This is a genomic window from Pandoraea morbifera (assembly GCF_902459575.1).
GTDB classification, from domain to species: domain Bacteria; phylum Pseudomonadota; class Gammaproteobacteria; order Burkholderiales; family Burkholderiaceae; genus Pandoraea; species Pandoraea morbifera.
Map to the genome: position 1 here is coordinate 1 of NZ_CABPSD010000011.1, position 57,671 is coordinate 57,671.

55 protein-coding genes (1 of these 55 running past the window's edge) are annotated in these 57,671 nt (G+C 64.0%); 51 read left to right on the forward strand and 4 right to left on the reverse strand.

The annotated features are described in order from the left end of the window. Positions 1-656 precede the first annotated feature (656 nt). The 40 genes from mnmG (at position 657) to PMO31116_RS17515 (ending at position 43,817) form a co-directional block, all read left to right on the forward strand. Positions 657-2,636, forward strand: a complete 1,980-nt coding sequence (gene mnmG / locus PMO31116_RS17325) for a tRNA uridine-5-carboxymethylaminomethyl(34) synthesis enzyme MnmG (protein ID WP_150567830.1) — start codon at positions 657-659, stop codon at positions 2,634-2,636. Positions 2,637-2,648: 12 nt separating this feature from the next. Continuing rightward, entirely contained in the window at positions 2,649-3,329 is a 681-nt protein-coding gene (gene rsmG, locus PMO31116_RS17330) for a 16S rRNA (guanine(527)-N(7))-methyltransferase RsmG (RefSeq protein ID WP_150567831.1), read from the forward strand. Further along, the gene (locus PMO31116_RS17335; protein ID WP_023598326.1) at positions 3,326-3,910 is read left to right on the forward strand and encodes a lipocalin family protein; all 585 of its coding nucleotides are present in this window, start codon (positions 3,326-3,328) and stop codon (positions 3,908-3,910) included. The genes rsmG and PMO31116_RS17335 overlap by 4 nt, the downstream gene beginning before the upstream one ends. Before the next feature lie 200 nt (positions 3,911-4,110). Continuing rightward, a complete protein-coding gene (locus PMO31116_RS17340; protein ID WP_023598327.1) occupies positions 4,111-4,881 on the forward strand; it encodes a ParA family protein in 771 nt (256 codons plus the stop codon). Positions 4,882-4,908: 27 nt separating this feature from the next. Further along, positions 4,909-5,808, forward strand: a complete 900-nt coding sequence (locus PMO31116_RS17345) for a ParB/RepB/Spo0J family partition protein (RefSeq protein WP_150567832.1) — start codon at positions 4,909-4,911, stop codon at positions 5,806-5,808. A gap of 138 nt (positions 5,809-5,946) precedes the next feature. Continuing rightward, positions 5,947-7,065 (forward strand): SLC13 family permease, encoded by a 1,119-nt coding sequence (locus tag PMO31116_RS17350; protein WP_150567940.1) that lies wholly within the window; start codon positions 5,947-5,949, stop codon positions 7,063-7,065. A 244-nt stretch (positions 7,066-7,309) separates the two neighbouring features. Then, entirely contained in the window at positions 7,310-7,813 is a 504-nt protein-coding gene (locus PMO31116_RS17355) for an ATP synthase subunit I (protein ID WP_150567941.1), read from the forward strand. 67 nt (positions 7,814-7,880) lie between these two features. Then, positions 7,881-8,729, forward strand: coding sequence for a F0F1 ATP synthase subunit A (atpB, locus tag PMO31116_RS17360; protein WP_150567833.1), 849 nt, complete (start codon positions 7,881-7,883; stop codon positions 8,727-8,729). Positions 8,730-8,813: 84 nt separating this feature from the next. After that, a complete protein-coding gene (gene atpE / locus PMO31116_RS17365) occupies positions 8,814-9,080 on the forward strand; it encodes a F0F1 ATP synthase subunit C (protein WP_010807762.1) in 267 nt (88 codons plus the stop codon). Between the two features lie 125 nt (positions 9,081-9,205). Further along, positions 9,206-9,676 carry a F0F1 ATP synthase subunit B gene (locus tag PMO31116_RS17370; protein WP_150567834.1) on the forward strand — a complete coding sequence of 157 codons (471 nt, stop codon included), beginning with the start codon at positions 9,206-9,208 and terminating at the stop codon, positions 9,674-9,676. A gap of 2 nt (positions 9,677-9,678) precedes the next feature. Continuing rightward, a complete protein-coding gene (locus PMO31116_RS17375) occupies positions 9,679-10,209 on the forward strand; it encodes a F0F1 ATP synthase subunit delta (RefSeq protein ID WP_023598333.1) in 531 nt (176 codons plus the stop codon). Positions 10,210-10,259: 50 nt separating this feature from the next. Next, positions 10,260-11,801: a F0F1 ATP synthase subunit alpha gene (gene atpA / locus PMO31116_RS17380; protein ID WP_023598334.1), complete on the forward strand. Its 1,542-nt coding sequence runs from the start codon at positions 10,260-10,262 to the stop codon at positions 11,799-11,801. An 88-nt stretch (positions 11,802-11,889) separates the two neighbouring features. Continuing rightward, the gene (gene atpG, locus PMO31116_RS17385; RefSeq protein WP_150567835.1) at positions 11,890-12,777 is read left to right on the forward strand and encodes a F0F1 ATP synthase subunit gamma; all 888 of its coding nucleotides are present in this window, start codon (positions 11,890-11,892) and stop codon (positions 12,775-12,777) included. Between the two features lie 61 nt (positions 12,778-12,838). Further along, positions 12,839-14,230 (forward strand): F0F1 ATP synthase subunit beta, encoded by a 1,392-nt coding sequence (gene atpD / locus PMO31116_RS17390; protein ID WP_023598336.1) that lies wholly within the window; start codon positions 12,839-12,841, stop codon positions 14,228-14,230. A 147-nt stretch (positions 14,231-14,377) separates the two neighbouring features. Beyond that, positions 14,378-14,794, forward strand: coding sequence for a F0F1 ATP synthase subunit epsilon (locus PMO31116_RS17395; protein WP_023598337.1), 417 nt, complete (start codon positions 14,378-14,380; stop codon positions 14,792-14,794). A 360-nt stretch (positions 14,795-15,154) separates the two neighbouring features. After that, on the forward strand, positions 15,155-16,873 hold the full coding sequence (locus PMO31116_RS17400; protein ID WP_150567836.1) for an AMP-binding protein: 1,719 nt from the start codon (positions 15,155-15,157) through the stop codon (positions 16,871-16,873). 113 nt (positions 16,874-16,986) lie between these two features. Continuing rightward, positions 16,987-18,198, forward strand: coding sequence for a Bcr/CflA family multidrug efflux MFS transporter (locus tag PMO31116_RS17405; protein WP_150567837.1), 1,212 nt, complete (start codon positions 16,987-16,989; stop codon positions 18,196-18,198). Positions 18,199-18,808: 610 nt separating this feature from the next. Continuing rightward, positions 18,809-19,126, forward strand: a complete 318-nt coding sequence (gene flhD / locus PMO31116_RS17410; protein ID WP_023598340.1) for a flagellar transcriptional regulator FlhD — start codon at positions 18,809-18,811, stop codon at positions 19,124-19,126. A gap of 66 nt (positions 19,127-19,192) precedes the next feature. Further along, on the forward strand, positions 19,193-19,789 hold the full coding sequence (flhC, locus tag PMO31116_RS17415; protein WP_150567838.1) for a flagellar transcriptional regulator FlhC: 597 nt from the start codon (positions 19,193-19,195) through the stop codon (positions 19,787-19,789). A gap of 117 nt (positions 19,790-19,906) precedes the next feature. Then, positions 19,907-20,767: a flagellar motor stator protein MotA gene (gene motA / locus PMO31116_RS17420; RefSeq protein ID WP_023598342.1), complete on the forward strand. Its 861-nt coding sequence runs from the start codon at positions 19,907-19,909 to the stop codon at positions 20,765-20,767. Positions 20,768-20,779: 12 nt separating this feature from the next. Beyond that, entirely contained in the window at positions 20,780-21,781 is a 1,002-nt protein-coding gene (gene motB / locus PMO31116_RS17425) for a flagellar motor protein MotB (protein ID WP_150567839.1), read from the forward strand. Positions 21,782-21,798: 17 nt separating this feature from the next. Further along, positions 21,799-22,182 carry a response regulator gene (locus PMO31116_RS17430; RefSeq protein ID WP_150567840.1) on the forward strand — a complete coding sequence of 128 codons (384 nt, stop codon included), beginning with the start codon at positions 21,799-21,801 and terminating at the stop codon, positions 22,180-22,182. A gap of 60 nt (positions 22,183-22,242) precedes the next feature. Beyond that, the gene (gene cheA, locus PMO31116_RS17435) at positions 22,243-24,513 is read left to right on the forward strand and encodes a chemotaxis protein CheA (RefSeq protein ID WP_150567841.1); all 2,271 of its coding nucleotides are present in this window, start codon (positions 22,243-22,245) and stop codon (positions 24,511-24,513) included. A gap of 17 nt (positions 24,514-24,530) precedes the next feature. Then, complete coding sequence (locus PMO31116_RS17440) at positions 24,531-25,046, forward strand: chemotaxis protein CheW (protein ID WP_023598346.1); 516 nt, start codon at positions 24,531-24,533, stop codon at positions 25,044-25,046. 112 nt (positions 25,047-25,158) lie between these two features. Continuing rightward, positions 25,159-27,540, forward strand: coding sequence for a methyl-accepting chemotaxis protein (locus tag PMO31116_RS24295; protein ID WP_150567842.1), 2,382 nt, complete (start codon positions 25,159-25,161; stop codon positions 27,538-27,540). Positions 27,541-27,611: 71 nt separating this feature from the next. Next, positions 27,612-29,396: a methyl-accepting chemotaxis protein gene (locus PMO31116_RS24300; RefSeq protein ID WP_150567843.1), complete on the forward strand. Its 1,785-nt coding sequence runs from the start codon at positions 27,612-27,614 to the stop codon at positions 29,394-29,396. Between the two features lie 184 nt (positions 29,397-29,580). Further along, the gene (locus PMO31116_RS17455) at positions 29,581-31,206 is read left to right on the forward strand and encodes a methyl-accepting chemotaxis protein (RefSeq protein WP_150567844.1); all 1,626 of its coding nucleotides are present in this window, start codon (positions 29,581-29,583) and stop codon (positions 31,204-31,206) included. Between the two features lie 10 nt (positions 31,207-31,216). Then, positions 31,217-32,161: a CheR family methyltransferase gene (locus PMO31116_RS17460; RefSeq protein WP_150567845.1), complete on the forward strand. Its 945-nt coding sequence runs from the start codon at positions 31,217-31,219 to the stop codon at positions 32,159-32,161. Position 32,162: 1 nt separating this feature from the next. Beyond that, the gene (gene cheD / locus PMO31116_RS17465) at positions 32,163-32,837 is read left to right on the forward strand and encodes a chemoreceptor glutamine deamidase CheD (RefSeq protein ID WP_023872636.1); all 675 of its coding nucleotides are present in this window, start codon (positions 32,163-32,165) and stop codon (positions 32,835-32,837) included. Beyond that, positions 32,834-33,913: a protein-glutamate methylesterase/protein-glutamine glutaminase gene (locus tag PMO31116_RS17470; protein ID WP_150567846.1), complete on the forward strand. Its 1,080-nt coding sequence runs from the start codon at positions 32,834-32,836 to the stop codon at positions 33,911-33,913. Before cheD ends, PMO31116_RS17470 begins: the two co-directional genes overlap by 4 nt. Before the next feature lie 137 nt (positions 33,914-34,050). Further along, positions 34,051-34,449: a chemotaxis response regulator CheY gene (gene cheY, locus PMO31116_RS17475; protein WP_039413638.1), complete on the forward strand. Its 399-nt coding sequence runs from the start codon at positions 34,051-34,053 to the stop codon at positions 34,447-34,449. A 53-nt stretch (positions 34,450-34,502) separates the two neighbouring features. After that, a complete protein-coding gene (gene cheZ, locus PMO31116_RS17480) occupies positions 34,503-35,126 on the forward strand; it encodes a protein phosphatase CheZ (protein WP_281350162.1) in 624 nt (207 codons plus the stop codon). Positions 35,127-35,312: 186 nt separating this feature from the next. Further along, positions 35,313-36,464, forward strand: coding sequence for a flagellar biosynthesis protein FlhB (flhB, locus tag PMO31116_RS17485; protein ID WP_150567848.1), 1,152 nt, complete (start codon positions 35,313-35,315; stop codon positions 36,462-36,464). Between the two features lie 3 nt (positions 36,465-36,467). Beyond that, a complete protein-coding gene (gene flhA, locus PMO31116_RS17490) occupies positions 36,468-38,573 on the forward strand; it encodes a flagellar biosynthesis protein FlhA (RefSeq protein ID WP_145864844.1) in 2,106 nt (701 codons plus the stop codon). After that, a complete protein-coding gene (gene flhF, locus PMO31116_RS17495; RefSeq protein WP_150567849.1) occupies positions 38,570-39,838 on the forward strand; it encodes a flagellar biosynthesis GTPase FlhF in 1,269 nt (422 codons plus the stop codon). The genes flhA and flhF overlap by 4 nt, the downstream gene beginning before the upstream one ends. Then, positions 39,831-40,676: a MinD/ParA family ATP-binding protein gene (locus PMO31116_RS17500; protein WP_150567850.1), complete on the forward strand. Its 846-nt coding sequence runs from the start codon at positions 39,831-39,833 to the stop codon at positions 40,674-40,676. The genes flhF and PMO31116_RS17500 overlap by 8 nt, the downstream gene beginning before the upstream one ends. 37 nt (positions 40,677-40,713) lie before the next feature. Next, a complete protein-coding gene (locus PMO31116_RS17505) occupies positions 40,714-41,442 on the forward strand; it encodes an RNA polymerase sigma factor FliA (protein ID WP_023598359.1) in 729 nt (242 codons plus the stop codon). Between the two features lie 240 nt (positions 41,443-41,682). Next, the gene (gene dynA / locus PMO31116_RS17510) at positions 41,683-42,891 is read left to right on the forward strand and encodes a dynobactin maturation radical SAM/SPASM protein DynA (RefSeq protein ID WP_150567851.1); all 1,209 of its coding nucleotides are present in this window, start codon (positions 41,683-41,685) and stop codon (positions 42,889-42,891) included. Beyond that, positions 42,888-43,094 (forward strand): dynobactin A family peptide antibiotic, encoded by a 207-nt coding sequence (gene dynB / locus PMO31116_RS24455; RefSeq protein ID WP_397273686.1) that lies wholly within the window; start codon positions 42,888-42,890, stop codon positions 43,092-43,094. Before dynA ends, dynB begins: the two co-directional genes overlap by 4 nt. A gap of 45 nt (positions 43,095-43,139) precedes the next feature. Continuing rightward, complete coding sequence (locus PMO31116_RS17515) at positions 43,140-43,817, forward strand: hypothetical protein (protein WP_145864842.1); 678 nt, start codon at positions 43,140-43,142, stop codon at positions 43,815-43,817. Positions 43,818-43,930: 113 nt separating this feature from the next. Here the strand turns inward: PMO31116_RS17515 and PMO31116_RS17520 are convergent, their stop codons facing one another. From PMO31116_RS17520 to flgA, 3 genes are all read right to left on the reverse strand, one after another. Continuing rightward, positions 43,931-44,389 carry a flagella synthesis protein FlgN gene (locus PMO31116_RS17520; protein ID WP_150567852.1) on the reverse strand — a complete coding sequence of 153 codons (459 nt, stop codon included), beginning with the start codon at positions 44,387-44,389 and terminating at the stop codon, positions 43,931-43,933. Then, positions 44,386-44,724, reverse strand: coding sequence for a flagellar biosynthesis anti-sigma factor FlgM (flgM, locus tag PMO31116_RS17525; protein ID WP_150567853.1), 339 nt, complete (start codon positions 44,722-44,724; stop codon positions 44,386-44,388). Before flgM ends, PMO31116_RS17520 begins: the two co-directional genes overlap by 4 nt. Before the next feature lie 136 nt (positions 44,725-44,860). Then, positions 44,861-45,898 carry a flagellar basal body P-ring formation chaperone FlgA gene (gene flgA, locus PMO31116_RS17530; RefSeq protein WP_174971427.1) on the reverse strand — a complete coding sequence of 346 codons (1,038 nt, stop codon included), beginning with the start codon at positions 45,896-45,898 and terminating at the stop codon, positions 44,861-44,863. A gap of 451 nt (positions 45,899-46,349) precedes the next feature. Here flgA and flgB point away from each other — a divergent pair, with 451 nt between their 5' ends. The 11 genes from flgB (at position 46,350) to flgL (ending at position 57,191) form a co-directional block, all read left to right on the forward strand. Next, positions 46,350-46,790 (forward strand): flagellar basal body rod protein FlgB, encoded by a 441-nt coding sequence (gene flgB / locus PMO31116_RS17535; RefSeq protein ID WP_150567855.1) that lies wholly within the window; start codon positions 46,350-46,352, stop codon positions 46,788-46,790. 5 nt (positions 46,791-46,795) lie between these two features. After that, positions 46,796-47,200 (forward strand): flagellar basal body rod protein FlgC, encoded by a 405-nt coding sequence (flgC, locus tag PMO31116_RS17540; RefSeq protein ID WP_023598365.1) that lies wholly within the window; start codon positions 46,796-46,798, stop codon positions 47,198-47,200. A 23-nt stretch (positions 47,201-47,223) separates the two neighbouring features. After that, positions 47,224-47,952: a flagellar hook assembly protein FlgD gene (flgD, locus tag PMO31116_RS17545; protein ID WP_145864839.1), complete on the forward strand. Its 729-nt coding sequence runs from the start codon at positions 47,224-47,226 to the stop codon at positions 47,950-47,952. 72 nt (positions 47,953-48,024) lie between these two features. Beyond that, complete coding sequence (gene flgE, locus PMO31116_RS17550) at positions 48,025-49,281, forward strand: flagellar hook protein FlgE (protein ID WP_145864838.1); 1,257 nt, start codon at positions 48,025-48,027, stop codon at positions 49,279-49,281. 41 nt (positions 49,282-49,322) lie between these two features. Further along, positions 49,323-50,066 (forward strand): flagellar basal body rod protein FlgF, encoded by a 744-nt coding sequence (locus PMO31116_RS17555; protein ID WP_150567856.1) that lies wholly within the window; start codon positions 49,323-49,325, stop codon positions 50,064-50,066. A 34-nt stretch (positions 50,067-50,100) separates the two neighbouring features. Then, positions 50,101-50,883, forward strand: a complete 783-nt coding sequence (gene flgG / locus PMO31116_RS17560) for a flagellar basal-body rod protein FlgG (protein ID WP_023598369.1) — start codon at positions 50,101-50,103, stop codon at positions 50,881-50,883. Positions 50,884-50,894: 11 nt separating this feature from the next. Continuing rightward, positions 50,895-51,608, forward strand: a complete 714-nt coding sequence (locus PMO31116_RS17565) for a flagellar basal body L-ring protein FlgH (RefSeq protein WP_150567857.1) — start codon at positions 50,895-50,897, stop codon at positions 51,606-51,608. Further along, the gene (locus tag PMO31116_RS17570; RefSeq protein WP_150567858.1) at positions 51,608-52,807 is read left to right on the forward strand and encodes a flagellar basal body P-ring protein FlgI; all 1,200 of its coding nucleotides are present in this window, start codon (positions 51,608-51,610) and stop codon (positions 52,805-52,807) included. Before PMO31116_RS17565 ends, PMO31116_RS17570 begins: the two co-directional genes overlap by 1 nt. A gap of 1 nt (position 52,808) precedes the next feature. Then, positions 52,809-53,696, forward strand: coding sequence for a flagellar assembly peptidoglycan hydrolase FlgJ (gene flgJ / locus PMO31116_RS17575; RefSeq protein WP_023872625.1), 888 nt, complete (start codon positions 52,809-52,811; stop codon positions 53,694-53,696). Between the two features lie 254 nt (positions 53,697-53,950). Then, the gene (gene flgK / locus PMO31116_RS17580; RefSeq protein ID WP_150567859.1) at positions 53,951-55,939 is read left to right on the forward strand and encodes a flagellar hook-associated protein FlgK; all 1,989 of its coding nucleotides are present in this window, start codon (positions 53,951-53,953) and stop codon (positions 55,937-55,939) included. Positions 55,940-55,955: 16 nt separating this feature from the next. Continuing rightward, the gene (gene flgL, locus PMO31116_RS17585; RefSeq protein ID WP_150567860.1) at positions 55,956-57,191 is read left to right on the forward strand and encodes a flagellar hook-associated protein FlgL; all 1,236 of its coding nucleotides are present in this window, start codon (positions 55,956-55,958) and stop codon (positions 57,189-57,191) included. A 159-nt stretch (positions 57,192-57,350) separates the two neighbouring features. Here flgL and fliR read toward each other — a convergent pair whose 3' ends face one another. Beyond that, positions 57,351-57,671: the final stretch of a flagellar biosynthetic protein FliR gene (gene fliR / locus PMO31116_RS17590; protein ID WP_023598375.1), read on the reverse strand. 471 nt of this gene lie beyond the right edge of the window; 321 of the gene's 792 nt are visible here — the last part of the coding sequence; its start codon lies off the right edge, out of view — the gene reads right to left on this strand; the stop codon is at positions 57,351-57,353.

The window sequence follows — 57,671 nt, forward strand, 5'->3', positions numbered from 1 at the left end:
TGAGAGAGATCATCATGAGGACGCCGTTCCACGTGAAACAGTCTCTGGTTTCACGACGGGCTTTCGGGCGTTGGATTAGCGAAGCTTGCCGGTGCCCTGACGGAGCGACTTTAAGGTGGAGCGCAGTCGGGGTGCCGGTGAGCTTCGCGGCCCGGAGGTGGGAGAGGGGGAAGTGGCGGTGGGCGGGATGGGGTGTTGTGAACGGCGAGGGATTGAGAGAGATCATCGTGAGGGTGCTGTTCCACGTGAAACGGTCTCTGGTTTCACGACGGGCTTTCGGGCGTTGGATTGGCGAAGCTTGCCGGTGCCCTGACGGAGCGACTTTAAGGTGGAGCGCAGTCGGGGTGCCGGTGAGTTTCGCGGCCCGGAGGTGAGTGAGGTGACGCCATGGTTGAAGGAAATGGCACGAACGGAGTGCCCGAATCGCAGCAACCGAACACCAGAAGTCAGCCTCGCCAAGGACATGCCGTCTTCCGACAGCGCCATCAGGATAGCCCCGAATGTGAGCCACACTCCGGACATCCGTCTCCAAAATCGTCACTTTCCACGCACGTTTCACGTGAAACATCTTCACGGTTACAAATGACGCACCGCAATACCGCTATAATTCCGCAATTACCGAATACTGAGAGTTTGCCGTCCGCGGCAAAATTGCGATGCTTTATCCGACCGAGTTCGATGTGATCGTGGTGGGTGGCGGCCATGCCGGCACCGAGGCTGCGCTCGCCTCGGCCCGCATGGGCTGTAAAACACTTCTGCTCACCCACAACATCGAGACGCTCGGCCAGATGAGCTGCAATCCCTCCATTGGCGGGATCGGCAAAGGCCATCTCGTCAAAGAAGTCGATGCGCTCGGTGGCGCCATGGCCGCAGCGACCGATGAGGGGGGTATCCAATTCCGTATCCTCAACTCCTCCAAAGGCCCCGCCGTGCGTGCGACACGCGCCCAGGCCGACCGTATCCTCTACAAGCAGGCCATTCGCCACCGGCTTGAAAATCAGCCCAACCTTTGGCTCTTTCAACAAGCCGTCGAAGACCTCATCGTCGAGGGTGAGCGCGTCGTGGGTGCCATCACCCAAGTGGGGCTGCGCTTCCGCGCCCGCGCCGTGGTACTCACCGCAGGGACCTTCCTCGATGGGAAAATCCACGTCGGCCTAAACAACTATGTCGGCGGACGCGCCGGAGATCCCGCAGCCGTCAGCCTCTCCGCCCGGCTCAAAGAGTTGAAGTTGCCGCAAGGTCGGTTGAAAACCGGTACGCCGCCGCGTATCGATGGCCGGTCAATCGATTTCTCCGTGCTCGAAGCACAGCCCGGTGACCTCGATCCCGTGCCCGTATTTTCGTTTCTGGGTCGCCCCGAGCAGCATCCGCAGCAAGTCCCGTGCTGGGTAACCCACACCAACGAACGCACGCACGACATCATCCGTGCCGGTCTCGACCGTTCGCCCATGTACACCGGCGTCATCGAAGGGGTGGGGCCGCGCTACTGCCCGTCGATCGAAGACAAGATTCATCGCTTCGCCGACAAGACATCGCACCAGATCTATCTCGAGCCCGAAGGCCTCACCACCAACGAGTTCTACCCGAACGGCATCTCCACCAGCCTGCCTTTCGACGTCCAGCTCGAGCTCGTGCGCTCAATGAAGGGCATGGAGAACGCCTATATTCTCCGTCCGGGTTACGCCATCGAGTACGACTACTTCGATCCGCGCGGCCTGCGCAGCTCACTCGAAACCCGCGTCATCTCCGGGCTTTTCTTCGCTGGCCAGATCAACGGGACCACCGGTTACGAAGAAGCCGCCGCCCAGGGGCTGCTCGCCGGCATCAATGCCGCACTGCAAGTCCAGGGCCGCGAGGCATGGTGCCCGCGTCGCGATCAAGCCTATCTCGGCGTGCTCGTCGACGATCTGATCACCCGTGGCGTGTCAGAACCGTATCGCATGTTCACCAGCCGCGCCGAATACCGCCTGTCCTTGCGCGAAGACAACGCCGACATGCGACTCACCGAGATCGGCCGGGAACTGGGCGTCGTGGACAACGTCCGTTGGGAGGCGTTCTGCCGCAAGCGTGACGCTGTTTCACGTGAAACAGAACGACTCAAAACCACCTGGGTGAATCCGAAGACCTTCCCCGCAGAAGACGCCGAGCCGCTGCTGGGTAAAGCCATCGACCATGAATACTCGTTGGCCGACCTGCTGCGCCGTCCAGAAGTGGGGTACGACGCACTGATGGCCGTGCAGGGCGGCCGACTGGCGCCCGAAGGGCCACTGTCCGACGATCCGCTGCAGGCAAATCAGATTCGGGAGCAGATCGAGATCGCCGTCAAGTACCAGGGCTATATCGATCGCCAGGCCGACGAAATCGTGCGCAAGGAAGCCAACGAGAATACCGTGCTTCCCGCAAACATCGATTACAACGACGTCCGGGGATTGTCCATCGAGGTCCGCCAGAAACTCAATGCGCAGCGTCCCGAGACACTCGGACAAGCCTCGCGCATCTCCGGTGTCACCCCAGCGGCCATCTCGCTGCTGATGATCCACCTCAAGAAGGGACTCGGGCGCCGTCGTGCGCCGGAGATCTCCGCGACCGATGCCGATGCCGCTGCCGCCGATAGTGGCGGGCAGCATGCAGCCTGACGCGGAGCGCCCATGACGTCTTCGCGACAATCCGCCGGTCACGGCGGTCGTGACCTGGCTACGCTCCTCGCCAACGGCATCGCGCAGCTCGGCCTGTCGATCAGCGACGAGCAACAGGCGCGTCTGCTCGACTACCAGGCGTTGCTGGCAAAGTGGAACGCTTCGCTACAGATGACCTCCATTCGCGATCCGCAGCAAATGGTCGTCAAGCATCTGCTCGATTCGCTCTCCATCCTGCCGCGTCTTGATCGTGAACCAATTTCACGCATCCTTGACGTTGGCTCAGGCGGTGGATTGCCCGGCGTCGTACTCGCCATCGTGCGGCCCGACTGGCAGGTCACCGTCAACGACATCGTTCACAAAAAGACCGCCTTCCTCACCCAGGCGCGTGCAACGTTCAAGCTCACCAACCTGACCGTAGTGACCGGCCGCGTCGAATCTTTGGGCGTCGGCAAGGAAGTCCCCGCGCCCTTCGACGCGATCGTGTCGCGCGCTTTCGCGGAACTGCGCGACTTCGTCACGCTGGCACGCCATCTGCTCGCCCCAGGTGGCAGCTTCTGGGCCATGAAGGGCGTGGCGGCGGAAGACGAACTGACGCTGCCCGACGGCTGCGAACTGGTCGAGCGTCTGCCGCTGCACGTCCCGTTTCTCGACGCCGAGCGTCATTTGCTCCGCGTAAAGGTAACCGCATGAACAAGATGACCCGCTGGGCCGGGGCCGTCATGGTCGGGTTTTCGGTCGTGGCCGCCGTTGCCTGGGCGCAGTCCGGGCAGGAATCGCTCACGACTCGCGTACGTCCCGTACAGAAGATCGAAAAAGCGCGATATGTCGGCACTTGGTACGAAATAGCACGCTACCCGAATTTCTTCGAGCGAAAATGTGTGTCGGACGTGACCGCCGAATACGTGGCGCGGCCCGACGGCAAAATCGAAGTCACCAACAAGTGTCGCAAGGACGACGGTACGTGGGTCAGCGATACCGGACTTGCCCGAACCGACGGGCAGGGCACCGGTACCGCGCGCTTCAAGGTGACCTTCGCACCGGACTGGTTACGCTGGATTCCCTGGCTTTGGGCCAACTACTGGGTTATCGTGCTCGACGGTGACTATCAGTATGCCGCTGTCGGAGAGCCGGGCCGGGAGTATCTCTGGATCCTCTCGCGAACCCCGACAATCGACGACGACACCATGAATCAGATGCGAGCACAGCTGCGCAAGCAGGGCTACGACACCGACAAGCTGGTGATGACGCCCCAAAAGGCGAGCGCTCCCTGAACCCCACGCGCCGGTGCGTCCGACGCCGGCCAGTTCAGGCAAAATCTGAGCTTTGCTCAGGTAATCGAATTGTCGGGAAGTGTCGTGTTGCACACGGCATTCCCGCTCGCATCACCGGCTTGATCCCGGCATCATCAGCATCAATCGCACCAAGCGCAACAACCGCATCAACCAGGCAGCATTCGGAGGACTACATCGGCATGGCGAAAATTTTCTGCGTGGCCAATCAGAAGGGCGGCGTCGGCAAGACGACCACCACGGTGAACCTCGCTGCCGGACTGGCGTCGCACGGGCAGCGTGTCCTGTTGGTCGACCTCGATCCGCAGGGAAATGCGACGATGGGTAGCGGCATCGACAAGGCTGCGCTCGAGACGAGCGTGTATGAAGTGCTGGTCGACGGCGCCGATGTCGCTGCCGCATGCCAGCGCTCGGAGTCGGGCAACTACGACGTGTTGCCGGCGAACCGCGAACTGGCCGGCGCGGACGTGGAACTCGTCTCGCTCGAGAATCGCGATACTCGCCTCAAACAGGCGCTCGCCAAAGTCGACGACGCGTACGACTTCGTGCTCATCGACTGCCCGCCAACGCTGTCGCTGCTCACGCTCAACGGCTTGTGTGCCGCGCACGGCGTGATCATTCCGATGCAGTGCGAATATTTCGCGCTCGAAGGGCTCTCGGATCTCGTCAATACGATCAAGCAGGTGCACGCGAATCTGAACCGCGACCTGAAGGTGATCGGTCTGCTGCGTGTGATGTTCGATCCGCGCATCACCTTGCAGCAGCAAGTCTCAGAGCAGCTCAAGGAGCACTTCGGCGACAAGGTTTTCAACGCGATCATTCCGCGCAATGTGCGACTGGCGGAGGCCCCGAGCTATGGCATGCCGGGCGTGGTCTTCGACCCCGCGTCGCGCGGTGCGAAGGCGTATCTCCAATTCGGCGCGGAAATGATCGCGCGCATTCAAACTATGTAAGGCGCATTCGCGCAGGAACGCATTGTCATGGCGACCAAGACCAACGCACTGAAAAAAAAGGGCCTGGGCCGCGGCCTCGAAGCGCTGCTCGGCGCACACGCCGATAACCACAATGGGGCCACGCAGGCGAGCGAAGACGGCGTGCCGTCGGTGATGGCGCTCGAGCGCCTTCAGGCCGGCAAGTATCAACCGCGCACGCGCATGGACGAGGGCGCACTGCAGGAACTCGCCGCAAGCATCCGTGCGCAGGGGCTGATGCAGCCGATTCTGGTGCGTCGTGTCGATGGTGAGAAGTACGAAATAATTGCGGGCGAGCGACGCTTTCGCGCCGCGCGTATCGCCGGACTCACGGAAGTGCCGGTGTTGGTGCGCGACGTCGCCGATGAAGCGGCCGCCGCCATGGCGCTCATCGAGAATATTCAGCGCGAAGATCTGAATCCGCTCGAAGAGGCACAGGGCATTCAACGACTGCTCGGCGAATTCAATTACACGCACGAACAGGCCGCCGAGTCGCTTGGACGTTCGCGCAGCGCAGTGTCTAATCTGTTGCGCCTGCTCAATCTCGCCCAACCCGTGCAGACGATGCTGCTCGCGGGCGATCTCGACATGGGACACGCACGTGCATTGCTCGCCGTCGATGCCGCCACGCAGATCACGCTCGCGAACCAGGTCGTGAACAAGCGTTTGTCCGTGCGCGATACCGAGCGCATCGTGAATGCGTCGCTCAAGCCGCAGGGCGACGGCATTCGCAGGCGTTCGGCCGAGGAGGGCGGGCGCGACGTCACCCGTCTCGAAGAAGAACTGTCGGACCTGCTCGCCTCGAGCGTGAAGATCAAGCTCGGGCGCAAGGGCGCGGGACAACTCACCATCGAATTCGGCAGCCTCGACGCCCTCGATGGCATTCTTGCGCGCATTCGCGCCGAGTAAGTTCGATCTACTGAATCTTCCGCCGTGAGCCAACCTACCGGTGATCCGGTGCGCAAGGACGAGGCGACGCCAGTGTCGCAGGCGCCGTCTCGCCTGCCGTCAGCCGCAACGGCCGCGCATGGGACCTTTCGCGCACGCGTGGCACGCGCGCTTCGCGTGACGTTCGAGCGCGTGCGCAGCGATCCCGTTCTGCTCATTTTGCTCGTTGCGTTCGTCGTCCTGCAATTGATGCGGCCGGCGAGTGCCGCGACGTTGTTCGCTCGGATCGACCGGCACACGATCCTCACGCTCGCAGGGTTGTTGATGCTCACCCGCGCCATCGATCAGAGCGGCTTTCTCGACTGGCTCGCGCAGCGCCTGCTGCGCGCGTTTCGCACGGAGCGGCGCCTGGCGTTGCTGATGGTGACGTTCGCGGCCGCACTCTCGACGCTGCTGACCAACGACGTCGCACTCTTCGCCGTGGTTCCCCTGGCACAGTCGCTCGCGCGGATCGCGCCCGTGCGGATCGAGCGGCTGATCATTTTTCTCGCGCTCGCGGTGAATGCGGGATCGAGCCTCACACCGCTTGGCAATCCTCAGAATCTCTTCCTTTGGCAGCAAAGTGGCATGGGCTTCGGGGCGTACGTGGTCATGATGGCGCCGATCACGCTCGCGTTGATGGCAATGCTGCTCGCGGTCTGCGTGTTCGCGTTCGACTCCCGCGCCCTGCATTTCCAGCGTCGAGGTCCGGCGCATGATGTGCGCTGGCCACTGCTCTGGATTGCCCTCGTGTTGTTCGCGGGTTTCGTGGCGCTAGCCGATCACGGTTACGCCGGCTGGGCGTGCGCCGCAGTCGTCGTGGTGCTCCTGGCGACGCGCCGCAACGCGGTGCTGGGCATCGACTGGTTGCTGCTCGCGATCTTCGTGCTGATGTTCGTAGTGCTGCGGGGACTGGCCGGCCTGCCCGAGATCCGTCAGGCGCTCGGGCACGTCGATTTCAGCGGAAGTGCGGCGGCCTATGTCGGCGCGGCCGTCTTGTCGCAGTTCATCAGTAACGTGCCCGCCGCCATCCTGCTCGCGGAGTACAGCCACAATTGGCCCGCGCTTGCCCACGGCGTCGCCGTCGGCGGGTTCGGACTCGCGGTCGGTTCGCTCGCCAATCTGATCGCATTGCGCATGGCGAAATCGAAGGCGATCTGGTGGCACTTTCATGTGCTTGCCGTCCCGTTTTACGTGGTGGCACTCGGCGTCGGGTGGCTTGCCCTGAAATGGGTCTGATCGCGCACGGAATGTCCCCCAGTTGGCCCGATCATGCGGCGTTTGCGCGCATTGCCGCGCTGCACCATGAGGAAAAACGCGGTCCTTGAGAGTTGGCGCCAAATCGAAGCATGCACTGCACAATTTCGGCGAATTTGTTGCGCGTTTCGATTGACTGGGGTTCGTAATGTCCCGTAAAATCTCGCGGATTTATCTGCTTGAAGAGCCCATTCGTTTTGCACGAGTCGGGCGGGGAGGCTACGAGATGACCGACGTACAACGGTCGAACTTGGAACCGAAACCGCAAGCGCCGGCACGTGCAGCATCAGAAGGTTGGGACGACGAGCAGGAACAAGAAACAATCGTTCCGCTCACGCGTGCGCAGGCCGAGCGCCTGTTCGGTCCCGATGTGGGGCGCGCGTCACGTGTGACTCCATTCAGGGTGGTGGGAGCCCAGGTACTGCTGTCGCTGGTTGCGACACTCGCCTGGTGGATGCTCTCGGCATCGCCACGAGACGCGGCGATGTCCGCATGGCTGGGCGGAATGATCGGTTGGATGCCGGGCGCATTGTTTGCGCTGCGGTTAAGGATGTCAGGTGATCGCCTCTCCGTCGGTTCGCTGGTGATGGGAGAAGCGATCAAGGTAGCAACGACGATCGCGTTGTTGGTGGCTGTAGCGTTCGGTTATCCCGGAATTCACTGGGTAGCGTTCCTCGTCACCTTTGTGCTGACGCTGAAGGCTTATTGGCTGGCGATGGCACTGAAGTAGCGGTGAGAACCGCTCACGCGTCGACACGCTACGTGTGCGGATTTTCATAATTGGGTGTTTGATCGCTATGTCAGTAGAAGCCGGCCACGCTCCGAACCCGTCGGAGTACATTTCGCACCACCTGCAGAACCTCGCGAGCTCGCATCAGACTAGCATCGTCGATTTTTCGATCATCAACTGGGACACGATGTTCTGGTCGATCGCGATGGGGGTCCTGGGCTGCTTCCTGCTTTGGGTGGCTGCCCGCAAGGCAACGTCTGGCGTGCCGGGCCGTTTCCAGGGCGCGGTCGAAATGCTCGTCGAAATGGTGGAAGACCAGTCGAAGAGCATCGTGCACGGCAATCGCGCCTTCATCGCACCGCTCGCGCTGACCGTGTTCGTCTGGGTCGCGCTCATGAACTCGCTCGATTTGCTGCCGGTCGACCTGCCGTCGAAGGTCATCAGCTGGGTGGGTCTCGACTCCATCATCACGCATCACCGCATCGTGCCGACGGCCGACCTCAACGGCACGCTCGGTATCTCTGTCGGCGTGCTGATCCTGATGCTGTTCTACAGCTTCAAGATCAAGGGCGCGGGCGGCTTCATGCACGAGCTGTTCACCGCACCGTTCGGCAACCACTTCCTGTTGTGGATCCCGAACCTGCTGCTCAACATCATCGAATTCTGTGCCAAGACCGTGTCGCTCGGTATGCGACTGTTCGGCAATATGTACGCCGGCGAACTGGTGTTCCTGCTGATCGCCCTGCTGGGCGGCATCTGGAGCTTTGGCGCAGATGCGTCGGTGCTGGGTTTTGTCGGCCACGTCATTGCCGGCACCGCATGGGCGATTTTCCACATCCTGATCGTGTTACTCCAGGCGTTCATCATGATGATGCTCACGCTGGTGTATATCGGCCAGGCGCACGACCATCACTGATTGGTTGTTGCGGTAGTCACGTGTTTCCCGGTTTTTCGGTTTTTCATATTTAAAGTTTCAAGTCTCTAACCAAAAGGAGTAATCATGCAAGCTTTCATCGCCAACATCCAGGGTCTGACCGCCATCGGTATCGGCATCATCATCGGTCTGGGTGCTATTGGCGCCTGTCTGGGTATCGCGCTGATGGGCGGCAAGTACATCGAAGCGTGCGCCCGTCAGCCCGAGCTGATGAACCCGCTGCAAACGAAGATGTTCCTGCTGGCCGGCCTGATCGACGCGGCATTCCTGATCGGCGTGGGCGTTGCCATGCTGTTCGCGTTCGCGAACCCGCTGCTGTCGAAGCTCGCTTAAGTTTCTTTCGGCCGGTCGCGCAATGATCTGCGCGGCCCACTGGACATGAACGGCGCGCCCAAGCCAGCTGGCACATTGGGGCGCGCTGTTTTGCCAATCGACTCGCATCACCGAAAGGAAACACCGTGAACATAAACGCAACTCTGTTCGCGCAAACCGTCGTGTTTCTGATCCTGGCATGGTTCACGATGAAGTTCGTGTGGCCGCCGCTGATCAAGGCTATCGACGAACGCGCGAAGAAAATCGCTGACGGTCTGGCTGCCGCCGACAAGGGCAAGGCCGAACTCGAAGCCGCCAACAAGCGCTCCACGCAAGCCCTCGCGGAAGCCCGCGACGAAGGCGCGAAGCGTATTGCCGACGCCGAGAAGCGCGCACTGGCCGTGGCCGACGAGATCAAGGCCCAGGCGCAAGCCGAAGCCGCGCGCATCATCGCCAACGCCAAGGCCGAAGCCGAGAACCAGGCCGTCAAGGTCCGTGAATCGCTGCGCGAGGAAGTTGCCGGTCTGGCCGTCAAGGGCGCCGAGCAGATCCTGAAGCGTGAAGTCGACGCCAAGGCCCACGCCGACCTGCTGAACCAACTCAAGGCAGAGCTCTGATCATGGCCGAACTCGCAACCATCGCTCGTCCGTACGCCGAGGCGTTGTTCCGCGTGGCCAAGTCCGGCGACCTGAATCGCTGGTCGGCGCTGGTGCGTGAACTGGCGCAAGTGGCAGCGCTGCCTGAAGTGGCCAACCTGGCCGACGATCCGAAAGTTACGCCGGCGCAAGTCGTCGACGTGCTGACCGCCGCCGTGAAATCGACCGACGCCGAAGTGCGCAACTTCGTCGCCGCCGTGGTCGACAACGGTCGTCTCGCGGCCATGCCGGAAATCGCCGAACAGTTCGAGGCGTTGAAGAACGCCGCCGCCGGTTCGGCGGATGCCACGATCGAAAGCGCCTTCCCGCTCGAAGGCGAGCAACTGACCTCGCTGGTCAAGGGCCTCGAGCACAAGTTCGGCTGCAAGCTCAACCCGACGGTGACGGTGGATCCGTCGCTCATCGGCGGCGTGCGTGTGGTGGTTGGCGACGAGGTGCTGGACACTTCGGTGCGCGCCCGCCTGGCGGCTATGCGGACGTCGCTGACGGCCTGAGGCCGGCGCGAAACGCCTGCGACGGCAAGAATTGAATATCAGGAGCACATATGCAACTCAATCCCTCTGAAATCAGCGAACTGATCAAGAGCCGGATTCAAGGTCTCGAGAGCGGCGCCGAAGTCCGTAACGAAGGCACCGTGATCTCGGTGACCGACGGTATTTGCCGCATTCACGGCCTGTCGGACGTGATGCAAGGCGAAATGCTGGAATTCCCGGGCAACACGTTCGGTCTGGCACTGAACCTCGAACGCGACTCCGTCGGCGCCGTGATTCTGGGCGAATACGAGCACATCTCGGAAGGCGACACCGTCAAGTGCACGGGCCGCATTCTCGAAGTGCCGGTCGGCCCGGAACTGAAGGGCCGCGTCGTCGACGCACTGGGCCAGCCGATCGACGGCAAGGGTCCGATCAACGCCAAGCAAACCGATGCCATCGAAAAGATCGCTCCGGGCGTGATCTGGCGTAAGTCGGTGTCGCAACCGCTGCAAACCGGTACCAAGGCTATCGACGCCATGGTGCCGATCGGCCGTGGCCAGCGCGAACTGATCATTGGCGACCGTCAGACGGGTAAGACCGCCGTGGCGATCGACACGATCATCTCGCAGAAGGGCAAGGGCGTGACCTGCGTGTACGTTGCGATCGGTCAGAAGGCCTCGTCGATCATGAACGTGGTGCGCAAGCTCGAAGAGCACGGCGCGATGGAATACACGATCATCGTGACCGCCACGGCGTCGGACTCGGCAGCCATGCAGTTCATCGCACCGTACGCCGGTTGCACGATGGGCGAGTACTTCCGCGACCGCGGCGAAGACGCGCTGATCATTTACGACGACTTGACCAAGCAAGCCTGGGCCTATCGTCAGATCTCGCTGCTGCTGCGTCGTCCGCCGGGCCGTGAAGCCTACCCCGGCGACGTGTTCTACCTGCACTCGCGCCTGCTCGAGCGCGCGGCTCGCGTCTCGGAAGAGTACGTCGAGAAGTTCACCAACGGCGAAATCAAGGGCCAAAGCGGCTCGCTGACGGCACTGCCGATCATCGAAACGCAAGCCGGCGACGTGACCGCGTTCGTTCCGACGAACGTGATCTCGATTACCGACGGCCAGATCTTCCTGGAAACCGACCTGTTCAACGCGGGCATCCGTCCGGCAATCAACGCCGGTATCTCGGTGTCGCGTGTGGGTGGTGCCGCGCAGACGAAGGTCATCAAGAAGCTCTCGGGCGGTATTCGTACCGACCTCGCACAGTACCGTGAGCTGGCTGCGTTCGCGCAGTTCGCCTCGGATCTGGACGAAGCGACCCGCAAGCAGCTCGAGCGCGGCCGCCGCGTGACGGAACTGCTCAAGCAGCCGCAATTCGCGCCGCTGCAAGTGTGGGAACTCGCTGTGTCGCTGTTCGCCGCCAACAACGGCTATCTGGATGATCTCGACATCGCTCAGGTGCTGCCGTTCGAAAAGGGTCTGCGCGAAGTTCTGAAGACCAGCCACGGTGCGCTCATCGGCCGTATCGAAGAGACGAAGGATCTCTCGAAGGACGACGAAGCCGCCCTGCACGCTGCGATCAAGGACTTCAAGAAGACCGGCGCTTACTAATCCGGTTGAATCGGCAACTATTCAACGGACCCGGGAAGGCGCGATGTTCAGGCAAGAGCGGACGTCGCGCCGAGACAAGGAGTAAGCAATGGCTGGAATGAAGGAAATTCGCGGCAAGATCAAGAGCGTGCAGAACACGCGCAAGATCACCAAGGCCATGGAAATGGTGGCCGCGTCGAAGATGCGCAAGGCGCAGGAACGCATGCGCCATGCCCGGCCGTACGCTGACAAGGTGCGCCAGATCGCCGCGCACATGGGGCAGGCGAATCCGGAATACCACCACCCGTTCATGGTGAAGCACGCCGACGCGAAAGCCGCCGGCGTCATCGTGGTCACGACGGACAAGGGTCTGTGCGGCGGCTTGAACACCAACGTGCTGCGTGCCGTGGTGGCCAAGATGAAGGACATCGAAGCGCAGGGCCTGAAGATCGAGGCCACCGCCATCGGCGGCAAGGGCTTCGGCTTCCTGAACCGCATCGGCGCCAAGGTGGTTTCGCATGTCGTGCAACTGGGCGACACCCCGCATCTGGACAAGCTGATCGGTGCGGTGAAGCTTCAGCTCGACGCGTACGCCGAAGGCAAGCTCGACGCCGTGTACCTGGCCTACAACCGCTTCGTCAACACGATGAAGCAGGAAGCCGTGGTGGAGCAACTGCTGCCGCTGCCCGAGAAGCTCGAGGGTGAGTCGGAAGAAGCGAGCGCGGTGCCGGCACAGCATTCGTGGGACTACATCTACGAACCGGATGCAAAGACGGTCGTCGATGCCCTGCTGGTGCGTTACGTCGAAGCCGTGGTGTATCAGGCAGTCGCGGAGAACATGGCGTCGGAACAGTCCGCCCGCATGGTGGCCATGAAGGCTGCGTCGGATAACGCGAAGACCGTGATCGGTGAATTGCAGATGGTCTACAACAAGGGCCGTCAAGCAGCGATCACGAAGGAACTGTCCGAAATCGTGGGTGGCGCCGCCGCAGTGTAAGCGGTGGCACGGGCCGATGCGCCGTCAGGCGAAATGAATTTGAGTATCTAAAGGAAAAGCGATGAGTACTGCTTTGATTGAAGGCAAGATCGTACAGTGCATCGGCGCCGTTATCGACGTGGAATTCCCGCGCGACAGCATGCCGAAGATCTACGACGCGCTCACCATGGAAGGTTCGGAGCTCACGCTCGAAGTCCAGCAGCAGCTGGGCGACGGCGTGGTCCGTACCATTTGTCTGGGTTCGTCCGAAGGCCTGCGCCGCGGCATGACCGTGCAGAACTCGGGTCTGCCGATCACCGTGCCGGTCGGCAAGCCGACGCTGGGTCGCATCATGGACGTGCTGGGTCGTCCGATCGACGAAGCCGGTCCGATCGCCAAGGATCACACCCGTTCGATCCACCAGAAGGCACCGGCATTCGACGAGCTGTCGCCGTCGACGGAACTGCTCGAGACCGGCATCAAGGTTATCGACCTGATCTGCCCGTTCGCCAAGGGCGGCAAGGTGGGTCTGTTCGGTGGCGCCGGCGTGGGCAAGACCGTGAACATGATGGAACTCATCAATAACATCGCCAAGGAACACGGCGGTTATTCGGTGTTTGCCGGCGTGGGCGAGCGTACCCGTGAAGGGAACGACTTCTACCACGAAATGAAGGACTCGAACGTTCTGGACAAGGTCGCGCTGGTGTACGGCCAGATGAACGAGCCGCCGGGCAACCGTCTGCGTGTGGCGCTGACCGGCCTGACGATGGCCGAGCACTTCCGTGACGAAGGTCGCGACGTGCTGTTCTTCGTGGACAACATCTACCGTTTCACGCTGGCTGGTACCGAAGTGTCGGCACTGCTCGGCCGTATGCCGTCGGCCGTGGGCTATCAGCCGACGCTGGCTGAAGAAATGGGTAAGCTGCAAGAGCGTATTACGTCGACCAAGACTGGCTCGATCACGTCGGTGCAGGCCGTGTACGTGCCTGCCGATGACTTGACCGACCCGTCGCCGGCAACCACCTTCGGTCACTTGGACGCCACCGTCGTGCTCTCGCGTGACATCGCCTCGCTGGGTATCTACCCGGCGGTCGATCCGCTCGACTCGACCTCGCGTCAGATCGATCCGAACGTGATTGGCGAAGAGCACTACACGGTGACCCGCCGCGTGCAATCGACGCTGCAGCGTTACAAGGAACTGCGCGACATCATCGCGATTCTGGGTATGGACGAACTGTCGCCGGACGACAAGCTCGCCGTGGCTCGCGCGCGTAAGATTCAGCGTTTCCTGTCGCAGCCGTTCCACGTGGCGGAAGTGTTCACGGGCTCGCCGGGCAAGTACGTCCCGCTCAAGGAAACGATCCGCGGCTTCAAGATGATCGTCGACGGTGAGTGCGACCACCTGCCGGAGCAGGCGTTCTACATGGTTGGCACGATCGACGAAGCGTTCGAAAAAGCCAAGAAGATGCAGTAAACGGTTGAGTGCCGGGCGACGGAGGGGTCTCGCGAGAGGTGCCTCCCTATCCCGGCAGGTGACTGTTGCGGGGCGGGGTAGCGAAGCGAGGACGGCAACGTCCGGACCGGCGCGCCTGCCGCTTCATCACACTCAACGGGAGCGATTATGGCAACCATTCACGTAGACGTCGTCAGCGCGGAAGAGGAAATCTTCTCGGGTAAGGCGCGCTTTGTGGCGCTGCCGGGCGAAGCCGGCGAGCTGGGCATTCTGCCGGGCCACACGCCGCTGATCACGCGTATCAAGCCGGGCGCGGTGCGTATCGAGGACGAAGCAGGCAACGAGGACTTTGTCTTCGTGGCCGGCGGCATTCTCGAAGTGCAACCGGGCACGGTGACCGTGCTCGCCGACACCGCTATCCGCGGCAAGGATCTGGACGAGGCGAAGGCTGCCGAGGCCAAGCGCCGCGCCGAGGAAGCCCTGTCGAACAAGGAATCGAACATCGAGTACGCGACTGCCCAGGCCGAACTGGCCGAAGCGATCGCTCAACTCGCTGCGATCCAGAAGCTGCGCAAGGTGAAGTAAATCCGAATCGCCGTTGCGGCGACCGCGAGGTCGACGCATCGCGCGACGCGCGTCGAAGCGCAGGACGGTATCCCTTCGATACTGTCGTACGCGTCGATCGAGCGAATCGAAAGCCCCATGCATGATCATGCGTGGGGCTTTTGTTTTGTTCATGCCCTCGGCCACGCGCCAGTCGTTGACGTCGCTCAACTCAGGGCCATCCCCACTCGTCCCGTCCTGGGAATTACGTTAACGTAAACGTCAATCCAATGTGACGCGCTATTGTTATGGAGACATGCCCCTCATCGTCGGTCCGACGATTGCCGGGCTGCGCCACGTGACAGCATTTCGCCACTTCAGCATTGCTTCAGGAGACAAAGCATGGAAAGCCGGGAAGGTGCGGGCGTTGTACCTCGTAATGGACTGTCGTATGTGAAGGGTGATACCACCGTACCGCTTTCGACGTTGACGGTATTCGGTCTGCTTGCCGAGACAGCAGCGAAGTTTCCGGAGCGGCAGGCCGTGGTATTTCGCGAGCAGGGCGTGGACTGGACGTGGCGCGAATTCATTGCGCATGTCGATACCTTCGCTGCCGGGTTGCTGGCGTTGGGGCTGAAGAAGGGGGATCGGGTCGGGATCTGGTCGCCGAACCGCGTCGAATGGCTGGTTACGCAGTTCGCCACCGCCCGTGTCGGGCTCGTGCTCGTGAACATCAACCCGGCATACCGGCTCGCCGAGCTGGAATACGCGATCAACAAGGTGGGCTGCAAGGCGCTCGTGGCGGCGGAGTCTTTCAAGACGTCGCGTTACCTCGACATGCTCAATGCGCTGGCACCGGAACTGGCCGTGTGCAAACCCGGCGAACTGAAGTCGGAGAAGCTGCCCACCCTGCGCACCGTGATTCGCATGGGGCAGGGCGTTACGCCCGGCATGATGAACTTCAGCGACGTGGTCACGCTCGGCGCCGATGCCGATCTGGATACCCTGCGTGCGATTTCCGACGGACTCGACTGCTTCGAGCCCATCAACATTCAGTTCACCAGCGGCACGACGGGCAGCCCAAAGGGCGCCACGCTCACGCATCACAACATCGTCAACAACGGCCGGTTCATCGCCATGGCGATGCGCTTTTCCGAGCGTGACAGCCTGTGCATTCCGGTACCGTTCTATCACTGCTTCGGCATGGTGCTTGCCGTGCTCGCCTGTGTATCGACGGGAGCGACGATGGTATTCCCGGGGGAGGCGTTCGATCCGAAGGCCACGATGGCGGCCGTCTCCGAGGAAAGTTGTACGGCCCTCCATGGCGTGCCGACCATGTTCATCGCGCAACTCGATCATCCGGACTTCGGCGACTATCACTTCGAGTCGCTGCGCACGGGCATCATGGCGGGTTCGCCGTGCCCGATCGAGACGATGAAGCGGGTGATCAGCCAGATGCACATGAGCGAAGTGACCATCGCGTACGGCATGACGGAGACAAGTCCGGTGTCGTTCCAGACGACCACCACCGACCCGCTCGAGAAGCGCGTGACGACGGTCGGGCGCGTACAGCCGCATCTCGAAGTGAAGCTCGTCGATGCCGCGGGCGAGATCGTTCCGGTCGGAGAGAAGGGCGAGCTTTGCACCAAGGGTTATTCGGTGATGCAGGGCTACTGGGACGACGAGCCGCGAACGCGTGAAGCAATTCGCGACGGATGGATGCATACCGGCGATCTCGCCACGCTCGACGAGGAGGGCTATTGCAACATCGTCGGCCGGGTGAAGGACATGCTCATTCGCGGCGGCGAGAACATCTACCCGCGTGAAATCGAGGAATTTCTGTTCCGGCATCCGAAGGTGCAGGCCGTTCAGGTCTTCGGCGTGCCCGACGCCAAGTACGGTGAGGAGGTCTGCGCCTGGATCATTCTCAAACCGGGACAGAGCGCCACCGAGGACGACATCCGCGACTTCTGCAAGGACCAGATTGCTCACTACAAGATTCCGCGCTACATCCGTTTCGTCGACGAGATGCCGATGACCGTCACGGGCAAAGTGCAGAAGTTCGTCATGCGCGAGCAGATGGTCGAATCGCTGGGGCTCTCCGAGGCGAAAACGGCCTGACGGCGCCCCTCGGCATGTCTCGTCCGCGGCTCGACGCGGGCGGGCGTCTGCTTATTTTTTGAGCGAAGCCTGGGGTAATGCCGTATCATTCGGGATTACCCTAGGTCTCGCCCATGCCATCCCATACTTTCCGCACGGTTTTCGTTCTCGGCATTCTGTCGGCCATCGGCTCGTTGTCGATCGACATGTATCTGCCTGCACTCCCGAGCATCGCTCAGGAACTGAATACTACCGACGCGGCGGCGCAGTTCTCGCTGGCGTCGTTCTTCATCGGGCTCGGTCTGGGACAGTTGCTGCACGGCCCGCTCGCCGACCGCTTCGGGCGCAAGCGCCCGTTGTATGCCGGACTGGCGCTTTACACGCTTGCCTCGGCGGGCTGCGCGCTGGCGCCGAATATCGAGACATTGATCGTTTGCCGCTTCATTCAGGCGGTGGGTGGCTGTGCGTGTTTCGTCATCGCCCGCGCCATGGCTCGCGATCTGTTCGACACGAGTACGGTGGCCCGCGTGCTCTCGCGCATGACGCTGATCATGGGCGCCGCGCCGATTCTCGCGCCGCTCATCGGTGGACAGGTGCTGATGTTCGTCGGCTGGCGCTGGATCTTCTGGGGGCTGACGGTGTTTGGCGCGGCATGCTTTGCGATGGCCGTCTACTGGCTGCCCGAGACGCGCCAGGCGCTCCGACAGGCGCGCAACTGGCTGACAACCGCGTGGCACAACTATGGCGCGTTGCTGGGCGATCGGGAATTCATGGGCAATGCGCTTGCGGGCGGCGTGTCGCAGGCGGGCATGTTCGCCTACATCACCGGTTCGCCCTTCGTATTCATCAACCTTTACGGCGTCGATCCGGCGCACTACGGCTGGCTGTTCGGCCTGAACGCCTGCGGGATCATCGGCGGTTCGCAGATCAACGCCTATTTGCTGCGCACTCGCCGGCCGGCTGACGTGTTACGTCGTACCAACAACCTCGTTGCCGTGCTGGGCCTGCTGATGCTCACGGTGGCGGCGCTTGGCGTGGGCGGGCTGGTCATGCTGATGGTGCCGCTCTTTGCCTACGTCACGAGCCTGGGTTTCTCGCAGCCGAATGCCATCGCCGAGGCGCTGAACCGGCAGCATCACCGCGCCGGGGCGGCGTCGGCGCTGCTGGGCGCGTTGCAATTCCTCGCGGCTGCCGGCGCCGGTGCCGCGGTGGGGCTGCTGCACGCGCGCTCGGCGGTGCCAATGGCGGCCGTCATGGCGGTGTGCGGCGTGCTGTCCTGGTGCTTTCACACCGTACTGATTCGCCGGGCGGGTGCGCATGCGCCGCCCGCGTCCGGGACGGTGTGACGTGCGGATCCGCGAGACGACCGCCATTCGCGAGTGATCCGGCAATCGCTTGCGGGAGTTTCACGACGGCCTGGCAATATTCCCTGTCAGTGATCGTCACCCGGGATGCGGACGTCGGAAAGAAGGACTCAGGTGGCCGATTGCAGTTTTCGCCACGCCGCCGAGGCGATTGGGGAACTGATTCGAGAGCTTTCCTTCCAAACAGGGAATTTGGCGTGCCGGCCGACACCTGTAACAGTTTGTAATTGCGCTGTTCCAGCGTGTTCGTAATCGGCAAAGTACGCTCCAGGCCTACCTTGCGCCGCCCCCTGAAATTTTTTGCAAGGTTGGCTAAAGTTCGGCTCGATGCAGCCGAAATACAGTCAGATAGTAAAGCGCAGCTTTGTGAAATTTTCATGAAGCGTCACGCTGTCGAAACCGACCGTTTTCCCCAAACGCGTCGCAGGGAGCGCTCGTCTCCCGGATGTAGGAAAAACTCCTACAATAAACTTCCGCTTTTCTTGCTTCCCCCTGTAGTTTTTCTCCGATTTCTTTATCTTTCTCCCTTGTCCACAATGCGAGGGAATAAACAGTAGTACCGCCAGATTCATCCATTGCGCCGGGGGGCCGCATGCGAAACAGCGAAACACTGAACGAGATTCGGGAATTGAATCTCTCCTACCTTGTCCTGGCTCAGCGCCTGATCCGGGAGGATCGCGCGGCGGCCATGTTCCGCCTGGGCATCAGCGACCAACTGGCCGACGTGCTCGGCAGTCTCACACTGGCACAACTCGTCAAGTTCGCGGGGTCGAACCAGCTTCTGTGCCGATTTCGATTCGACGACCACGTGATTCTCTCGAGCCTCACGCATGGCGCGAAAGACGTGGGTATGCAGCAGTCTCATGCTTCGATTCTCTTGGCGGGCCAGCCCGTCGAGCAGATCGGGTAAGTTCGCGACGCACACTGTGCCGCCCGGCGGGTGGCGCTTCGTGTGACTTGCCAGGAAAGCCTGACCATGCGTACCAAAAGCGTCGTACTCGAAGCCCGCGAGATCCAGCTGGCCATCGAACTGATCGAACTCGGCGCCCGCCTCCAGCTCCTGGAAGCGGAAACGAGCCTGAGCCGCGACCGGCTCATCAAGCTGTACAAGGAACTGAAGGGCGCCTCGCCGCCCAAGGGCATGCTGCCGTTCTCGACCGATTGGTTCGTGACTTGGCTGCCGAACATCCATTCGTCGCTGTTTCACAACATCTACCGCCATCTCGTGCAGTACGGCGGCTGCCAGGGCATCGAGGCCATCGTGAAGGCCTACCGCCTGTACCTGGAACATGTGGAGCTGCATGGATGGGAGCCGGTGCTCGGCTTCACCCGCGCGTGGACCCTCGTGCGGTTCTTCGACAGCAAGATGCTGCAAATGACGCCCTGCACGCGCTGCGGCGGCCATTTCGTCACGCACGCCCACGAGCCGCACGGCCAGTACGTCTGCGGACTGTGCGCACCGCCTTCTCGCGCGGGCAAGACCCGCAAGGCCAAGCACGCGCACGCCGCCGATCTGGCGCCGGCCGTGGCCACGTCGGCGCCCGATACCGATATTTCCCCGTTGGCCGCCTGAAAGGGCGGGTTTGTCACGAGGTCGCACCCCCTACAGTTTCCCTGCGTGTCTGCCGTTAAGCCCTCTGAACAGGAAGGAATTTTTCCGTAGACGTATTTTTGCGAGAGGTATCCGGCAGTGCTTGTCGTCATTGGTTACATCATCGTTCTGGCATCGGTCTTTGGCGGCTTCGTCATTGGCGGAGGCCACTTGGGCGCGCTGTTTCAGCCGACCGAGCTGCTGATCATCGGTGGCGCGGGCGTCGGCTCGTTCGTGGTGGGCAACAACAGCAAGGCGATCAAGGCGACGATGAAAGCGCTGCCGATGCTGTTCAAGGGCTCGAAATACACCAAAGAGCTGTACATGGAGCTGATGGCGCTCCTGTACGTGCTGCTCGCCAAGGCGCGCAAGGACGGCATGCTCGCCATCGAAGGCGATGTGGAAGATCCGGCATCCAGCCCGGTGTTCTCGCAGTATCCGCGCATTCTCGGCGAGCCGCGCATCATGGAGTTCCTGACCGATTACCTGCGTCTGATGGTCAGCGGCAACATGAACGCGTTCGAGATCGAGAACCTGATGGATCATGAGATCGAGACCTACCGTCATGAGGGCGAAGTGCCCGCGCACTGTCTGCAGAAGACAGGCGATGCGATGCCGGCGTTCGGCATCGTGGCCGCGGTGATGGGCGTGGTGCACACCATGGCGTCGGCCGACCAGCCTCCGGCGGTGCTGGGTGCGCTGATCGCGCAGGCGCTCGTGGGGACCTTCCTCGGCATTCTGCTGGCCTACGGTTTCATCTCGCCGCTGGCGCAACTCATCGAGCACCGCATCAATGAATCCGTCAAGCTCTACGAATGCATCAAGGTCACGCTGCTGGCGAGCCTGAACGGCTATGCGCCGGCACTTTCGGTCGAATTCGGCCGCAAGGTGCTGTATTCCACGGTACGTCCGTCGTTCGCCGAGCTCGAAGAGCACGTGCGGCAGGTCAAGGCACGTTGACGGGCGGCAGCAATGAGCGAGAAAGAAGAGCGGCCCATCATCGTCAAGCGCCGCAAGGCTGGCGGGCATGGGCATCACGGCGGCGCCTGGAAGATCGCATACGCCGACTTCATGACGGCCATGATGGCGTTCTTCCTGCTCATGTGGCTGCTCAGCTCCGTGAGCAGCAAGGAACTCACGGGCATTGCCGAGTACTTTCGCACGCCGCTGGCCGTCGCCTTGATGGGCGGGCGTAACGCGGCGGACAACAGCGGCGTCATTCCCGGCGGCGGTACCGACACCACGCGTACCGACGGCCAGAAGTCGCGTGGCGACCAGGTCAAGTCGCGCCAGGCGATGTCGGCCGAGCTGGCCGAGCGCGCCGACGCGCAACGTTTGCGCGAACTCAAGGCGCGCATCGAAAAAGCCATCGAAAATAACCCCACGCTGCGGCAATTCCGCAAGCAGTTGCTGATCGACGTGACGACGGAAGGTTTGCGCATCCAGATCGTCGACGACCAGAACCGCCCGATGTTTGCCAACGCGAGCGCGCAGGTGCAGCCGTACATGCGCGACATCCTGCGCGAGATCGGCAAGTCGCTCAACGACGTGCCCAACCGCATCAGCCTGTCGGGTCACACCGACGCCACGGCCTACGCACAGGGCGACAAGAGCTACAGCAACTGGGAGCTGTCCGCCGATCGCGCGAACGCCTCGCGCCGCGAGCTGATCGCGGGCGGGCTCGACGGCGAGAAGGTGCTGCGCGTGGTGGGGCTCGCTTCCACTGTGCCGCTCGATCGCGACAACGCTTACAACCCGATCAACCGCCGCATCAGCATCATCGTGCTCAATCGTCGTGCCGAGCAGTCGGTCAAGCATGAAGGCGACCAGCCGACGATCGACGCCGCAAACGCGCGCGGTGCCGGCATGGACGCGGTCAACGCCGTCATGAACGGAACACTGCCTGCCGTGCCGAGCGTGCCTTCGCCGCCCGAGCCGCCGGCCGCGCCCGGCGCCACGCCGACAGCGCGATAACCGACAAGAGGAGACGCATGCAGGCCCTTCGCAACACGATTCTCGCCGTCGACGATTCCGCGTCGATGCGCCAGATCCTGGCAGCCACGCTCGACGAAGCGGGCTACGCCGTGACGACCGCTCGCGACGGACAGGAAGCGCTGGCCCTTGCGTCGCAAGCGACGTTCGATCTGGTGCTGACCGATCAGCACATGCCGGGCATGGACGGTCTGTCGCTCATTCGCGCGCTGCGCGGGCTCGACGCGTTTGCCGAGACCCCGATCCTGGTGCTTACCACCGAGGTCGACGGCGCATACAAGACGGCGGCCCGCGAAGCGGGCGCCAGCGGCTGGCTGATCAAGCCGGTCGACCCCGAAGCACTCGTCGACGTCGTCGGGTCACTCGTCGGCGCAGGCGCATGACGAAGGCGCGGACGGCGGAGATGGCGTCGATGGCACAACCAAGTTAGGACGAGGAAACCGGTGGATATCACCCAGTTCTACCAGACCTTTTTCGATGAAGCGGAAGAGTTGCTCGCCGAGATGGAGCACCTGCTGCTCGCACTCGACGTGAGCGCGCCGGATAACGAGCAGCTCAATGCGATTTTTCGCGCTGCCCACTCGATCAAGGGCGGCGCCGCGACGTTCGGCTTCACCGCGCTCACCGAGACCACTCACCTGCTGGAAAACCTGCTCGACCGCGCCCGTCGCGGCGAACTGCAGTTGCGCACCGAGATGGTCGACACCTTCCTGGAAACCAAAGACGTGTTGCATCAACAGCTGAATGCCTACCGCGCCTCCAGTGAACCCGATGCCGAGGCCATGACGCGCATCTGCGCGGTGCTCCAACAGCTCGCTGCCGAAGGCAACGGTGCGCCGGTCTCCGCCGCGCCTGTCACGCCGTCCGCGCCGACGCCTGCAGCACCCGCGGCACCTGCCGTCGCGACGCCGACCGTCGCGGGGGGCGATGCCCCGGCCGCAACGCCGACCGTCGCGGGGGGCGATGCCCCGGCCGCAACGGCGAGCGGTGCGCCGACCAGCGCCGTGCCGGCAGGCCAGACGCGCCTCAAAGTCACGCTGACCGGGGTGGGCGAGAAGGACCAGGCACTGCTCGCCGAGGAGCTCGGCAATCTGGGGCAGGTGGCCGGGCGTCAGTCGACCGAGAACGCGCTGCATCTGTGGCTCGACACCACGTGCGACGCCGACGACATCCTCGCGGTGTGCTGCTTTGTGATCGAGCCATCGCAGATCGATGTGCAGGACGCCGCAGCAGCCGAGGCTGCCGCACCCGCCGCTATCCCGGAAGCGCCAGCCGCTGGGCCGGTCCAGACGTCCGAGATCTTCGCGCAAATGCCCGCGTCCGCCGCGCCGATCGAAGTGCCGCCGGTCGTCGCCGCGCCCGAGGCTGCCGCCGTCGAAGCGCCGGTGCCGCCCCCGACTGCCGAACCGATCGTCGTACCGCCCGCCGCGCCCGTACCGCAGGCAGGCGCCGGCACGGGTAACGGCGGCGGTGCCCAGCACCCGCCCGAAAAGCGTGCCGCCGCACCCGCCGGCGGCGCCGCGGGCCATGAAAACAGCTCGATTCGCGTGGGCGTGGAAAAGGTCGACCAGCTCATCAACCTCGTGGGCGAACTGGTGATCACGCAGGCCATGCTTGCCCAGACGGCGAGCAGCCTCGACCCGATGCTCCACGATCGCCTGTTCAACGGCATGGGGCAGCTCGAGCGCAACGCGCGCGACCTGCAGGAAGCCGTGATGTCCATCCGCATGATGCCGATGGATTACGTCTTCTCGCGCTTCCCGCGCCTCGTTCGCGATCTCGCGACCAAGCTCGGCAAGCAGATCGAGCTCGTGACGTTCGGTCAGGCGACCGAACTCGACAAGAGCCTGATCGAGCGCATCATCGATCCGCTTACCCACCTCGTGCGCAACAGTCTCGATCACGGCATCGAAACCACGGAACTGCGCGTGGCGTCGGGCAAGGATCCGGTCGGTCAGCTGGTGCTGTCGGCGGCCCATCAGGGCGGCAACATCGTGATCGAAGTGAGCGACGACGGCGCAGGCCTGCGGCGCGAAAAGATTCTTGCCAAGGCGCAGCAGCAAGGGCTGCCGGTCTCGGACTCGATGTCCGACGAGGAAGTCTGGCAACTGATCTTCATGCCCGGCTTCTCCACGGCGGAAGCGGTGACCGACGTGTCGGGCCGTGGCGTGGGCATGGACGTCGTCAAGCGCAACATCCAGCAGATGGGCGGTCATGTCGAGATTCTGTCCACGCGCGGCAAGGGCACCACGATCCGCATCGTGCTGCCGCTCACGCTCGCCATTCTGGACGGCATGTCGGTCAAGGTCGGCCCGGAAATCTTCATCCTGCCGCTGAACTTCGTGATGGAGTCGCTGCAACCGCGCCGCGACGACATTCGCGCCGTGACGGGCGAAGGCCAGGTCGTGCTGGTGCGAGGCGAGTATCTGCCGCTCGTGGAGCTGCATCGTGCGTTCGACGTGCCCGATGCGCGCCTCGATCCGACGCAGGGGATCATCGTGATCCTTCAGGCGGAAGGCCGTCGTTTCGCGTTGCTCGTCGACGAGCTGGTCGGTCAGCAGCAGGTCGTGGTGAAGAACCTCGAAACCAATTACCGCCGTATTCACGGTATTTCCGCCGCCACCATCATGGGTGACGGCAGCGTGGCATTGATCGTCGACGTGGCGGCGCTCCAGCGCGGCCAGCGCTCGGCGGCGGCCACGATCTTCAACTGAAGTCGGAGACGCGTCAGATGGACAACCTTTCGCAAGAGCACGCCGTGTCGCGCCAGGGCGGCGCGATGCAGACCGATGGCGACGGTCAGGAATTTCTCGTCTTCACGCTCGGTGAGGAGGAGTACGGCATCGACATCCTGAAGGTGCAGGAAATCCGCGGCTACGACGCCGTCACGCGCATCGCCAATGCGCCGGATTTCATCAAGGGCGTGATCAATCTGCGCGGCATCATCGTGCCGATCGTGGACATGCGCATCAAATTCCGACTGGGGCGCGTGGAGTACGACACGCAAACGGTCGTGATCATCCTGAACGTGGCGGGGCGCGTGGTCGGCATGGTGGTCGACGGCGTGTCCGACGTGCTGACGCTCGCACGCGGCGAAATCAAGCCGGCGCCCGAGTTCGGCGCGCAACTGGCCACCGAGTACATCACGGGGCTGGGCACGGTCGAAGGCCGCATGCTGATCCTGATGGATATCGAAAAGCTGATGACCAGCTCGGACATGGCGCTGATCGAGCGTCTGGCGAGCTGAACGACCGGATGACGCCGACGACATGACGTCGAACGTCGGCGCGGGACGAGACACCCGCGGCGCCACCTCACAGACATAACCCATTCACCCAACGTCCACGGAGACCGAGCAAGTGCGCGATAACCAGCCCGTTACCCAGAACGAATTCGTCATCGGCGAGCATCAGTACCTGATCTCACGGACGGATCTGAAGGGGCGGATCACGTATGCGAATCCCGCCTTCGTGGAGGTGAGCGGCTATTCGCGTGAGGAATTGCTGGGGTCGCCGCACAACATCGTGCGCCATCCGGACATGCCGCCCGAAGCGTTCGGCGATCTCTGGGAAACGGTCAAGCGCGGCGATACCTGGACCGGGCTGGTCAAGAATCGCCGCAAGAACGGCGACTTCTACTGGGTGCTGGCGACGGTCACGCCCACGATGGATAACGGCGCGGTCGTGGGATATACGTCCGTGCGGGTGCGCCCGGCAGCCGGTGCGACGGCGCAGGCCGAAGCCGTCTATGCGCGCTTTCGCAGTGGCCAGGCGGGCAACCTGCGTATTCGCGGCGGACAGGTGGAGCGCGGCGGCATTCACGCACTGCTGCGCAAGATCCGGCTGGACACGCTGCGCGCGCGCCTGACCGGCATCATCGTGCTCGGCGCGATTTTGCTCGCGCTCGTCGGCGGTCTCGGCCTGTGGGGGGTGTCGAGCAGCAACGACAAACTGCTCAGGGTGTATCAGAACGGCATGGTGCCGGTGGCTACGCTGGGTGCGATCGGACAGAAGCTCGACCGCGACGTGTTGCTCGTGGCCGAAGCCGTGGGCAGCCCGAACCTCGATGCGATGAAGCGCGCGGGCGACGAAATTGCCAGCAGCCTCGACGAACTCAACCGCCAATGGGCGGAATACATGAAGACGGCCGATCCGGGCACACGGGCGCAGGCCGAGCGATTCGACGTGATCCGCCAGCGGTTCACCACCGACGGTCTTCTGCAGACGGTGGAGATGCTGCGCGCCGGCTCCGCCGAGGGTGCCCAGCAAACGTATCTGGAGAAAGTGAAGCCGGCGTACGGCCCGATGCGCGACGAGCTCAACGCGCTCACGCGCCTGGAGCTCACCCAGGCGACCGATCTGTACCAGCACGCGCAGAAGGAACACACGATCGTGCGTGTGGCGACGGCCGTCGCGGTCGTCGGCGGCATCGTCGTGCTGTTCCTGCTCGGCAGCGTCCTGCGGCGCGCGATCAATCACCCGCTGCGCGTCGCGCTCTCCATGTCCAAGCAGATCGCCGCCGGCGACCTGACCGGCAGGGCCGAGAGCATGGGGCGGGACGAGATCGGCCAATTGCTGTTCGGGCTGTCGGTCATGAAGAACAGCCTGCTCTCGATCGTCTCGGACGTGCGCGAGGGCATCGACTCGATCAACATCGCCTCGCGAGAGATTGCGGCGGGCAATACGGATCTTTCCGCCCGCACGGAGCAGCAGGCCGCGTCGCTCGAACAGACGGCGTCGTCGATGGAAGAGCTCACGGCCACGGTCAAGCAGAACGCCGACAACGCCAAACAGGCGAGCGCGCTGGCCGTCAATGCCTCGGAGATCGCCGCGCGCGGCGGCCAGGTGGTCGGCAACGTGGTCGACACCATGCAGGGCATCTCGTCGAGCTCGCACAAGATCGTCGACATTATCAGCGTGATCGAGGGCATTGCCTTCCAGACCAATATTCTCGCGCTCAATGCCGCAGTGGAAGCGGCGCGCGCGGGCGAGCAGGGGCGCGGCTTCGCGGTGGTGGCGGGCGAAGTGCGCACGCTGGCGCAACGCAGCGCGGCGGCGGCCAAGGAAATCAAGGTGCTGATCGAAGACTCGGTCGGGCGCGTGGAAAACGGCTCGGCGCTGGTGGCGCAGGCCGGCAAGACGATGGACGAGATCGTGCAGGCCGTGCAACGCGTGACGGACATCATGGGCGAGATCTCGGCGGCGTCGGCCGAACAGTCGAGCGGTATCGAGCAGGTCAATCGCGCCGTGACGCAGATGGACGAAGTCACGCAGCAGAACGCGGCGCTGGTCGAGGAGGCCGCGGCAGCGGCCGGCTCGCTCGAAGACCAGGCGCATCGACTGCGCGACGCCGTATCGGTGTTCCGCGTTGGCGACAGCCTCAAGGCGGCCGGGGCGACCGGCGCCGCGGGCGCGACTCACGGCGCAGCGGCGACGCATTCGTCCGCCCGTGCGGTGCAGACGACTCAGATCAATCAGGCGCATCAGGGAAAGAGCGTCGCAGTGGCAACGCAGGCGGCGCCCGCCGCCGCGCCGGCCCGCGCGAGCGCGGGGGGCGGCGCTTCACGCACGGCCACACGCCGTCCGCAGGCGCCCGCCGCACCGGCCGCATCCGCAGCATCTGCCGCGGACGCACAGGTGCTGCAACTGGCGGAGCGTCGCGGCAAGACTTCGGCAGGTGGGGCCGCGGGGGTGGCTTCGGGCGCCAAGGCGAGCGACCCGGGCGATTGGGAAGAATTTTGACGGTTCGTTGATTCGGAAAGTTGGAATGGGTACACCGGCGGTGAGCCGGTCTTCAGGGGGTAGAGGTCGTTATGTTTAAGAATGTCACCATCCGGGCCCGGCTGACGCTGGCGCTTGGACTCTTCATGGTGCTGCTGGTCGTCGGCGCCGCAGTGGGCCTCGTGTCGCTGCGACAGAGCAACGCCTCGTTGCAGGATATCTATTCCAACGACATGGCGTCATCGCGTTCGCTCGCGCAGACCACCATCTCGACGCAGGCGGCGCGTGTGACGCTCTCTCGCATCGAGTTCATTGCCGACCCGACCGAGATCAAGACGGCGATAGAGAGCGTTCGCACCAATCTCAAGAAAGCCGACGATGCGTGGGCCGCCTACGCGGCGCTGCCGATGAGCGAGGGCGAGAAGCCGCTCGCCGACGCCGTGATTGCGGCTCGCGGCAAGGTGACCAACGAGGGCATTCTTCCGGCACTCAAGGCCATCGAATCCGGCGACATCCCCGACTTCCACGCCAAGACGGTGATGGACGTGCCGCGTCTGTTCGCCGATTACACGAAGGCGATGACCGCGCTGGCCGACCTGCAGGTCAAGCGAGCCGAATCGCGTTACCTGACCGCCCAGACACGCTACACCATGGTGATGTGGATGGTCGGCATCGGCCTGGGCCTGGGCCTGATCGTCGGCTTGATTACGCAGATCACGCTCACGCGCGCCATCGTCGGCCCGATCGACGACGCGATCAAGCATTTCGAGAAGATCGCCAATGGCGACCTCACGCAACGCATCGACGTGTGGAACGACACCGAGACCGGCCGCCTGTTCAAGGGCGTGAAGCACATGCAGGAAAGCCTTGTGCGCACGGTGGCCGAAGTGCGCTCCGGCACCGAGTCGATTACCTCGGCCGCCCAGCAGATCGCCGCGGGCAACACCGATCTGTCGGCGCGCACCGAGCAGCAGGCTGCCTCGCTGGAAGAAACCGCCTCGTCGATGGAGCAACTCACGGCGACGGTTCGCCAGAACGCCGACAACGCGCGCCAGGCCAGCCAGCTCGCGGTCAACGCTTCCGAGATCGCCATGCGCGGTGGTCAGGTGTCGAGCCAGGTTGGCGAGACCATGGAGGGTATCTCCAGCAGCTCGAACAAGATCGTCGACATCATCAGCGTGATCGACGGCATCGCCTTCCAAACGAACATCCTGGCGCTCAACGCGGCGGTGGAAGCAGCGCGTGCGGGCGAGCAGGGTCGCGGTTTCGCGGTGGTGGCGGGCGAGGTGCGCACGCTGGCGCAACGCAGCGCGGCGGCGGCCAAGGAAATCAAGGCGCTGATCGAAGACTCGGCACGCCGCGTGCAGGACGGCACGGGCCTGGTTGCCCAGCAAGGTCAGACGATGGGCGAGATCGTGCAGGCGGTCAAGCGCGTGACGGACATCATGGGCGAGATCTCGGCGGCGTCGGCCGAACAGTCGAGCGGCATCGAGCAGGTCAACCGCGCGATCACCCAGATGGACGAAGTCACGCAGCAGAATGCCGCGCTGGTCGAGGAAGCCGCGGCGGCGGCCGGTTCGATGGAAGAGCAGGCCAACCGCCTGAAGTCGGTCGTTTCGGTGTTCCGTCTGGATGCGTCGCAGGCAGCGTCGGCCCATGCGGCGCCCGCGCTGGCGGCGCTGCCCGCTGCGCGCCCGGCGGTGAAGCGGTCGGCCGCCACCGCCGCTCCGGCGGCCACGGCCGCACAGGCAGCGACCCCGAGCCCGGCGCCAGTGGCCAAGGCGGCCCCGGCGCCGCTGCGCAAGCCGGCACCGGCCGCGCCGGCCGCCGCTCGCACGGGCACGGACGACGCAAACGGCGACTGGGAAACCTTCTGATCGCGTGACGGGCGTCGCGCGGGCGACGCCCTGGCAACACCCTACAGGAACGGTGCACGTGTTCCGCCCGGCATGGTCCGGACTCGCGAGATACGTGTCGGCAAGTGGCAACAATCGTAAGACAAGCGCCTTCGCGCGCCGCACATCGATGCGGCGCCAGGGCGTGGGTAGTGGAGGTAACACCATGATGCAGTTGAGTCTCAAGGCAAAACTCTGGTCCGCGCTGGCGCTGATGTGGCTGGGGCTGTTGATTCTCGGCGGCTGGGCTGCCTGGCACGAGCGTGACACGATGATGACGGAGCGGCGGGCTTCGGTGGAAAACATCGTCACGAGCGCCGACGGCATCGTGCGCGATTACGCGGCACAGGCGGCGGCGGGCAAGATCAGTGTCGACGAGGCGAAGCAGCAGGCCATGGCGCGGCTCAAGTCCATGCGTTACGGCGACAGCGGCTATCTGGTCATCTTCAATTCGAAGCCGGTCGTGCTCATGCACCCGACGCTCGCCGATCTGGTGAACCGTGACGTCTCCAACTACAAGGACTCGAACGGCAAGCTGCTCTTCGTCGAGATGGCCCGCGTGGCCAAGGAGAAGGGGGCGGGCTTCGTCGAGTATTACGGGCGCATGCCCAACAGCGAGAAGCGCCTCGCGAAAGTCTCGTTCGTGAAGTACTACGCGCCGTGGGACTGGGGATTGATGAGCGGCGTCTACGTGCAGGACGTGGACGAGGCGTTCTACGCCACGTTGGCCCGCTATGGCATTGCGTTGCTCGCGATCGGCATCGTCGTCACGATCGCCATGATGGCGATCATCCGCAACGTTCAGCGCAGCCTCGGCGGCGAGCCCGAGTACGCGTCGGAGATCGCGCATCGCATTGCCGGCGGCGATCTGCACAGTCCGGTGACGGTGGCGCCGGGCGACACCACGAGCCTGCTCTACGCCATGCAGCGCATGCAGCAAACGCTGGCCGACACCATCGGACAGATTCGGCAGGGCACCGAGTCGATCACCACGGCCGCACACGAGATCGCGGCGGGTAACACGGATCTGTCGGCACGCACCGAACAGCAGGCCGCCTCGCTGGAAGAAACCGCCTCGTCGATGGAACAGCTCACGGCGACCGTCAAGCAGAACGCCGACAACGCGCGCCAGGCGAGCCAGCTCGCCGTCAATGCCTCGGAGATCGCCCTGCGCGGCGGTCAGGTCTCGGGTCAGGTCGGCGAGACCATGGACGGCATCTCCAGCAGCTCGAGCAAGATTGTCGACATCATCGCCGTGATCGACGGCATTGCCTTCCAGACCAACATTCTCGCGCTCAATGCCGCGGTGGAAGCGGCGCGCGCGGGCGAGCAGGGGCGCGGCTTCGCGGTGGTGGCGGGCGAGGTGCGCACGCTGGCGCAACGCAGCGCGGCAGCGGCCAAGGAAATCAAGGCGCTGATCGAAGACTCGGCACGCCGCGTGCAGGACGGCACGGCGCTCGTGGCCGAGCAGGCTCGTACCATGGACGAGATCGTGCAGGCGGTCAAACGCGTGACGGACATCATGGGCGAGATCTCGGCGGCGTCGGCCGAACAGTCGAGCGGTATCGAGCAGGTCAATCGCGCAGTGGCGCAAATGGATGAAGTCACGCAGCAGAACGCCGCGCTGGTGGAGCAGGCCGCGGCTGCGGCCGCGGCGATGGAGTCGCAGGCCCATGACCTGCGTGTAGCCGTATCGGTATTCCAGACCGGCAACACCGGCACGGGCGGCAATGTGCATGCAATGCGAAGCGCACATCGCGACCCGGCGCCGACATTGGCGCGCGCCGCCTGAGTGAGCGACCATGACTGATTCGCGCAACAACGTACCGTTCTCGCGTCGGGGGGCCGTGGGCGCCGGCGCGGACGATGGCGGCTCGCGCAGCGCGGAATTCGCGCGCGCCAGCGGTGCGGCCCTCTCGGGCGAGCGCGATTTCTCATTCTCGCTGGCCGACTTCGGCCGCATCCGAAATCTGATCTATCAACGCGCGGGGATCGCCCTGGCGGAGCACAAGCGCGAGATGGTGTACAGCCGGATCGCGCGACGCCTGCGTGCGCTTGGCATGACGAGCTTCACCGAATATCTCGACATGCTCGAGGCCGATACCGGCGACGCCGAGTGGGAGTCGTTCACCAACGCGCTGACCACGAACCTCACATCGTTCTTCCGCGAGTCGCACCACTTCCCTCTGCTGGCCGATTTCGTGCGCAACCGCGCCAAGCCGATCTCGATCTGGTGCTGCGCGGCGTCGACGGGCGAGGAGCCGTATTCCATCGCGATGACGCTGGTCGATACGCTGGGCACGCGTCCGAACGCGAGCGTGCTGGCCACCGATGTCGACACGCAGGTGCTCGCGCGAGCGTCGGCAGCGGTCTACAACGGCGAGCAGACCGGCAAACTCACGCAGGAGCAGTTGCGCCGCCACTTCCTGCGCGGCACCGGCGCGAATGCGGGCAAGATCAAGGTGCGCCCGGAGCTGCAGCAACTTGTGACGTTCGAGCCGCTGAATCTGCTCGCGCCGTCGTGGCAGATCGGCGGTCCGTTCGACGTGATTTTCTGTCGCAACGTGATGATCTATTTCGACAAGGCCACGCAGGCGCGCATTCTCGAGCGCTTCGTGCCCTTGCTCAAGCCGGACGGCCTGCTCTTCGCGGGCCATTCCGAGAACTTCACCTACGTGAGCCGGGCGTTCCGTCTGCGGGGGCAGACCGTGTACGAACTGGCAGGCGCGGGCGCACGGGGAGCTTGATATGGCGCAGCCACTGGCGGAAGCTCTCGCGACCAACCATTACTTCGACAACCAGTTCAATACGCCGGCGGTCAAGCTGTTGCCGTCCGAGTATTTCGTCACGACCGAAGACATCATGCTCGTGACGGTGCTTGGCTCGTGCGTGGCGGCGTGCGTGCGCGACACGGTCACCGGCATCGGCGGCATGAATCACTTCATGCTGCCCGACGACGGCGAGAGCGAGCGCGAGCGCATTCTCTCGGCGTCAATGCGCTATGGCGCCTACGCCATGGAAATGCTCATCAACGAGCTGATCAAGCTCGGCGCGCGACGTGAACGTCTCGAGGCGAAAGTCTTCGGCGGCGGTGCGGTGCTCGCGGGCATGACCACACTGAACATCGGCGATCGCAACGCGAATTTCGTGTTGCGCTATCTCGAGATGGAGCAGATTCGCGTAACTGCGCAGGATCTGCTCGGACCCCATCCGCGCAAGGTGTGCTTTCTGCCGCGCACCGGGCGGGTGATGGTCAAGAAGCTGGGCGACCGGGGAGATCCGGCCATCGTCCAGCGCGAACAGGCGTACGCGCAGCGTTTGCGCGCACGCGAAGTACGGGGTTCCGTAGAACTCTTTGCGCCACCGGCCAGAAATGCCAAGCCTCGGCCGGGGCCTGACAACCGACAAATGGAGGAGGCTTGAGCGAACCAATCAAAGTCCTGTGCGTGGACGATTCCGCACTCGTGCGCAGCCTGATGACCGAGATCATCAATGCACAACCGGACATGACCGTCGTGGCGACCGCACCCGACCCGCTCGTGGCGCGCGACCTGATCAAGCAACACAACCCGGACGTGCTCACGCTCGACGTCGAAATGCCGCGCATGGACGGCCTGGACTTCCTCGAGAAGCTCATGCGTCTGCGGCCGATGCCGGTGCTCATGGTGTCGTCGCTCACCGAGCGCGGCTCGGAGGTCACGCTGCGCGCGCTAGAACTCGGCGCGGTGGATTTCGTGACGAAGCCGCGTCTGGGCATTCGCGACGGCATGCTCGAATACGGCGAGATGATCGCCGACAAGATTCGCGCGGCGGCCCGCGCCCGCGTGCGCAGCGCCCCGCCCAAGAGCGCGGCGCCCGCGCCGGTCGAGGCCGCCCCGATGCTGCGCAACCCGCTGGTGTCGACCGAGAAGCTGATCATCATCGGCGCGTCGACAGGGGGCACCGAAGCGATTCGCGAAGTGCTCGTGCCGATGCCGCCCGATGCACCGGCGATTCTCATCACACAGCACATGCCGGCGGGCTTCACGAAGTCGTTCGCACAACGCCTGAACGGGCTTTGCCGCATCACCGTGAAGGAAGCCGAGCACGGCGAGCGGGTGTTGCCGGGGCACGCGTACATTGCCCCGGGCGGGGACACGCACCTGCAGCTCTCGCGCAGCGGTGCGAACTACGTGGCGTTGCTCGACCCGGCCCCGCCGGTGAATCGACATCGGCCATCGGTCGATGTACTCTTTCGCTCCGCGGCGGTGCACGCCGGGCGCAACGCGATCGGGGTGATCCTCACGGGCATGGGACGCGACGGTGCGGCCGGACTGGTCGAGATGCGCCGCGCCGGCGCCTACACGTTCGCCCAGGACGAAGCGAGCTGCATCGTGTTCGGCATGCCGCGCGAGGCCATCGCGATGGGCGGTGCGGAAGAAGTGGTCCCGCTGCACGAAATGGCGCGCAAAGTGCTTCATCAGGTCGCGAAATTTGGCGAACGCACGCAACGGGTATAGTAGGACGCCTTTTTGGCACCTTTTCGCCGTATGCTTCGCCTCGGATTGCGAGCACACTCAGGGCACTGAGTGATGGCGGATATTGCCCGTGAATATCGCCGGCATCCCAGCGGGATGTCGGCAGAATTGGAGTGATGATGGTAGACAAGAACATGAAATTCCTGGTCGTCGACGATTTTCCGACGATGCGACGCATTGTGCGAAATCTGCTCAAGGAGCTCGGCTTCTCCAATGTCGATGAAGCGGAAGACGGCGCGGCCGCCCTGGCCAAACTGCGTGGCGGCAATTTCGAATTCGTGGTCTCGGACTGGAACATGCCGAACATGGACGGCCTGACGATGCTCCAGCAGATCCGCGCCGACCCGAACCTCTCGAAGCTCCCCGTGCTGATGGTGACGGCCGAAGCCAAGAAGGAAAACATCATCGCCGCCGCCCAGGCCGGCGCGAGCGGGTACGTGGTCAAGCCGTTCACGGCCGCCACCCTCGACGAAAAGCTCGGCAAGATCTTCGAGAAAATGGAAAAAACGGGGGCCTGAGCGTGACCCACGACGCGAGCACTGAATGGCCGGGCGAGCCCGACGCCGCTTACGTGACCGGTGAAGCCGACCCGGCCGAGCGCATGCTCATGCGAATCGGGCAGCTCACGCGCATGTTGCGCGACAATCTGCGCGAACTCGGGCTGGACAAGCAACTCGAGCAGGCGGCCGAGGCGATTCCCGATGCCCGCGACCGTTTGAACTATGTGGCGTCGATGACCGAGCAGGCGGCCGTTCGCGCGCTCACGGCCATCGAACTGGCCAAGCCCATTCAGGACCGTCTCGAAGCGGACGCCACCGCGCTCGACGCGCGCTGGGCCAGGTGGTTCGACCAGCCGCTCGAGCTCGACGACGCGCGCGAGCTCGTTCAGGAGACGCGAACCTACCTGCGCCGCGTGCCCGACGACACCCGCGCGACCAACAACCACCTGATGGAAATCATGATGGCGCAGGACTTTCAGGATCTGACCGGACAGGTCATCAAGAAAGTCATGGAAGTGGTGCAGGAAATCGAAAAGCATCTGATCCAGACGCTGCTCGAGAACATGCCGCCCGAGAAGCGCAAGGAAGCGGAAGATTCCCTGCTCAACGGTCCGCAGATCAAGAAGGAAGGCCGTACGGATATCGTGTCCGATCAGGAGCAGGTCGACGACCTGCTCGCGAGTCTCGGCTTCTGAGGCCGACCCGCCCCGGACCCGCCGGCCCGCGTCGGCGGGTCCGGCGCCGGGCGCCTCGCGACGCTATTTTCACCGCCGGCGTGAAATACCGCCCAATCCCGCCTCTATTCCCCCCTTTGTGACTTGACCGTTACGGCCATAATCGGTCGCGATAGGGTGGGTTCGTCCGCCCGTTGTGGATAGGGCATGGCTGAGGATAGCGATCTCGAAAAGTCGGAACCAGCGTCCCCTCGGCGCCTTGAAAAGGCGCGCGAGGAGGGGCAGGTTGCGCGTTCGCGCGAGCTTTCCACGTTCGCTTTGCTGGCGGCCGGGGTCGCCGGTCTCTGGATGACGGCCGACCGGATCTCGCAGGGCTTCGGCCAGCTCATGCGCCGCGGCATGCAGTTCGAGCCGGGCACCGCCATGGACACCCGCCGCATGCTGTCCTATGCCGCGCATTCCGGCGCCGACGCCCTGATGACCATCGCGCCGCTGTTTGCCGTGCTGGTCATTGCCGCGATCGTCGCCCCGATGGCGCTGGGCGGCTGGCTGTTCACCACCCAATCGCTCGCGCCCAACTTCGGCCGCCTGAACCCCCTCAAGGGGCTGGGGCGCATGTTCTCGACGCAGGGGCTCGTCGAACTCGTCAAGGCCGTGGCAAAGACGCTGCTGGTCGGCGCCGTGGCCTACTGGGCCATCGCGCGTGACAAGGACGCCGTGATGGGGCTGATGACCCAGTCGCCGCGCGCGGCGCTGCCGTATGTGGGCGAGATGATCGTGGTGTGCTGCGCGTTCATCGTGGCGTCGCTGCTGCTGGTGGCGGCGATCGACGTGCCATACCAGCTCTGGCAGCACTACAAGAAGCTGCGCATGACCAAAGAGGAAGTGCGGCAGGAGAACAAGGAATCCGAGGGCGATCCGCACCTCAAGGCGCATATCCGACAGTTGCAGCGCCAGGCGGCGCGCCGTCGCATGATGCAGGACGTGCCCAAGGCCGACGTGATCGTGACCAACCCGACGCATTTTGCCGTCGCCCTGGAATACAAGGACAACATGCGCGCGCCGCGCGTGCTCGCCAAGGGCGTCGATCTCGTCGCACAGCGCATCCGCGAGATGGGCGCCGAGCACAACATTCCGATTCTCGAGGCTCCGCCGCTCGCCCGCGCGCTGCATCGTCACGTGGAGATCGGCCATGAAATCCCCGCCACCCTGTACACGGCCGTGGCCGAAGTCCTGGCGTGGGTGTTCCAGCTTCGCCGCTGGCGTACCGAGGGGGGGGCCGAGCCGCGCACCCCGTCGGACCTGCCGGTGCCGGTCGAGCTCGACGCGCCGCGGCGCGGCGGGCCGAAACGAGTGTAACGAATGAACCTGAACCCTCGCGCGAACCAGCTGCTGCGCTCGTCGCAACTGCTCCTCGGCGGCAACCTGAAGTCGCTGGCCGCCCCGGTGCTGATCATCATGATTCTGGGCATGATGATCCTGCCGTTGCCGCCGTTCATCCTGGATCTGCTGTTCACGTTCAACATCGCCCTGTCGGTGATGGTGCTGCTCGTGAGCATGTACACGCAAAAGCCGCTCGACTTCGCGGCGTTCCCGAGCGTGCTGCTGTTCTCCACGCTGCTGCGTCTGTCGCTGAACGTGGCGTCCACCCGCGTGGTGCTGCTCGAAGGTCACACCGGCCCCGACGCCGCCGGCAAGGTCATCGAGGCCTTCGGCCACTTCCTCGTGGGCGGCAACTATGCCGTCGGTATCGTGGTGTTCATCATCCTCGTGGTCATCAACTTCATGGTGATCACGAAGGGCGCCGGGCGTATCGCCGAAGTCGGCGCGCGCTTCACACTCGACGCCATGCCCGGCAAGCAGATGGCCATCGACGCCGATCTGAACGCCGGTCTCATCGGCGAGGAGGAGGCACGCAAGCGCCGCGCGGTGATCGCCCAGGAAGCCGACTTCTACGGCTCGATGGACGGTGCGTCGAAGTTCGTGCGCGGCGATGCTGTCGCCGGCCTGCTGATCATGCTCATCAACATCATCGGCGGCCTGATCGTGGGGGTGGTGCAACACAATCTCGATCTGGCCACGGCGGCGAAGAATTACACGCTGCTGACCATCGGTGACGGTCTCGTCGCGCAGATCCCGGCGCTGGTGATCTCGACGGCCGCCGGTGTGGTGGTCTCGCGCGTCGCGACCGACGAAGACGTCGGCCAGCAGGTCGTCTCGCAGCTGTTCAGCAATCCTCGCGTGCTGGGCATCACGGCGGCGATTCTCGGCCTGATGGGACTGATTCCGGGCATGCCGCACTTCGCCTTCCTGCTGCTGGCCGTCGGCCTGGGCGCGTTGGCCCGCTGGCAGTTCCGCCGTGCGGAAGCCGCCAGGCAACAGGCCGTGCGTCCGACGCCGGTGGCCGCATCCACGCCGGCCGAAGTGGCCGAGGCGTCGTGGGACGACGTGGCGCTCGTCGATCCGCTGGGGCTCGAAGTCGGCTATCGCCTGATTCCGCTGGTCGACCGCAACCAGGACGGGGAATTGCTCAAGCGCATCAAGGGCATTCGCAAGAAGTTCGCGCAGGAGATCGGCTTCCTGGCTCCGGTGGTGCATATTCGCGACAATCTGGAGCTGCGCCCGAACCAGTATCGAATCACGCTAAAGGGCGTGATCATCGGCGAGGGCGACGCCTATCCGGGACAGCTGCTCGCGATCGATCCGGGGCAGGTCAGCGCGCCGCTGCAGGGCACGCCCACGCGCGATCCGGCTTTCGGCCTGCCCGCCACGTGGATCGACGTGGGCCAGCGCGATCAGGCGCAGGCGTATGGCTACACCGTGGTCGATGCGGGCACCGTGGTGGCCACGCACCTGAATCACCTGATCAACGCGCACGCCCACGAACTGCTCGGCCGTCAGGAAGTGCAGCAGCTCATCGAGCGCATCGGCAAGGACGCGCCGAAGCTCATCGAAGACCTGGTGCCCAAGACGATCGCGCTCACCACGCTTCAGAAGGTGCTGCAGAACCTGCTCGAGGAGCAGGTGCCGATTCGCGACATGCGCACCATCATCGACACCATCGCCGAGCACGGCGCGCGCGTGCAGGATCCCTACGAACTCACGGCGCTGGTGCGCCTGTCGCTGGGCCGGGCGATCACGCAGAGCGTGTTCCCGGGCAACGGCGATCTCGAAGTGGTGGGGCTCGACGCCAATCTCGAACGCATTCTCACGCAGGCGTTGTCCGCCGGCGGCGGTACCGGTCTCGAGCCGGGCCTCGCGGACACGTTGCTGCGCGAAACCCAGGCTGCCGTGTCGCGTCAGGAGCGACAGGGCTTGCCACCCGTCTTGCTGGTTCAACATCCGCTGCGTTCGCTGCTCTCGCGCTTCCTGCGCCGCAGCCTGCCGCAGCTCAAGGTTTTGTCGTATGCGGAAGTGCCTGACACACGCAACGTGAAAATGACGGCACTCATCGGAGGTCAAGCGTGAAGATTCGGAAATTCTTTGCGGGCACGTGCCGCGACGCACTGCGCCAGATTCGCGAGGAAATCGGACCCGATGCGGTCGTGTTGTCCAATCGCTCGGTCGCCAACGGCGTGGAAATCGTGGCGTTGGCGGAGGAGGATCTGGACGTGCTAGCGAGCGGCGATCTGCCCACGCATCGTCCGCGTCCACGTCAGGCCGCGCCGGTCGTGCCTGCCGTGCCGGCAGCGTCGGTCATGGGCGCGCACGACGCCGCGGCGGCGAGCGCGTTCGCGCAAAGCATGATGGGCGAGCTCCAGACCATGCGCGGTCTGCTCGAAGAGCAGGTGGCCGGATTGGTCTGGAACGACAAGCAACGCCGTTCGCCGGCGCAGGGCGAGATCCTGCGCACGCTGCTTGCCGCCGGCTTTTCGGCGCAGCTGGGTCGCGCGTTGCTCGAGCATCTGCCCGAGGGCGGCGATCGCGAGAGCGGTCTGGAATGGGTCAAGAGCGCGCTCACGCGCAACCTGCCCGTCATGCCGAACGAAGACGAACTGATGGATCGCGGTGGCGTGTATGCGCTGATGGGGCCGACCGGCGTTGGCAAGACCACGACCACGGCCAAGCTCGCGGCGCGTTGCGTGATGCGTCATGGCGCCGAGAAGCTCGCCTTGCTCACGACCGACAGTTATCGTATCGGCGGCCATGAGCAGCTTCGCATCTACGGCAAGATTCTCGGCGTGACGGTGCATGCGGTGAAAGACGCCACTGACCTGCGTTTGGCGCTGACCGAGCTGCGCAACAAGCACATGGTGCTGATCGATACGGTGGGCATGAGCCAGCGCGATCGCACCGTGCCCGAGCAGGTGGCGATGCTGTGCGGAGCGGAAACGCCGGTGCAGCGACTGCTGCTGCTCAACGCCACGAGTCACGGCGACACGCTCAACGAAGTCGTGCATGCCTATCGCAGCGCGAGCGCGGAGGGGGGCGGCGATCTGGCCGGGTGTATCCTGACGAAACTCGACGAGACGACCAACCTGGGATCGGTGCTCGACACGGTCATTCGTCACCGGTTGCCGGTGCATTACGTCTCCACGGGACAGCGGGTGCCCGAGAACCTGCACGTGGCCGACAAGCAATTCCTGATCGAGACGGCGCTCTCGGCGCCGGTGACCGGCTCGCCGTTCGTGCCGGCCGAAGAGGACTTGCCGGCCGTGGTGCGCGGGGTCGATCCCAACTACAGCGGGTTGTTCGCGCCCGCGCAACCTTCAGGCGAGGCCTGCTTTGGTTAAACTCGTACTCGATCAAGCGGAGGGACTGCGCCGGCTCGTGGCGCGCCATGCCACGCGCATCGTCGCGGTGGTGGGAAGTACGCCTGAAGCCGGTCAGACGAGTGTTGCCCTGAATCTGGCCAGCGCGCTGGCCCATCATGGTCAGGATGTGGTGCTGGCCGACGAGAGCGGTCACGCCGCGCCGGCGCTGGGCCTGCCGTTGAGAGGCGACATTCACGACGTGCTCGTGGGGCGGGTCGCACCGGAGTCGATTCGGGTATCCACGCGCGATAACGTGGCGTTGGTGCCGGTCGCGCACCGGCATCCCGAGCGCATCGATCCGGCGCGCGCATTGCCGCTGCTGACGATGGGGGAACCGGACGTGGTGGTCATCGACTGCACGCATGCGGGTGCGCTGCTCAGTCCGCTCGCGGCGCATGCGCACGACGTGCTGGTGGTGCTGGGGCGCGAGCCGGCATCGATCACGGGGGCGTATTCGTGGATCAAGCGGGCGCATTTCGAATATGCGCTGGCGCAGTTCCGGGTGGTGGTGAACCGGGCGGAGGATATGGAGGCGCGCGTCGTGTGCCGCAATCTGGCCACGACGGCGAGTCGTTATCTGGCGGTATCGCTGGAGCTGGCCGGTCACGTACCGGCGGACCGCCAGGTCGTGCGGGCGCGGCAGCTCGCGCGCACCGTTGTGGATGCGTTTCCGATGGCGCCGGCGGCGATCGCGTATCGTCAGTTGGCGGCACAGGTCACGCATTGGCCGTTGGCGGTGCGTGAGTCGGGCCCGGCGGCGCTGGGCGGCGGCGAGTTGACGCACGGTGTGGGCGCGCTCAGCGCGCACACGGTCTGAGCGTTACGGCACGCGTCGAGAGGAAGCGGAGGGAAACATGTATACCGCGCGCGGGAAGGTCGACACGAACGACACGCTGACCCAATACGCGCCGTTGGTGCGCCGTCTGGCGCTGCAATTGATGGCGAAGCTGCCGGCGAGCGTCGAGCTGGAGGATTTGATTCAGGCCGGCATGCTGGGGCTGCTCGATGCAGCGAACCGGTACCAGGAGACGCAGGGCGCGCAGTTCGAGACGTACGCGAGTCAGCGCATTCGTGGCGCGATGCTCGACGAGTTGCGCGAGCTGGACTGGGCGTCACGCGGTATCCGCAAGACAGCGCGTCAGATCGAGCAGGCGGTGCAGCGGTTGGAGCAGCGTCTGGGCCGGGGGCCGTCGGAGAGTGAGATTGCGGGCGAGATGTCCATCGGGCTGTCCGAGTATCAGCAGATGCTGCAGGACGTGCATGGCTGCCAGCTGATCTATTACGAGGACTTCGAATCGGCGGATGAAGAGCCGTTCATCGACCGCATCTGTTCCGATCCGGGCGCGGATCCGCTGACGATGCTGCTCGACGAGGGCCTTCGCGGCGGGGTGGTCGATGCCATCGACCGATTGCCCGATCGCGAGAAGCTGCTGATGAGCCTGTATTACGAGCAGGGGCTGAATCTGCGCGAAATCGGTGCGGTGCTGGAAGTCAGCGAGTCACGTGTGTGCCAGTTGCACAGTCAGGCGATTTCGCGCTTGCGGGCGACGCTGCGTGAAAAGGCCTGGACGTCGGCGAGCTGACCGACCCTCCAAAGGCGGAAGCGGCGCCGTCAGGCCCCGTCTGAAAACCCTCGGTGAAGCGATAGCTCCCGAGGGTTTTTTTGTGTCTCAACTACGCATATCTACTGCTTTTGAGTGGCAGCACAACGGAATTTTCCCAACACCTTTGTCGCCGTGCCAGCGCTATTCTGCCTGCTACGGCAAAGCAGCCCCCGATGCTCGTGTCGGCCGTCCATCAGGCGATTGATAAGGGAGGGAGGCATGCGGCTGGTCAACGTGATCAAACCCACGCACATCTGCAATTTGGCGTGCACATACTGCTACAACGATGATGTTCGCAGGCCAATCATGGACACGGAAACGTTGTTCATCACGATTCGCGAAACGCTGGCGCTGGCGCGACATCAGAAGATTGTCGATGAGGTTGACTTTATCTGGCACGGCGGTGAGCCGCTCGTCGCTGGGCGAGACTTTTTTCGAAAGATCATTGAATTTCAATCCGAGCTCGCCGATGGCATTCGTTTCACGAACAGCGTGCAGACGAACGGCACGCTACTGGATAGCACATGGGCCAAGCAATTCGCAGACGATGGCTTTGATGTGAGCTTGTCGCTGGATGGTCCCGCGGAGATCAATGATCGTTTCCGTACTTATCGATCGGGAGCCGGTTCGTTCGAGAATACCTGGAAGGCCATTGAAGCGTTGCGCGCCGTCGGGTTGAATCCAGGCGTATGCGTTGTACTCACTCAGGCAACGATGAATCGGACAACGGAAATCATTGATTTCCTTTTCAAGCACCAATTGGGGTTCAACGTAATACCGCTAACGCTTTCAGGCTCGGCCAGGGATCACTATGACCAGCTTGCGATCAGCCCGTCGGAATACGCCGCCGCTTGGAAATCAATGTACGACCGGTGGTTGAATGCGGGCGACGAGCGCTACGTCTACGGTCATGATTTCGTCGTGAAAACGAGAGCGATCCTCTACGGCAAGCCGGCAGACTGCATTGGGATGTCCAATTGTGCGGATTTCAACCTGTCGGTCGACCCTCTTGGCGACGTCTACCCATGCGCCTCGATGTCCGGAAATCCTGCCGCCAAGCTGGGCAATCTGAGAGATGCGACGCTGGTCGATATCGCCAACGCCCCGCGATCCATGGCATTTCGGACACGAAAAGTCGATCCGCAATGCGCGGCGTGCCGATGGCAACACGTTTGCCATGGCGGGTGCATGTCGAGAGCGTACAAGTTCCACGGAGACATTGGGACGCGAGACTTCTATTGCCCCGGATTATTCGAAATTTATGAGCACGTTGAGGGCCGTTTGATCGAGCGGTCCATCATTCCTGGCCGGAGGCACCGATGGCACATGACCGACGGAATTGATCCTTCCGCATTAGTGGCAAAACGAAATCCGTGCAAAGCATCCCCCCGCGTTATTCCCATTCACTCGATAGCGAGGACCAAATGAACAACCCCGAAACGCAGGATCTTACGTCCCCCCTGTGGAATTGCGCATTGCTGGATGCGTTTGGCGGTCAAGCGCGCGCCGAATTTGTTTCAGGGCAAGTCATTCCAAGTCGCTACCGGGACAGACTCGATCGAGAGTCGGTTTGCTCGTATCACTGGAACGGGAATGTCCACACCTATCACTACTTCAAGGAAGTTCGATAAGCGACGCGGCCTTTACGCGGTGACGATCCCCTGATTCGCGACCCCATGAGCAAAGACGGCTTTGCTTCCCGACAATGGCGTCTGTTCGTGATCGCATTCACGTCGTCTTTGCTTTTCCACATCATCATTGTCCTGTTCGTTCCATTCAGGGGGGCGCCGTGGATTCGCACAGGTGCCCCCCCGACCCTCACGGTGCATCTCGTCGCCGTTCCCGTCAGACAGGAGACGAACGACGCGGATGCGGGCGCGAACCCCTCCCGCCAGCGTTCGCCGCAACCTCCTGTTACGAAAAGACCACCCCGCAAGACGGGATCCGGGAATGGCGAACGGCGTGTGTCATCGCCGAAGCCCAGCGAGATTGTCGAGAGCACTCCTGCGCGCCCGCCGCTGAAGGATTGGAGAGACGCCGTGAATGACTCGGTTCGCGCTTCGTCCACCGCTGCGCAGGGCAGTAGCGCGGAGCAAGCCGTAATTCGTCAATCAAGCGTCGCCGCTGCTTCCGACAGACAGACACCGGACGTCATTGCGCAAGCGTTCGAACGTGCGCTCGGCAACGGGTGGCGTGCGGCGGGTCAGGTTTCCAGCGAAGTCAGAGCGGACGGCACCCGCGTTGAACGCATTCAAACACCGAGTGGCGCGTATTGCGTTCGAATATCGGGTCGAGTGGCGAGCTTTGATCCCTTCGGCAAGCAAGACCAGCCGCTTGTCGCTGTGAGGTGTTGACAGCGGGATTTACGAGCGACCGCCAATACAGGGGAGTTCGTTATTTTTTTCCGGAAGGCGGGATATGCCGCCAGGAGACACTCGCGATGAAGCCATCGCTGAAGCGCATTGCCTCAGGCCGTCACGCTTCCACCGCTTGAGCGCGGTGCGGTGCGGCCGTCGGGGCCGTAGAGAGGGGCGCTTTGTTGCGGCCCGTAGAGGACATTCAGCGCTTGCTGGGTGTAAGTCAGGCGCGTGCGGATCAGGACGCCGTTGGTGTCGTTCGCACGCTTGGCTTCGGCGGCCGCGGCGAGGAGCGCCTTCCATGCCGCATCCACCCGGGCGTCAGCGGCGGCGGCAGCTGTGGCCCCCGTCTCGTCGGGCGCATAACCCAGGGCTTCCAGCCGCGCGTCGCGCTCGCGACCGAGTGACGCCAGTTCGGCGACCGCTCGCGTCTTGCGCTCGGTCAGTTCCGGCAGCGTGTCCAGCGTACCGCTCACCAATGCCTGCTGTTCCTCGCCAAGCAACGCGGCGAACGCACCAATGGCGTTCGTCTCGACAGACAGGGCGTTCAGCAGGGCATCGATTGTCATGACTTCGATTGGGTGGAAAGCAGATCGCGAGCCGTCTGGATGACGCCGTCCGCAATCTTGGATGCATCGATGGCCAGCGTGCCGTCGGCAATCGCCTGCTTGATCGCCGCCACCTTCGCAACGTCGATGTCCGCCGATCCCGTCTTGGCCAGCCCGGCCTGCAACGCGCGCATCTCCGACGACAAGGCGCTCGTGCTCACGCTCGCATCGCTGCCCGCGCTTGTCACGGACGCAGCAGGACCGTTGGCACTCGCAGTGCCAGACGTCGTCCGATCGGTGGTCGCCTTGTTCGCGCCAACGCCTTTCAGCGGATTGGCCGGTGGTTCGATTTTCATGTGCTTTCCCCAGAAACCTGCCTGTGTAACGGCATTATCCGCCATAACTTTAGGCAAGTAACATCCTGTTACCAGTTCAAGCGCCTGGGTGTGTTCTACAAATATTCAAAGACTTTCAATGAAAGTGTGCGCTCACTTATAGTGCAACTTCGACCTCGACGCCACCGCTCTTGCCGGTCTTGACCGTGCCGCTCACGACCTGCCCGGCGCGCGTGCGCACCTGCACCGGATCGCCGGCACTCGCGCGCGAAAGCACCTGGCCCTCGGTGCTGACTTCGAAGCCGGAGCCGCGCGAGACGACGCGCACCGTCTGTCCTTGCTGAACGGCAATCGCACTGCGCAGCAGATCGGAGCGGATCGGCAGGCCCGAGGTAATACGGTTCACGGCGACGGTGCCGACGATCTGGCTGGCGTCGGTGGCGACCGTGCGCGGCAGCAGCGTGAGGTCACCCTGGCGCGGCGAAAGATCGTTTGGCCCGATCGTCTCGCCGGGGTTGATCTGGCGCGCCGCCACGAAGTACGTGGCGGTGATGCTCACGCGGGCTTGCAAATATAGCGTCCACGGACGCTCGCCCGCGCAACGTACGCCAACCGTCGTCGAGCCCCAGAGGCGGGCACCGGGCGGCAGGAAGGGTTCGAGCGCCGTGCACGCCGGCATGCGGTCGGACACGGCGTCGCCCACGGTGATGTTCACGGCACCGGGCAGGCCGGTCGTCTGCTCGCGCAGAAAGCGCTCGGCCGTCTGGCGAATGACCTGGGTGTTCTGGAATTGGGCGTTGGCGGCGGGCATGGCCGGGGCGACCGGGGCGCCGGGACCCGCCATGGCCCCCCCCTGGGCCGGTGCACCCGGCTGAGGCGACGTGTTTATTGTCGCAACCGGACGCCCGACACTCGCCACATGCGTCGCAACACCGCCGGCGGCGTTGTTGCCGGGAATGACAATGGCGGCCGGTCCGAGCGTATTGCCCAGCGTTTGGGCAGCCGGATCGGTGGCGACGCCCGGGTTCGCGCTTGCCGCATGGACATCGCCCACGATGCCAACCGCCGCGAGGCTCAGCGTGGCGGCCACGACACCCGGAAACACGCGGGAAAACAGGGACGAGCGTCGACCGCGCAGCCATGTATGACGCGCGCGGGGGGCATTGGCGCTACCGCCGCCGAATTTGCCTGCCATGCTCACTCTCCTTGCGGCCGTCACCGGGAGGGCTTCCCGGGGTGCGGCGTTCAAACCACCTCGACGACTTCCCCATCGATCGTCGGCGTCGTCCGGCGCGATGCGCGTCGGGCCGGGAAGCCGACGGCACCGGGCAGTGCTCCTGTGCCTGGGGGGCGAACCCCGCCCGATGCCGTCAGGAAGCCATTCTAGAGATGTCGGCCTGTCGGGCATGGCCCGAAATGGCGGCCAATCTCCTTCCTATTCCTCCGATTGAATCCCGGGGGCTACGCATACGATGCGAAGCATGCCAAAAGGTCCGCACTTTTCCCGGACCCGGCAGGACATCCCGTCTGCGCACCGCGCGCCGTCCGCCAGAGTCTTCTGAGCGGTCCGGGCGCGCCGCGAGCGCCGACGGACAGGTTTCTTTGAGCGGTACCCCAGCATCAAGGCAAGCATCGGGCGAGGCGAGATCATGGACAAACTGGACGCGGCATTGCGATTTTCCCAGCAGGCGCTGGCCATGCGCGCCTATCGCCAGGAGGTGATCTCGTCGAACATCGCCAACGCGGATACGCCCGGATACAAGGCGCGCGACGTCGACTTCAACAATGCCCTGAGCCAGGCCGTCGAGCGCGGCGCGCAACAGCAAGTCGCCACCGAGACGAGCGTGTCGCTCGCACGCACGTCCTCGCGCCACATTGCCGGGCGTGCGGTGAGCACCGCCCCGCCGATGGGCGGCCCCGAGCTCCTGTACCGCGTGCCGTACCAGCAGAGTGTCGATGGCAACACTGTCGAACTCGACGCCGAGCGCGTGAACTTCGCTGACAACGCCGTGCATTACCAAACGGGCCTCACGGTCCTGTCCAGCCAGATCAAGACGATGCTGGCAGCCATCACGCAACAAGGGTAAGCGCCATGCCACTCATGAGCATCTTCGACGTTGCCGGCTCGGCCATGACGGCCCAGTCCCAGCGCATGAACGTCACCGCCAGCAACCTGGCCAACGCGGAATCGGTGACCGGCCCGGACGGCCAGCCATACCGGGCCAAGCAGGTCGTGTTTCAGGTCAACCCCGTGGCGGGCGCCGACGTGGGCGGCGTGAAGGTGGCGGGCGTGGTCGACGACCCGTCGCCGCTCAAGACCGTGTACGACCCCAAGAACCCGGCCGCCAACGCGCAGGGTTACGTGACGATGCCCAATGTGAATCCGGTGGAGGAGATGGTCAACATGATCTCCGCTTCCCGCTCGTATCAAGCCAACGTCGAGGCGCTCAACACCGCCAAGACGCTGATGCTCAAAACCCTCACGGTCGGCCAGTAAGAAGCCGCGCGGAGACCAGAACCATGGCAAGTATCAATACGTCGAACGCCGCGAACTTCTCGCAGACGTTCCTCGATTCGATCAACGGCACGGCCAGCAGCGCCAGCTCGAACTCATCGGCCGGCAGCGCCGACGATCTCCAGAACAGTTTCCTGAAGTTGCTCGTCGCACAGATGAACAACCAGGACCCGCTCAACCCGATGGACAACTCGCAGGTGACCTCGCAGCTCGCGCAGATCAGCACGGTCTCGGGCATCACCCAGCTCAACACCACGCTCTCGGCGGTGACCTCGCAGATCAACTCGACGCAGAGTCTGCAGGCCGCCGCGCTCGTGGGCAAGGGCGTGCTGATTCCGGGCAGCACCATCGGGGTGGGCAGCACCACGGCCACCGACGGCACGGTCACGAAGACCGCCACGCCGTTCGGCTTCGAACTGCCGAGCGACGCCGACACCGTCACAATCCAGATCAAGGACGCCACGGGCAAGGTGGTTCGCACGGTCAATGCGGGTGCGCTCGATGCCGGTGTGCAGGCGCTCACCTGGGACGCCAAGGACGACTCGGGCACCGCCGTGGCCGACGGCAAGTACACCTTGTCGGTGAGCGCTTCGGCCAATGGCAAGGCCATGACGCCGACACTGCTTTCGTATGCCCAGGTGCAAAGCGTGGTGGCCAGCACGACCGGCTCGCCGATGCTCAACGTCGGCACGGGTTCGAACGTCAAGCTCGCCGACGTGCGTGAAATTCTGTAACCCGACCGCTCAAGCCTCTTAACGAATCCATCACGACGCGCTGCGTCGTCAACCGAATCTCAGGAGTATCACATGGCCTTTTCGACCGGATTGAGCGGCCTGAACGCTGCCTCCAAGGACCTCGACGTGATCGGCAACAACGTTGCCAACGCGGCGACCGTCGGCTTCAAGCAGGGGCAGGCGCAATTCGCCGACATCTACGCCAACTCGCTGTTCGGCGCGGGCAACAACACCGTCGGCATCGGCACGCGAGTGGCCGCGATCGCGCAGCAGTTCACGCAGGGCGACATTACCGTCACGAACCGCCAGCTCGACCTGGCCATTTCGGGCAACGGCTTCTTCCGCGTGTCGAACAACGGCACCATCGCGTACACGCGCAATGGCCAGTTCTCGCTCGACAAGAACGGTTACATCGTCGACGCCAACGGCGATCATCTGACCGGTTATCTGGCCGGCCCGAACGGCATCATCAACAGCGTGTCGCCAGTCGATCTGCAAATCCCGACGGGTGACCTGGCGCCCACGGCCACGACCAAGGTCACCGGCCAGTTCAACCTGGATTCGCGCAGCGCCGTGAACACCACGCCGTTCTCGATCACCGATCCGAATTCCTACACGAACGCCACGTCGCTCAAGGTCTACGACTCGCTGGGCAATTCGCACGACGTGAACCTCTACTTCAAGAAGACGAGCGTCGACACGACCACCAACAACGCCACCTGGACGGTCTACGCCTCGGTCGACGGCACGACGCAAGTCGGCGCCGGCCCGATCGGCACGATGACGTTCAACTCGGCCGGCAGCCTCGTGTCGCAGACGGACTCGACGGGCGCCACCGTGACCGGCCCGATCACGCTGCCCACGATCACCTATGCCAACGGCGCGTCGAACGGGAACATGACGCTTGACCTGTCGGGCACCACGCAATACGGCAATACCTACACGCCGAACACCCTCACGCAGAACGGCTACTCCTCGGGTCGTCTGACCGGCTTCACCTTCAATGCCGACGGCACGATCGTGGGCACGTATTCGAACACCCAGTCGATGGTGCTCGGTCAGGTCGCGCTGGCCAACTTCAACAACGTGCAGGGCCTGATCCCGATGGGCAACAACCTCTGGTCGGAGTCGGCTGCGTCGGGCATTCCGATCGTTGGCGTGCCGGGTGGCACCAACCTCGGCAAGCTGCAGGCGGGCGCCGTGGAAGCGTCGAACGTCGACCTGACGGCTGAACTGGTCCACATGATCACCGCGCAACGCAACTATCAGGCGAATGCGCAGACGATCAAGACGGAAGACCAGTTGATGCAGACGATGGTCAACCTGTAACGCGGAGCGGCGCGCATGCGTAACTTGCACGGAGGCCGTCGATGGATCGTCTGATCTATATCGCCATGACGGGCGCAAAGCAGGCCATGGAGCAGCAGTCGACCACGGCCAACAATCTGGCGAACGTGTCGACGCCGGGCTTTCGCGCCCAGCTCGCGGCGTTCCGTCAGGCGCCGGTGCGCGCCCCGGACGGCACCACGGGCACGCGCACCTTCGTGGCCACGTCCACGCCGGGCACCGACTTCACGCCCGGCGCCATGCAGCAGACCGGTCGCCCGCTCGACGTGGCCATTCAGGGCCAGGGCTGGATTGCGGTGCGCGATGCGCAGGGCCGCGAAGCCTACACCCGTGGCGGCAACATCGAAATGACCGCCGACGGCCAGCTCACGCTGCACGGCCAGCCGATCATGACCGACGCCGGGCCGGCCGCCGTGCCGCCGGGCGCCTCGGTGACCATCGGCACCGACGGCACGATCTCGGCGCTCGGGCAGGGAGATCCGCCCAACTCCATCGCCGTGATGGGCCAGCTCAAGCTGGTCAATCCGCCGGAGGGCAATCTGGTGCGTGGCGACGACGGCCTGTTCCGCACGGCCAACAACGCTCCCGCACAGGTCGATCCGAACGTCGTGGTCGTGGCCGGCTCGATCGAGGCGAGTAACGTCAACCCGGTCAGTGGTCTGGTGAACATGATTTCGCAGTCGCGGGCCTTCGAAATGCAGATGAAGATGCTGCAGACGGCCGATACCAACGAACAATCCGCCAACCAGTTGCTGAACTTCAGCTGACCGGCGCCGCAACCGTACTCGGGGAGAAAACCCAATGATCCGTTCGCTCTACATCGCTGCCACCGGCATGAACGCCCAGCAGACGAACATGGACGTGATTTCCAACAACCTCGCCAACACCAGCACGAACGGCTTCAAGAAGGGTCGGGCGGTGTTCGAGGACTTGCTGTATCAGACGATCCGCCAGCCCGGCGCGCAGTCGTCGCAGCAAACGCTGCTGCCGTCGGGCCTGCAGCTGGGCACCGGTGTGCGCCCGGCGGCGACCGAGCGCATTTTCACGCAGGGCAACCTGACGTCCACGAACAATGCGAAGGACGTGGCCATCAACGGCGACGGCTTCTTCCAGGTGCTCATGCCGGACGGCACGACCGCCTACACGCGCGACGGCTCGTTCCAGGTCGACAACAACGGCCAGCTCGTCACGGCCTCGGGCTACCCGGTCCAGCCCGCGATCACGATCCCGGCCAACGCCCTCTCGCTCACCATTGCGCGCGACGGCACCGTGTCGGTCACGCAGCCGGGCAGCACGGCCAACGTGCAGATCGGCACGTTCCAGCTCGCCACGTTCATCAACAACGCCGGTCTGCAGAGCATGGGCGAGAACCTGTACGCCGAGACGGCCGCCTCGGGCGCGCCGAACGTCGCGCAGCCGGGCACCAATGGCGCGGGCGTGCTCAACCAGAACTACGTTGAAACGTCGAACGTGAACGTGGTGGAAGAGCTCGTGAACATGATTTCGGCGCAGCGCGCCTATGAGATCAACTCGAAGGCGGTGACGGCGTCCGACCAGATGCTGCAGCGTCTGACGCAGATGTAAGGAGTTTTGCCATGTCCGCCTCCCCGACCCTCAAGCCGCACAGCGCAGGCCTCGCGCGATTTCTTGCGCTCGCGGCCGCCGCCGCGCTGAGCGGTCTGGCGGGCTGCGCCTACGTGCCGCAGGAACCGGTGGTGACCGGGCCGACGACCACGCGTCCGCCGCCTCCGCCGGTCGCGGCCGACCCGGAAGGCTCGATCTACCGCCCGCTGTATTCGAACCGTCCGCTGTTCGAGGACCGCCGCCCGCGCAATGTTGGCGACATTCTCACGATCGTCATCAACGAAAACACGGCCGCGAGCAAGAACTCGGCCGCCAATACCACGCGCGCCGGCAGCGGCAGCCTGACGCTGAACCAGACACCGGGCGTGATCGGTGGCGTGCTCAACAACCAGGGACTGGACGCGAGCGGTGCGAACAAGTTCGACGCCAAGGGCGCGGCCAACGCCAACAACGTGTTTTCGGGGCAGATCACCGTGACGGTGATGGACGTGCTCTCCAACGGCAACCTCGCGGTCGCCGGCGAGAAGCAGATCGCCATCAACCAGGGCACGGAGTACATCAAGTTCTCGGGGATCGTGGCCCCGCAGACGATTTCGGGCGCGAATACCGTGCCTTCGACGCAGGTGGCCGATGCGCGCATCGAATACCGTGGCAAGGGCTACATCAACGAAGCCGAAACCATGGGCTGGCTGCAGCGCTTCTTCCTCAACATTTCGCCATTCTGATGTCGATCATGCCGTACCTGTCGCGCCGTGCGCCTAGCTTCCCTCCGCTTTGCCTGAGCATCGGCCGCCGTGTCGCCGCGTTTGCCGTGGCCGGCGTGGTGGGCGTCGCGGGCGCATTCGTTGTGGCCGCGCTCGTCGCGCCGGGCGTCGCCCACGCGGAGCGGCTCAAGGAACTGGCGTCGATTCAGGGCGTGCGCGACAACCAGTTGATCGGCTACGGCCTCGTGGCCGGCCTCGACAACTCGGGCGACCAGACCACCCAGACGCCGTTTACCGTGCAGAGCATGACGAACATGCTCTCGCAACTGGGCATTACGGTCGCGCCCGGCACCAACATGCAGTTGAAGAACGTGGCTGCCGTGATGGTCACGGCCACGCTGCCCGCGTTCACGCGTCCCGGCCAGGCGATCGACGTGGTGGTGTCGTCGATGGGCAACGCCAAGAGCCTGCGTGGCGGCACGCTGCTCATGACGCCGCTCAAGGGCCCGGACGGACAGGTCTACGCGCTTGCGCAGGGCAACCTGCTCGTGGGTGGGGCCGGCGCGTCGGCCAACGGATCGAGCGTGACGGTCAACCAGCTCGCATCTGGGCGAATTCCGAGCGGCGCCATCGTCGAGCGTGCCGTGCCGACCGCCATGGGCGGACAGCCGGGCACCGTGCAGATGGAGCTCAACGTGACCGACTTCTCGACCGCGCAGCGCGTGGTCGACGCCGTGAACCGCCGCTTCGGCTACAGCACCGCGCAGGCCCTCGACGGGCGCGTGATCCTGCTGCGCACGCCGACCGATCCGGCCTCGCGCGTGCAATTCCTCGCACAGCTCGAGAGCCTCGAAGTGAAGCCCGACAATACGGCGGCGCGCGTCATCATCAATGCACGCACCGGTTCGGTCGTGATGAACCAGAACGTCACTATCCAGCAGTGCGCGGTGGCGCACGGCAACCTGTCGGTCGTCATCGATACGCAGAACAACGTGAGCCAGCCGGCGCCGTTCTCGGGCGGCCAGACGGTCGTGGCTCCGAACTCGCAAATCTCCGTCCAACAGGAGAACAACGCGCTCAGGATGGTCAAAGCGGGCGCCAACCTCGCCGACGTCGTCAAGGCGCTGAACTCGCTTGGCGCGAGTCCGGCGGACCTGATGTCGATTCTGCAGGCCATGAAGGCCTCGGGCGCCCTGCGCGCCGATCTGGAGATCATCTGATATGGCCGACGGCAACCGACTCACGGGCGCGGCGGGCGCCTCGCTGCCCGATCTGACGCAACGCGCCTCCTACGACATGCAGGGCCTTACGGCGCTGCGCGCCGCCGCCCACCAGCAGACGCCGCAAGCCACGCAGCAGGCCGCCAAGCAGTTCGAGGCCGTCTTCACGCAGATGATGGTCAAGAGCATGCGCGAGGCCACGATGTCCGGTGGGCTGCTGGGCAGCGATCAGGAAAAGATGTTCAACGGCATGCTCGACGATCAGCTCGCCCAGCAGCTCGCCTCGAACAAGGGCATCGGTCTGGCCGACCTCATGCTCAAGCAGCTCGCCAGAACCGGCACCACACTGCCGCCTGCCGCGATGGGGCGTCAGCAGTCGCTGCAAGGACGCGCATACAACTCGGCCGACGCCATTGGGGTGGCCGACGGCGCGCCTGCGGTGGCCGGCGAGTTCGTCGACCGCATGGCCACGGCCGCGCAGAATGCCAGCGCGAGCAGTGGCATTCCGGCGCGGTTCATGCTCAGCCAGGCGGCGCTCGAGTCCGGCTGGGGCAAGCGCGAGATCCGTCGCGCCGACGGCAGTACGAGCTACAACGTTTTCGGTATCAAGGCCGGCAAGAACTGGAACGGCCCGACCGTGGAGGTGGCGACGACGGAGTACGTGAACGGCCAGCCGCGCAAGGTGATGGCCAAGTTCCGCGCATACCACTCGTACGACGAGGCGTTCGCCGACTACGCCAACCTGATTTCGAAGAACCCGCGCTATGCATCGGTCGTGGCCAGCGCCAACGACGCCGCCGGTTTCGCCACGAATCTGCAGCGCGCCGGCTACGCCACCGATCCGCAGTACGCGAGCAAGCTCATCAAGATCATGAAGCACTTCGCCTGACGGGGCGAGCGGCACGGCGACACGGAATTCGGGACGCCGGCCGCGCGAGCGCGCCGTGTCCCGGGACGTCGAAGCGGCGAGGCGGCCGGGCGAAGCGTGAAGGAAGTCGGACGTCAGCGGCACGGCATCGAGCCCGAAGCGATCGGGGGCGTGCCACCCTCAATATTGCTGCCGGATTGCCGTAAACACATCGGTAACGGCGCGCGAGCGGGCATTTCGCCGCGGGGCGCGCCTCTTATTCAAGCCGCGAGATCATGAGCCTAATCAATATTGGCATGAGCGGGCTGAACGCCTCCCAGTTCGCCCTGAACACCACCGGCAACAACATCTCCAATTCGGGGACCGCCGGCTATAACCGCCAGATCGTCAGCTACACCCAGGCCGACAGCCAGTTCACGGGCGTGGGCTACCTGGGCCAGGGCGTGCTGGTCAACGACGTGTCGCGCGTGTATGACCAGTTCCTGGCCAACCAGGTGAACCAGGCGCAGACCCAGTACAGCCAGCTCAACACGTACTACCAGCAGATCTCGCAGATCAACAATGCGCTGGGCAGCTCCACCACGGGCCTGTCGGCCTCGATGTCGACGTTCTTCACGAACCTGCAGACCATCGTGACCGCGCCGAACAACTCGGCCACGCGCGCCACGGTGATTTCGTCGGCGCAAACGCTCACGAGCATGTTCCAGTCGCTGTCCGGTACGCTGTCGTCGCTGCGCACCGCCGTGAACGGCAACATCCAGCAGTCGACCGACCAGATCAACACCTACGCGAAGCAGATCGCCACGCTCAACGATGCGATCGTGCAGGCGCAGGCCAACGGCGGTGGCGCCTCGCCCAACGACCTGCTCGACCAGCGCGACCAGGCCATTGCCAACCTGAACGCCATCGTCCAGACGAACGTCGTGAAGGACAGCAACGGCTCGTACAACGTGTTCATCGGCAACGGACAGTCGCTGGTTTCGGGCAATTCCGCCTACCAGCTCACGACCATCGCGTCGACGAGCGATCCGTCGCAACTGACCGTGGCCTACATCATGGGCAACGGCACGAAGGTCGCCATTCCGGAATCCTCGATCTCCGGCGGGTCGCTGGCCGGGTTGCTGTCGTTCCGCAGCGGCGCCCTCACGCAGGCCCAGAACTCGCTCGGTCAGATCGCACTGTCGCTGGCCGGCACGTTCAACGCGCAGAACCAGCTGGGCCTGGATCTGTATGGCCAGCTCGGCGGCAATTTCTTCACGGTGCCGAATCCGACGATCATCGCGAACACGAGCAACTCGAACGCCGCCACGCTCAATGCCTCGATCACCGACGCCTCGAAGGTCACCACGAGCGATTACACGGTGACCTACGACGGCACGAATTACACGATGACGCGCCTGACCGACGGCGCGAAGTGGACCGCCGGCGCGCCGGCCACGCCGGGCGCGGCGCTGAACTTCCAGGACAGCACCGGCGCGGCGTTCGCCGACGGCTTCTCGGTCACGACCGCGGGCATGGTCGCCGGCGACAGCTTCACGATCCAGCCGACGCGCAATGCCGCCCAGAACATCGGCGTGGCGATCACCGATCCGGGCAAGATCGCGCTGGCCGCTCCGATCATTGCCTCGACGGGCACGGCCAACGGTGGCTCACTCAAGGTGGATCAGGGCTCCGTGGACGCGTCCTATCTGTCGAACGTACTGACCGCACCCGTGAACTTCACGTTCAGCAAGGACGCCACGACCGGTGCGCTCACGCTGGTGGCCCCGGCGCCGATGACCGTGACGGTCAATGGCACGACCACCACTTACGCCGCGGGCGCCACCGTGCCCTACGACGCCACGAACGGCGCCAAGATCACGATGAGCGGCATGACCGTGAATCTGTCGGGCACGCCGAACAACGGCGATACGTTCACGATCGCCCCGAATACGTCGGGCGCCGTGACCGATAACCGCAACGGCCTGGCGCTGTCGGCGCTGCAGAACGACAAGACCAAGGTGGGCGGCTCGCAAAGCTACGCGTCCGCGTACGCGAACCTCGTGTCTTACGTGGGTTCGACCACGAACACGTACAAGTCGACCAGCGCGGCCCAGCAGACCCTGCTCAAGCAGACGCAGGAGGCGCAGTCGTCCAATTCCGGCGTGAACCTCGACGAAGAAGCGGCCAACCTGATCAAGTATCAGCAGCTCTACCAGGCCAATTCGAAAGTGATTCAGACCGCGTCGACGCTGTTCGACACCATCCTCCAGATGGTCAACTAAGCGCAGGGGCACAGCGATGCGAATCAGCACCAACATGATCTACGACCAGGGGATGCGGGCGATGAGCCAGAACACCTCTGATCTGCTCAACACCCAGGCGCAGCTCTCCTCGGGCAAGCGCGTGACCACGCCGGGCGACGATCCGATCGCCGCCGCGCAGGCGGTGGCGGTGTCGCAGGACAACGACATGAACTCGCAGTACGCGTCGAACCGCGCGGCCGCGACGACACAACTGCAGCTCGAGGACTCCACCTTCGGCAGCATCATCAACTCGTTGCAGCACGTGATGTCGCAGGTGGTCGCGGCGGGCAATCCCACGCTCAACGACAATGATCGCGCGACCATCGCCACCGATCTGCAGTCGAGCTTCCAGCAACTGCTCTCGCTGGCGAACACGACCGATGCGAACGGTCAGTACCTGTTCTCGGGCTTCATGGGCAATTCGGCCGCGTACGTGGCCTCGGCGACCGGCGCATCATATGCCGGAGATACCGGCGTGCGTTACGTGCAGGTTAGCCCCAACCGCCAGATCGCCGTCAACGACATCGGTTCATCCATCTTCCAGGGCGTCCAGGCCGGCACGGCCAGCGCGGTGATCAGCGGCAGCGCGACGAACCAGGGCACCGGCGTGTACTCCACGGTATCGACGACCGACGTGACCAACGCCGGCGCAAACCATCAGTACCAGATCAGCTTCGCCATCGACAACACGACCACGCCGCCGACGACCAACTACACGGTCAAGGACATGACGGACACTACGGTGGCCGACGTGACGGGTGCCTACACGGCGGGCCAGCCGATCACGTTCGGCGGAAAGAGCGTGACCTTCACCGGCGCGCCTGCCACGGGCGATACGTACACGGTGCAACCGGCGAACAAGGGCAGCACGAATGTGTTCGACAACCTGCAGGCGCTCATCGGCACGCTCAAGACGCCCATCAACAGTACCAACGGCACCGGTCAGGCCAACCTGAGCAACGCGCTCACGACGTTCAACCAGCTGTTCGGCAACACGTACGACAATGTGACAACGGTACGTACCACGGTAGGCTCGCGCATGAACGAGTTGACGTCGCTCAACAACATCGGCGACACGAATTCGCTGAACTATCAGTCGCAGCTGTCGGATCTGCTCGACGTGGACTGGAACTCGGCGGCGACGAAGTTCGCGCAGTTGCAGGCTGCCTTGCAGGCTTCGCAGCAAAGCTTCATGCAGACCCAGAAGCTCTCGCTGTTCAACTTCCTCTGATCGCCGGGACGAGGCTCGGGAGGGTGTCTCTCCCCGGTCTCGAATGCCGACAAGCGCGGGCCACGCGGCAATGCCGGGTGGCCCGCCGTCGTTTCGGGGGCGGTCGGCACGCGGTGCTGGTGAAGCGCGACGCAGGCGAGCGCGGCGTACGACCGGTGCTCAGAGTTTCGGCACGAAGGCGGCGCTCGCGCGAATCATCATGTCGATGCCGATCGAGAAGAAGTGGTCCATCACCGGGGCGATGCGCGGCATCATCAGCTCGATCACGACCAGCCCGACGCCCAGCGTGAGCGGAAAGCCCACCGCGAAAATGTTGAGCTGCGGTGCGGCACGGTTGAGAATACCCAGCGCGAGGTTGCAGATGAGCAGCGCGGCCACGAGCGGCAGCGAGAGCATGAGCGCCAGCGTGAACAGCTGACCGCCCAGCATGGCAAGGTACTGCCAGCCGGTCACGGCAAGCGGTACGGAAGACACGGGCAG

Excerpts from the sequence above, each read along its gene's own strand:
- mnmG (WP_150567830.1), top strand. The coding sequence starts at position 657 with ATGCTTTATCCGACCGAGTTCGATGTGATCGTGGTGGGTGGCGGCCAT.
- rsmG (WP_150567831.1), top strand. The coding sequence starts at position 2,649 with ATGACGTCTTCGCGACAATCCGCCGGTCACGGCGGTCGTGACCTGGCT.
- PMO31116_RS17335 (WP_023598326.1), top strand. The coding sequence starts at position 3,326 with ATGAACAAGATGACCCGCTGGGCCGGGGCCGTCATGGTCGGGTTTTCG.
- PMO31116_RS17340 (WP_023598327.1), top strand. The coding sequence starts at position 4,111 with ATGGCGAAAATTTTCTGCGTGGCCAATCAGAAGGGCGGCGTCGGCAAG.
- PMO31116_RS17345 (WP_150567832.1), top strand. The coding sequence starts at position 4,909 with ATGGCGACCAAGACCAACGCACTGAAAAAAAAGGGCCTGGGCCGCGGC.
- PMO31116_RS17355 (WP_150567941.1), top strand. The coding sequence starts at position 7,310 with ATGACCGACGTACAACGGTCGAACTTGGAACCGAAACCGCAAGCGCCG.
- atpB (WP_150567833.1), top strand. The coding sequence starts at position 7,881 with ATGTCAGTAGAAGCCGGCCACGCTCCGAACCCGTCGGAGTACATTTCG.
- atpE (WP_010807762.1), top strand. The coding sequence starts at position 8,814 with ATGCAAGCTTTCATCGCCAACATCCAGGGTCTGACCGCCATCGGTATC.
- PMO31116_RS17375 (WP_023598333.1), top strand. The coding sequence starts at position 9,679 with ATGGCCGAACTCGCAACCATCGCTCGTCCGTACGCCGAGGCGTTGTTC.
- atpA (WP_023598334.1), top strand. The coding sequence starts at position 10,260 with ATGCAACTCAATCCCTCTGAAATCAGCGAACTGATCAAGAGCCGGATT.
- atpG (WP_150567835.1), top strand. The coding sequence starts at position 11,890 with ATGGCTGGAATGAAGGAAATTCGCGGCAAGATCAAGAGCGTGCAGAAC.
- atpD (WP_023598336.1), top strand. The coding sequence starts at position 12,839 with ATGAGTACTGCTTTGATTGAAGGCAAGATCGTACAGTGCATCGGCGCC.
- PMO31116_RS17395 (WP_023598337.1), top strand. The coding sequence starts at position 14,378 with ATGGCAACCATTCACGTAGACGTCGTCAGCGCGGAAGAGGAAATCTTC.
- PMO31116_RS17400 (WP_150567836.1), top strand. The coding sequence starts at position 15,155 with ATGGAAAGCCGGGAAGGTGCGGGCGTTGTACCTCGTAATGGACTGTCG.
- PMO31116_RS17405 (WP_150567837.1), top strand. The coding sequence starts at position 16,987 with ATGCCATCCCATACTTTCCGCACGGTTTTCGTTCTCGGCATTCTGTCG.
- flhD (WP_023598340.1), top strand. The coding sequence starts at position 18,809 with ATGCGAAACAGCGAAACACTGAACGAGATTCGGGAATTGAATCTCTCC.
- flhC (WP_150567838.1), top strand. The coding sequence starts at position 19,193 with ATGCGTACCAAAAGCGTCGTACTCGAAGCCCGCGAGATCCAGCTGGCC.
- motB (WP_150567839.1), top strand. The coding sequence starts at position 20,780 with ATGAGCGAGAAAGAAGAGCGGCCCATCATCGTCAAGCGCCGCAAGGCT.
- PMO31116_RS17430 (WP_150567840.1), top strand. The coding sequence starts at position 21,799 with ATGCAGGCCCTTCGCAACACGATTCTCGCCGTCGACGATTCCGCGTCG.
- PMO31116_RS17440 (WP_023598346.1), top strand. The coding sequence starts at position 24,531 with ATGGACAACCTTTCGCAAGAGCACGCCGTGTCGCGCCAGGGCGGCGCG.
- PMO31116_RS24300 (WP_150567843.1), top strand. The coding sequence starts at position 27,612 with ATGTTTAAGAATGTCACCATCCGGGCCCGGCTGACGCTGGCGCTTGGA.
- PMO31116_RS17455 (WP_150567844.1), top strand. The coding sequence starts at position 29,581 with ATGATGCAGTTGAGTCTCAAGGCAAAACTCTGGTCCGCGCTGGCGCTG.
- PMO31116_RS17460 (WP_150567845.1), top strand. The coding sequence starts at position 31,217 with ATGACTGATTCGCGCAACAACGTACCGTTCTCGCGTCGGGGGGCCGTG.
- cheD (WP_023872636.1), top strand. The coding sequence starts at position 32,163 with ATGGCGCAGCCACTGGCGGAAGCTCTCGCGACCAACCATTACTTCGAC.
- cheY (WP_039413638.1), top strand. The coding sequence starts at position 34,051 with ATGGTAGACAAGAACATGAAATTCCTGGTCGTCGACGATTTTCCGACG.
- flhB (WP_150567848.1), top strand. The coding sequence starts at position 35,313 with ATGGCTGAGGATAGCGATCTCGAAAAGTCGGAACCAGCGTCCCCTCGG.
- flhA (WP_145864844.1), top strand. The coding sequence starts at position 36,468 with ATGAACCTGAACCCTCGCGCGAACCAGCTGCTGCGCTCGTCGCAACTG.
- PMO31116_RS17505 (WP_023598359.1), top strand. The coding sequence starts at position 40,714 with ATGTATACCGCGCGCGGGAAGGTCGACACGAACGACACGCTGACCCAA.
- dynA (WP_150567851.1), top strand. The coding sequence starts at position 41,683 with ATGCGGCTGGTCAACGTGATCAAACCCACGCACATCTGCAATTTGGCG.
- dynB (WP_397273686.1), top strand. The coding sequence starts at position 42,888 with ATGAACAACCCCGAAACGCAGGATCTTACGTCCCCCCTGTGGAATTGC.
- PMO31116_RS17515 (WP_145864842.1), top strand. The coding sequence starts at position 43,140 with ATGAGCAAAGACGGCTTTGCTTCCCGACAATGGCGTCTGTTCGTGATC.
- PMO31116_RS17520 (WP_150567852.1), bottom strand. The coding sequence starts at position 44,389 with ATGACAATCGATGCCCTGCTGAACGCCCTGTCTGTCGAGACGAACGCC.
- flgM (WP_150567853.1), bottom strand. The coding sequence starts at position 44,724 with ATGAAAATCGAACCACCGGCCAATCCGCTGAAAGGCGTTGGCGCGAAC.
- flgA (WP_174971427.1), bottom strand. The coding sequence starts at position 45,898 with ATGGCAGGCAAATTCGGCGGCGGTAGCGCCAATGCCCCCCGCGCGCGT.
- flgC (WP_023598365.1), top strand. The coding sequence starts at position 46,796 with ATGCCACTCATGAGCATCTTCGACGTTGCCGGCTCGGCCATGACGGCC.
- flgD (WP_145864839.1), top strand. The coding sequence starts at position 47,224 with ATGGCAAGTATCAATACGTCGAACGCCGCGAACTTCTCGCAGACGTTC.
- flgE (WP_145864838.1), top strand. The coding sequence starts at position 48,025 with ATGGCCTTTTCGACCGGATTGAGCGGCCTGAACGCTGCCTCCAAGGAC.
- PMO31116_RS17555 (WP_150567856.1), top strand. The coding sequence starts at position 49,323 with ATGGATCGTCTGATCTATATCGCCATGACGGGCGCAAAGCAGGCCATG.
- flgG (WP_023598369.1), top strand. The coding sequence starts at position 50,101 with ATGATCCGTTCGCTCTACATCGCTGCCACCGGCATGAACGCCCAGCAG.
- PMO31116_RS17565 (WP_150567857.1), top strand. The coding sequence starts at position 50,895 with ATGTCCGCCTCCCCGACCCTCAAGCCGCACAGCGCAGGCCTCGCGCGA.
- PMO31116_RS17570 (WP_150567858.1), top strand. The coding sequence starts at position 51,608 with ATGTCGATCATGCCGTACCTGTCGCGCCGTGCGCCTAGCTTCCCTCCG.
- flgJ (WP_023872625.1), top strand. The coding sequence starts at position 52,809 with ATGGCCGACGGCAACCGACTCACGGGCGCGGCGGGCGCCTCGCTGCCC.
- flgK (WP_150567859.1), top strand. The coding sequence starts at position 53,951 with ATGAGCCTAATCAATATTGGCATGAGCGGGCTGAACGCCTCCCAGTTC.
- flgL (WP_150567860.1), top strand. The coding sequence starts at position 55,956 with ATGCGAATCAGCACCAACATGATCTACGACCAGGGGATGCGGGCGATG.